Annotated in this window: 57 protein-coding genes and 4 tRNA genes (2 of these 61 running past the window's edge); 53 read left to right on the top strand and 8 right to left on the bottom strand. The window is 43.7% G+C overall.

Annotation, left to right across the window (positions count from 1 at the left end; genetic code table 11):
* Positions 1–659, bottom strand: the 5' portion of a protein-coding gene (locus tag ACOXXR_RS05385; RefSeq protein ID WP_445278212.1) for a DHH family phosphoesterase. 280 nt of this gene lie to the left of the window's left edge; only the first 659 of its 939 coding nucleotides appear in the window; its start codon is at positions 657–659; the stop codon falls past the left edge of the window.
* A gap of 177 nt (positions 660–836) precedes the next feature.
* On the opposite strand from ACOXXR_RS05385, the gene ACOXXR_RS05380 reads away from it, so the two are divergent.
* From ACOXXR_RS05380 to ACOXXR_RS05335, 10 genes are all read left to right on the top strand, one after another.
* Positions 837–1,280, top strand: coding sequence for a flavodoxin (locus ACOXXR_RS05380; protein ID WP_117744184.1), 444 nt, complete (start codon positions 837–839; stop codon positions 1,278–1,280).
* A 130-nt stretch (positions 1,281–1,410) separates the two neighbouring features.
* Entirely contained in the window at positions 1,411–1,692 is a 282-nt protein-coding gene (locus tag ACOXXR_RS05375) for a chorismate mutase (protein WP_117744185.1), read from the top strand.
* Between the two features lies 1 nt (position 1,693).
* Positions 1,694–2,905, top strand: a complete 1,212-nt coding sequence (locus ACOXXR_RS05370) for a chloride channel protein (protein WP_445278211.1) — start codon at positions 1,694–1,696, stop codon at positions 2,903–2,905.
* 117 nt (positions 2,906–3,022) lie between these two features.
* Positions 3,023–3,370 (top strand): 50S ribosomal protein L19, encoded by a 348-nt coding sequence (gene rplS / locus ACOXXR_RS05365; protein ID WP_003003254.1) that lies wholly within the window; start codon positions 3,023–3,025, stop codon positions 3,368–3,370.
* Positions 3,371–3,414: 44 nt separating this feature from the next.
* Positions 3,415–3,486 (top strand) — tRNA-Arg (locus tag ACOXXR_RS05360).
* 345 nt (positions 3,487–3,831) lie between these two features.
* Positions 3,832–4,476, top strand: a complete 645-nt coding sequence (locus tag ACOXXR_RS05355; protein WP_129269030.1) for a DUF6572 domain-containing protein — start codon at positions 3,832–3,834, stop codon at positions 4,474–4,476.
* Positions 4,477–4,726: 250 nt separating this feature from the next.
* Positions 4,727–5,239, top strand: coding sequence for a hypothetical protein (locus tag ACOXXR_RS05350; RefSeq protein ID WP_185946458.1), 513 nt, complete (start codon positions 4,727–4,729; stop codon positions 5,237–5,239).
* Positions 5,240–5,250: 11 nt separating this feature from the next.
* Complete coding sequence (locus ACOXXR_RS05345; RefSeq protein ID WP_126404154.1) at positions 5,251–5,613, top strand: hypothetical protein; 363 nt, start codon at positions 5,251–5,253, stop codon at positions 5,611–5,613.
* 383 nt (positions 5,614–5,996) lie between these two features.
* Positions 5,997–6,425, top strand: a complete 429-nt coding sequence (locus tag ACOXXR_RS05340) for a hypothetical protein (RefSeq protein WP_229102038.1) — start codon at positions 5,997–5,999, stop codon at positions 6,423–6,425.
* 239 nt (positions 6,426–6,664) lie between these two features.
* Positions 6,665–7,477 (top strand): PrsW family glutamic-type intramembrane protease, encoded by an 813-nt coding sequence (locus tag ACOXXR_RS05335; protein WP_445278210.1) that lies wholly within the window; start codon positions 6,665–6,667, stop codon positions 7,475–7,477.
* Between the two features lie 44 nt (positions 7,478–7,521).
* On the opposite strand, the gene mnmE is transcribed toward ACOXXR_RS05335, so the two are convergent.
* On the bottom strand, positions 7,522–8,895 hold the full coding sequence (gene mnmE / locus ACOXXR_RS05330) for a tRNA uridine-5-carboxymethylaminomethyl(34) synthesis GTPase MnmE (RefSeq protein ID WP_120701985.1): 1,374 nt from the start codon (positions 8,893–8,895) through the stop codon (positions 7,522–7,524).
* Between the two features lie 162 nt (positions 8,896–9,057).
* On the opposite strand from mnmE, the gene rpiA reads away from it, so the two are divergent.
* The 8 genes from rpiA to ACOXXR_RS05290 all read left to right on the top strand — a co-directional run bounded on the left by rpiA (position 9,058) and on the right by ACOXXR_RS05290 (position 16,291).
* Entirely contained in the window at positions 9,058–9,756 is a 699-nt protein-coding gene (gene rpiA / locus ACOXXR_RS05325; protein WP_117744189.1) for a ribose-5-phosphate isomerase RpiA, read from the top strand.
* A 65-nt stretch (positions 9,757–9,821) separates the two neighbouring features.
* Positions 9,822–11,033: a phosphopentomutase gene (locus ACOXXR_RS05320; protein WP_023026756.1), complete on the top strand. Its 1,212-nt coding sequence runs from the start codon at positions 9,822–9,824 to the stop codon at positions 11,031–11,033.
* Position 11,034: 1 nt separating this feature from the next.
* Complete coding sequence (locus ACOXXR_RS05315) at positions 11,035–11,577, top strand: DUF1697 domain-containing protein (protein ID WP_023023068.1); 543 nt, start codon at positions 11,035–11,037, stop codon at positions 11,575–11,577.
* A gap of 13 nt (positions 11,578–11,590) precedes the next feature.
* Positions 11,591–12,400 (top strand): purine-nucleoside phosphorylase, encoded by an 810-nt coding sequence (locus ACOXXR_RS05310; RefSeq protein WP_445278209.1) that lies wholly within the window; start codon positions 11,591–11,593, stop codon positions 12,398–12,400.
* A gap of 5 nt (positions 12,401–12,405) precedes the next feature.
* A complete protein-coding gene (locus ACOXXR_RS05305) occupies positions 12,406–13,680 on the top strand; it encodes a chloride channel protein (protein ID WP_445278208.1) in 1,275 nt (424 codons plus the stop codon).
* A gap of 400 nt (positions 13,681–14,080) precedes the next feature.
* Positions 14,081–14,791 (top strand): purine-nucleoside phosphorylase, encoded by a 711-nt coding sequence (deoD, locus tag ACOXXR_RS05300; RefSeq protein ID WP_040803271.1) that lies wholly within the window; start codon positions 14,081–14,083, stop codon positions 14,789–14,791.
* Complete coding sequence (locus ACOXXR_RS05295; RefSeq protein WP_445278207.1) at positions 14,791–15,549, top strand: hypothetical protein; 759 nt, start codon at positions 14,791–14,793, stop codon at positions 15,547–15,549. Before deoD ends, ACOXXR_RS05295 begins: the two co-directional genes overlap by 1 nt.
* 10 nt (positions 15,550–15,559) lie before the next feature.
* Complete coding sequence (locus ACOXXR_RS05290) at positions 15,560–16,291, top strand: NAD-dependent protein deacylase (protein ID WP_445278206.1); 732 nt, start codon at positions 15,560–15,562, stop codon at positions 16,289–16,291.
* 71 nt (positions 16,292–16,362) lie between these two features.
* Here the strand turns inward: ACOXXR_RS05290 and ACOXXR_RS05285 are convergent, their stop codons facing one another.
* Positions 16,363–17,271 carry a LysR family transcriptional regulator gene (locus ACOXXR_RS05285; protein ID WP_048689847.1) on the bottom strand — a complete coding sequence of 303 codons (909 nt, stop codon included), beginning with the start codon at positions 17,269–17,271 and terminating at the stop codon, positions 16,363–16,365.
* Positions 17,272–17,409: 138 nt separating this feature from the next.
* On the opposite strand from ACOXXR_RS05285, the gene ACOXXR_RS05280 reads away from it, so the two are divergent.
* From ACOXXR_RS05280 to ACOXXR_RS05195, 18 genes are all read left to right on the top strand, one after another.
* Positions 17,410–18,777, top strand: coding sequence for a DUF6688 domain-containing protein (locus tag ACOXXR_RS05280; protein ID WP_445278205.1), 1,368 nt, complete (start codon positions 17,410–17,412; stop codon positions 18,775–18,777).
* 191 nt (positions 18,778–18,968) lie between these two features.
* On the top strand, positions 18,969–19,775 hold the full coding sequence (locus tag ACOXXR_RS05275; protein ID WP_195324026.1) for a dihydroorotate dehydrogenase electron transfer subunit: 807 nt from the start codon (positions 18,969–18,971) through the stop codon (positions 19,773–19,775).
* A gap of 10 nt (positions 19,776–19,785) precedes the next feature.
* Positions 19,786–20,724: a dihydroorotate dehydrogenase gene (locus tag ACOXXR_RS05270; RefSeq protein WP_445278204.1), complete on the top strand. Its 939-nt coding sequence runs from the start codon at positions 19,786–19,788 to the stop codon at positions 20,722–20,724.
* Positions 20,725–21,099: 375 nt separating this feature from the next.
* Entirely contained in the window at positions 21,100–21,792 is a 693-nt protein-coding gene (gene pyrF, locus ACOXXR_RS05265; protein ID WP_006596444.1) for an orotidine-5'-phosphate decarboxylase, read from the top strand.
* 142 nt (positions 21,793–21,934) lie between these two features.
* On the top strand, positions 21,935–22,564 hold the full coding sequence (gene pyrE / locus ACOXXR_RS05260) for an orotate phosphoribosyltransferase (RefSeq protein ID WP_414279306.1): 630 nt from the start codon (positions 21,935–21,937) through the stop codon (positions 22,562–22,564).
* A 63-nt stretch (positions 22,565–22,627) separates the two neighbouring features.
* Entirely contained in the window at positions 22,628–23,497 is an 870-nt protein-coding gene (locus ACOXXR_RS05255; RefSeq protein ID WP_445278203.1) for a GNAT family N-acetyltransferase, read from the top strand.
* A gap of 39 nt (positions 23,498–23,536) precedes the next feature.
* A complete protein-coding gene (locus ACOXXR_RS05250) occupies positions 23,537–25,048 on the top strand; it encodes a glycosyltransferase family 39 protein (protein ID WP_445278202.1) in 1,512 nt (503 codons plus the stop codon).
* 25 nt (positions 25,049–25,073) lie between these two features.
* Complete coding sequence (locus tag ACOXXR_RS05245) at positions 25,074–25,730, top strand: uracil-DNA glycosylase (RefSeq protein WP_287514534.1); 657 nt, start codon at positions 25,074–25,076, stop codon at positions 25,728–25,730.
* Positions 25,731–25,750: 20 nt separating this feature from the next.
* Entirely contained in the window at positions 25,751–26,215 is a 465-nt protein-coding gene (locus ACOXXR_RS05240; protein ID WP_287514531.1) for an NUDIX hydrolase, read from the top strand.
* Between the two features lie 11 nt (positions 26,216–26,226).
* On the top strand, positions 26,227–27,495 hold the full coding sequence (locus ACOXXR_RS05235; protein ID WP_445278201.1) for a dihydroorotase: 1,269 nt from the start codon (positions 26,227–26,229) through the stop codon (positions 27,493–27,495).
* Between the two features lie 53 nt (positions 27,496–27,548).
* Positions 27,549–28,388 carry an SGNH/GDSL hydrolase family protein gene (locus tag ACOXXR_RS05230; protein ID WP_445278200.1) on the top strand — a complete coding sequence of 280 codons (840 nt, stop codon included), beginning with the start codon at positions 27,549–27,551 and terminating at the stop codon, positions 28,386–28,388.
* Positions 28,360–29,016, top strand: a complete 657-nt coding sequence (locus tag ACOXXR_RS05225) for a YpmS family protein (protein WP_445278199.1) — start codon at positions 28,360–28,362, stop codon at positions 29,014–29,016. The genes ACOXXR_RS05230 and ACOXXR_RS05225 overlap by 29 nt, the downstream gene beginning before the upstream one ends.
* A 314-nt stretch (positions 29,017–29,330) precedes the next feature.
* Positions 29,331–30,893, top strand: a complete 1,563-nt coding sequence (locus ACOXXR_RS05220) for a 2-isopropylmalate synthase (RefSeq protein WP_023023107.1) — start codon at positions 29,331–29,333, stop codon at positions 30,891–30,893.
* Positions 30,894–30,904: 11 nt separating this feature from the next.
* A complete protein-coding gene (gene leuB, locus ACOXXR_RS05215) occupies positions 30,905–31,942 on the top strand; it encodes a 3-isopropylmalate dehydrogenase (protein ID WP_023026766.1) in 1,038 nt (345 codons plus the stop codon).
* A complete protein-coding gene (locus tag ACOXXR_RS05210) occupies positions 31,939–32,208 on the top strand; it encodes a DUF1294 domain-containing protein (RefSeq protein WP_023026767.1) in 270 nt (89 codons plus the stop codon). Before leuB ends, ACOXXR_RS05210 begins: the two co-directional genes overlap by 4 nt.
* 2 nt (positions 32,209–32,210) lie before the next feature.
* Positions 32,211–33,593 carry a 3-isopropylmalate dehydratase large subunit gene (leuC, locus tag ACOXXR_RS05205; protein ID WP_023023113.1) on the top strand — a complete coding sequence of 461 codons (1,383 nt, stop codon included), beginning with the start codon at positions 32,211–32,213 and terminating at the stop codon, positions 33,591–33,593.
* 10 nt (positions 33,594–33,603) lie between these two features.
* Positions 33,604–34,191, top strand: a complete 588-nt coding sequence (leuD, locus tag ACOXXR_RS05200; protein ID WP_023023115.1) for a 3-isopropylmalate dehydratase small subunit — start codon at positions 33,604–33,606, stop codon at positions 34,189–34,191.
* A 98-nt stretch (positions 34,192–34,289) separates the two neighbouring features.
* Positions 34,290–35,075: an L-threonylcarbamoyladenylate synthase gene (locus ACOXXR_RS05195; protein ID WP_445278198.1), complete on the top strand. Its 786-nt coding sequence runs from the start codon at positions 34,290–34,292 to the stop codon at positions 35,073–35,075.
* Between the two features lie 75 nt (positions 35,076–35,150).
* On the opposite strand, the gene ACOXXR_RS05190 is transcribed toward ACOXXR_RS05195, so the two are convergent.
* Positions 35,151–35,783 (bottom strand): DUF421 domain-containing protein, encoded by a 633-nt coding sequence (locus tag ACOXXR_RS05190; protein WP_414297367.1) that lies wholly within the window; start codon positions 35,781–35,783, stop codon positions 35,151–35,153.
* Positions 35,780–36,232 carry a DUF3290 family protein gene (locus ACOXXR_RS05185; protein WP_129269072.1) on the bottom strand — a complete coding sequence of 151 codons (453 nt, stop codon included), beginning with the start codon at positions 36,230–36,232 and terminating at the stop codon, positions 35,780–35,782. The genes ACOXXR_RS05190 and ACOXXR_RS05185 overlap by 4 nt, the downstream gene beginning before the upstream one ends.
* Before the next feature lie 166 nt (positions 36,233–36,398).
* Here ACOXXR_RS05185 and ACOXXR_RS05180 point away from each other — a divergent pair, with 166 nt between their 5' ends.
* Genes ACOXXR_RS05180 through ACOXXR_RS05165 form a run of 4 tightly spaced genes read left to right on the top strand, consistent with a single transcriptional unit; the run spans position 36,399 to position 40,206 of the window.
* Positions 36,399–37,172: an SDR family NAD(P)-dependent oxidoreductase gene (locus ACOXXR_RS05180; RefSeq protein ID WP_314836842.1), complete on the top strand. Its 774-nt coding sequence runs from the start codon at positions 36,399–36,401 to the stop codon at positions 37,170–37,172.
* Entirely contained in the window at positions 37,172–38,314 is a 1,143-nt protein-coding gene (locus ACOXXR_RS05175; RefSeq protein WP_445278197.1) for a glycosyltransferase family 2 protein, read from the top strand. Before ACOXXR_RS05180 ends, ACOXXR_RS05175 begins: the two co-directional genes overlap by 1 nt.
* Positions 38,307–38,963, top strand: a complete 657-nt coding sequence (locus ACOXXR_RS05170) for a hypothetical protein (protein WP_445278196.1) — start codon at positions 38,307–38,309, stop codon at positions 38,961–38,963. Before ACOXXR_RS05175 ends, ACOXXR_RS05170 begins: the two co-directional genes overlap by 8 nt.
* On the top strand, positions 38,923–40,206 hold the full coding sequence (locus ACOXXR_RS05165; protein WP_445278195.1) for a glycosyltransferase: 1,284 nt from the start codon (positions 38,923–38,925) through the stop codon (positions 40,204–40,206). Before ACOXXR_RS05170 ends, ACOXXR_RS05165 begins: the two co-directional genes overlap by 41 nt.
* Before the next feature lie 81 nt (positions 40,207–40,287).
* On the opposite strand, the gene plsY is transcribed toward ACOXXR_RS05165, so the two are convergent.
* Positions 40,288–40,929 carry a glycerol-3-phosphate 1-O-acyltransferase PlsY gene (gene plsY / locus ACOXXR_RS05160; RefSeq protein WP_195324009.1) on the bottom strand — a complete coding sequence of 214 codons (642 nt, stop codon included), beginning with the start codon at positions 40,927–40,929 and terminating at the stop codon, positions 40,288–40,290.
* Positions 40,930–41,117: 188 nt separating this feature from the next.
* On the opposite strand from plsY, the gene parE reads away from it, so the two are divergent.
* From parE to ACOXXR_RS05115, 9 genes are all read left to right on the top strand, one after another.
* On the top strand, positions 41,118–43,067 hold the full coding sequence (parE, locus tag ACOXXR_RS05155) for a DNA topoisomerase IV subunit B (protein WP_445278194.1): 1,950 nt from the start codon (positions 41,118–41,120) through the stop codon (positions 43,065–43,067).
* A gap of 615 nt (positions 43,068–43,682) precedes the next feature.
* On the top strand, positions 43,683–44,501 hold the full coding sequence (locus tag ACOXXR_RS05150; protein ID WP_445278193.1) for an aminoglycoside 6-adenylyltransferase: 819 nt from the start codon (positions 43,683–43,685) through the stop codon (positions 44,499–44,501).
* Between the two features lie 217 nt (positions 44,502–44,718).
* The gene (parC, locus tag ACOXXR_RS05145; protein ID WP_445278192.1) at positions 44,719–47,172 is read left to right on the top strand and encodes a DNA topoisomerase IV subunit A; all 2,454 of its coding nucleotides are present in this window, start codon (positions 44,719–44,721) and stop codon (positions 47,170–47,172) included.
* A 173-nt stretch (positions 47,173–47,345) separates the two neighbouring features.
* Complete coding sequence (locus ACOXXR_RS05140) at positions 47,346–48,371, top strand: branched-chain amino acid aminotransferase (RefSeq protein WP_287514482.1); 1,026 nt, start codon at positions 47,346–47,348, stop codon at positions 48,369–48,371.
* Between the two features lie 143 nt (positions 48,372–48,514).
* On the top strand, positions 48,515–48,745 hold the full coding sequence (locus tag ACOXXR_RS05135; protein WP_048715920.1) for a DUF2969 domain-containing protein: 231 nt from the start codon (positions 48,515–48,517) through the stop codon (positions 48,743–48,745).
* A gap of 52 nt (positions 48,746–48,797) precedes the next feature.
* Positions 48,798–48,878 (top strand) — tRNA-Tyr (locus ACOXXR_RS05130).
* A gap of 9 nt (positions 48,879–48,887) precedes the next feature.
* Positions 48,888–48,959: transfer RNA gene (locus ACOXXR_RS05125), tRNA-Gln, on the top strand.
* Positions 48,960–49,126: 167 nt separating this feature from the next.
* Entirely contained in the window at positions 49,127–50,326 is a 1,200-nt protein-coding gene (rpsA, locus tag ACOXXR_RS05120; protein ID WP_006596419.1) for a 30S ribosomal protein S1, read from the top strand.
* Between the two features lie 76 nt (positions 50,327–50,402).
* Positions 50,403–50,474, top strand: a tRNA-Arg gene (locus ACOXXR_RS05115).
* A 161-nt stretch (positions 50,475–50,635) separates the two neighbouring features.
* Here the strand turns inward: ACOXXR_RS05115 and ACOXXR_RS05110 are convergent.
* Complete coding sequence (locus ACOXXR_RS05110; protein WP_061563935.1) at positions 50,636–51,622, bottom strand: L-lactate dehydrogenase; 987 nt, start codon at positions 51,620–51,622, stop codon at positions 50,636–50,638.
* A gap of 195 nt (positions 51,623–51,817) precedes the next feature.
* Between ACOXXR_RS05110 and gyrA the strand changes: the two genes are divergently transcribed.
* From gyrA to radC, 4 genes are all read left to right on the top strand, one after another.
* On the top strand, positions 51,818–54,280 hold the full coding sequence (gyrA, locus tag ACOXXR_RS05105) for a DNA gyrase subunit A (protein WP_195610893.1): 2,463 nt from the start codon (positions 51,818–51,820) through the stop codon (positions 54,278–54,280).
* Between the two features lie 8 nt (positions 54,281–54,288).
* Positions 54,289–55,035, top strand: coding sequence for a class A sortase (locus tag ACOXXR_RS05100; RefSeq protein WP_445278191.1), 747 nt, complete (start codon positions 54,289–54,291; stop codon positions 55,033–55,035).
* A 423-nt stretch (positions 55,036–55,458) separates the two neighbouring features.
* Positions 55,459–55,737: a hypothetical protein gene (locus ACOXXR_RS05095; RefSeq protein ID WP_006596413.1), complete on the top strand. Its 279-nt coding sequence runs from the start codon at positions 55,459–55,461 to the stop codon at positions 55,735–55,737.
* A 61-nt stretch (positions 55,738–55,798) separates the two neighbouring features.
* Positions 55,799–56,482 (top strand): RadC family protein, encoded by a 684-nt coding sequence (radC, locus tag ACOXXR_RS05090; protein WP_048715930.1) that lies wholly within the window; start codon positions 55,799–55,801, stop codon positions 56,480–56,482.
* A gap of 188 nt (positions 56,483–56,670) precedes the next feature.
* Here the strand turns inward: radC and ACOXXR_RS05085 are convergent, their stop codons facing one another.
* On the bottom strand, positions 56,671–56,860 hold the final stretch of the coding sequence (locus tag ACOXXR_RS05085) for a redox-sensing transcriptional repressor Rex (protein ID WP_154852809.1). The gene runs 455 nt beyond the window's last position; the window shows 190 of its 645 coding nt (coding positions 456–645); its start codon lies off the right edge, out of view; the stop codon is at positions 56,671–56,673.

The raw sequence follows: 56,860 nt of genomic DNA, 5'->3' as shown, positions 1-56,860 counted from the left end.
GTCAGGGTCACGCGACTAGCTCCATTTTCATCGATTTCGAGATGATCATAGACATAGCCTTGAAGCTTGGCGATCTTGGAGCTCATGCTGTCCATCTGACGAGAAAGACCTGCAAAATCAAAGTTAAAGCTACGAAGGTGGGAAACCATCTCGAAAGTCCGGCTCGTCGTTGAAGGGTAGAGGAAGCGTCCAGTATCTCCGACAATACCGGCATAGAGGAGACGGGCTGCTTCTGGAGTGATTTCAAGCTTTTGTTCAAGAGCCAAGAGGGTAATGAGTTCACTCGTAGAGCTCGAGTCAGTGTCTACCCAGAGGAGATCTCCGTAAGCATCATCGTTTGGATGGTGGTCAATCTTGATTAGAAAATCGCCACTTGTGTAGCGTTTGTCATCGATGCGAGGGGTGTTGGCAGTATCGCAGACAATGACCAGGGCACCCGCATAGTCCTCATCTGTGACAGCATCCATGCTAGCCATCCAAGCAAGAGTCGGCTCATTAAAGCCGGTAGCTAAGACTTTTTTGTCTGGGAAGTTGGTCTGGATGATCTCTTTCAGGCCGACCTGGCTTCCGATCGCATCCGGATCGGGATTCATATGACGGTGAAGGATAATGGTATCGTATTGGTTGATTTTCTCTAAAATGTCCTGTGTAATCTGCATATAGTACCTCATTTAGTTCTCATTCAATTTTAGCATAAGCAGGGCATTTGGAAAAGAAAAAGGTTGTCTGGCTCTCTGGTGGGGAATTTCCGAACAATGCCAGGTCCCCAGTACTTCCCTATGCAAAATTCGAGCGAAAGTGGTATAATGTCATAAGATTATTATTTGGAGGGAATTATGACATTAGCAAAGATTGTTTTTGCAAGTATGACAGGAAATACAGAAGAGATTGCTGATATCGTAGCCGATAAGTTTCGTGATCTTGGTGTCGAAGTAGAAGTCGACGAATGTACAACAGTAGACGCAGAGGACTTTCTTGAAGCTGACATTGCAGTCGTAGCAACCTATACTTACGGTGATGGTGAGCTTCCTGACGAAATCGTAGACTTTTATGAAGACTTAGCTGGTCTTGATTTGAATGGTAAGATTTACGGTGTTGTTGGTTCAGGTGATACCTTCTACGATGAGTTTTGTAAAGCAGTCGATGACTTTGATCGTGTCTTTGCAGCAACTGGTGCGGTTAAAGGTTCTGAGTGCGTCAAGGTAGACTTGTCAGCTGAAGACGAAGATATTGAAAAATTAGAAGCTTTTGCAGAAGAACTTGTAGCAAAAGTAGGATAAACCATAGCTAAGAAAGGTGTTTGCATGTGGCAGGCACTTTTTTTGTGGTTGAAAATGTTCAATAGCTGGATAGGGCTTGTAAGATAGCACGATTTTTGATAAAATGGGAGCAAAAAGTGAGGAGACCAGTATGGAGTTAGAGAAAATTCGCCAAGAGATTGATAGCATCGATAAAGAATTGGTCCATTTATTGGAACGCCGGATGCACTGTGTAGAAGATATCATTCGGTACAAAGAAACTCATCAAAATCCTATCTTGGATCGGGGCAGAGAAGATGAGGTCTTAGCCAATGTCGCTGGCTTGGTGCAGGAAAAGCGCTATGAAGAGACCATCCTTGCGACTTATCGAGACTTAATGAAGCGCTCCAGAGGCTACCAGGCCGATCAATTAGATGGGGACGAAGGTGCTTGAGATGACGATAAGTAAAAGAACCTTAGTATATACCCTAGATGCCATTATGATCGGGGGGATCGTCGGGGTGATTGATACTCTCTTCGGGCGTGTCTTGATTGGGATTGGAGAAGTTCGTACGGATTACCTTCTCTATCTCTTACCCTTTCTGCCTCTAGCCGGTATCTTGATCACCTATCTCAATCGCACCTATGGAGGTAAGAGTCAAAAAGGGATGGAGCTCCTCTTTGAAGTAGGAGAGGGAAGGGAGAAAGCCATTCCCAAGCGCTTGATTCCCTTGACCATCCTTTCTACCTGGTTGACCCATCTCTTTGGTGGATCTGCTGGTCGAGAAGGAGTAGCGGTCCAGCTTGGGGGAACAGTGGCCCATGCTCTTCGAAGAGACTGGCTTGGCCCTCACGCTTCACGGATTTATTTGGTCACTGGGATGGCTGCCGGCTTCGGGGGACTCTTTCAGACGCCTCTAGCTGCCATCTTCTTTGCTATGGAGGTCCTAGTGGTTGGGAGACTAGAGTGGCGGGCTCTTTATCCTGCGGCCATTGCAGCCTTTGTCGCTAGCTGGACATCTCACACCTTGGGGCTAGAGAAGTTCACTCAGGTCATTTCAGACAAGCTCTCCCTATCGCCTCACGTATTCTTGCAGTTGCTGGTCTTAGGAGTCATCTTTGGTCTGACAGGTAAGCTCTTTGCCTATCTTTTGGGGCAGTTAAAAACTAGCTTTGCCAAGACCTTTGCCAATCCTTATGTGCGGATCGGAGTGGTCGGTCTCGGTCTGAGTATTCTCTTGTATCTGATTGGAACAGGTCGCTATACAGGACTGGGGACCAACCTGATCTCTCAAAGCTTTGCGGGAGCTGATAGCAAGAGCTTGATCACTGGGGCAGACTGGATCCTCAAGCTCCTCTTTACGGTAACGACCATTGCTGCAGGCTATAAGGGAGGAGAAGTGACCCCGCTCTTTTCTATCGGGGCAAGTCTAGGTGTCTGGCTAGCTCCTTTCTTTGGACTGCCGGTTTATCTGGTAGCGTCCTTGGGCTATGCAGCAGTCTTCGCCGGGGCAACCTCGACGACCATTGGTCCCATTTTGATCGGGTGTGAGGTCTTTGGTTTCCAGCATTGGCCAGCCTTTCTCCTAGTCTGTTTGGTCGCTACGCGTCTTTTTCCAGCCTTGTCTATCTATGGTGGACAAAAAGTTGCGAAAAAGTTGCAATAATCCTTTACAAACGACCATTCTTTTGGTATTATAAACTTTGTGCGTAATGGAAGCACAAAAATACAGTTTATCCGCTGGGGGAGTAGCCCTCAAGATTGACGAAGATAGGAGAATAAAATGAATCCATTAATCCAAAGCTTGACTGAAGGTCAACTTCGTACTGATATCCCTGCATTCCGTCCTGGTGACACTGTTCGTGTACACGCGAAAGTTGTCGAAGGATCTCGTGAACGTATCCAGATCTTTGAAGGCGTTGTTATCGCTCGTAAAGGTCAAGGACACACTGAAATGTACACTGTTCGTAAAATCTCTAACGGTGTCGGTGTTGAACGTACATTCCCAGTACACACTCCACGTGTAGAAAAGATTGAAGTTGTACGTTACGGTAAAGTACGTCGTGCGAAATTGTACTACCTTCGTGCATTGCAAGGTAAAGCAGCTCGTATTAAAGAAATCCGTCGTTAAGACGAATAAGGAGGCGGGAGTGATCTCGCTTCTTTTTTTTATAGGTCCCCTTAGTTCAATGGATATAACAACTCCCTCCTAAGGAGTAGTTGCTGGTTCGATTCCGGCAGGGGACAATAATTCAATCACAAAGAGGCTGGGACAAAAGTCCTAGCCTCTCAATTGTCTTTGGATTGTCGAGCAAGACGCAGTGGTTGAGTGGGCTCTACTACGCTGATTTCATCAGCTTTTACAGCCCTACTCAACTGTGCGGAGGTGGGACGACGAAATCGAATTCTAACGAATTACCGATTTCTGTCCCACTCTCTTTTTTTTGACCAAATTTTGAACAAGTTCATAAGATATCCATGGTGTGGTATAATAGGAGAAAGTATAGGTACTAATTTGATTGGGATTTCTCTCCTTATAATGAGATTGGATTAAGTGTTAGGAACTAGATTCCTGTGAAGGAATAAGACGATATGAGAATTATAAAAGAAAATGGGTTTATTATAACTGAAGAAAATGGCAAATATACAATGTCCTGGATGACAGGAGGTTTTCAAGATATAGAAGTTACTTATCCAGTTAGTAAAGAATTAGTGGACAAGGCTTTAAGGTCAGAACAGGATGCTTATGAGGTTGAGCTATTCTTACAAACTGGAGAATGGGTGACAAAGGAGAGTAAAGAAGTAGCTAGGCAAAATTACTTTAGATCCTCACCGGTTCGTATTTTGGTAAATCCATCATCCATTAAACAGTTGTTTTCTATTCAAGAATTTGAAAAACTGATACGAAAAGCTATTAGTTCAGAACTAAAACCAACTGAACTTGACGCTATTGGTAAAGTTGATAATCATTTAGAGCTTCTTCTGGTGGATTCAATCGGCTGGGAGGAAGAAATAGAAGCAGTCCATCTTGAAATTCTGCAAGAAAAAATTAACAATTATATTCATTTCCTTGAAAGCAAGCAATATGTAGAGAGATATGGCGATAGCTTTGATAAAAAAGTCATCCATATCACATTCCAGTATTCTCCATCGGATAATGGACTAGCCTTTCTCACAGCTGTTCAGAAGGTATTGCAACCAACGGATATGAGCTTGAAGGTAGAATTGCCGGAGTGAGTTCAGGGAAGTGAATATAAGAAGAGACGTTTGTCTTTTCTTTTTCATTATTAATGAGACTTTCCCATCCTTTCTGTACTTGATTTTAATCTGGTATAATGGGAAAAGGAAACTCTTTCCGACTAGTACCTTGCGCTTCAGAATTTGGTGTTGAGTCAAGTGATGGGCTTTGGTTTCGGCAAGGCGAGCGATTATATGAATACGAAGTTTGGTCGTGGTGGTACACCAGACCTAGCAGTTGATTTGCCAGGTGGCAGCAGAAAGTGTAGCTGGAGTTGTCGGCGGAGTCGAGCCAAGTGATGTTGATGTACCGAAGGTGAAGGATATACATAGCTCTGGGGATGCCAGTTTTCCAAAACCAACTTTTCAACCAAGTTCTGGAAATTCTTCAGTGGTGTCAAGGGTAGAATTCGAGAACAATTCAGTACCATCTGTAGGAAAAGCACAGAATGCAAATTTACAGTTTAATAGTAAGCAAAAATTAGTGAATCATTTTGATAAACACAGTGCAGAGGTTGCTCACGCATTGAAAAGAACGGATTACTCAATAGAACAATATTTAAAAGACGCAAATTTTGTAATTGAAACGGGTACTTATGTACCAGAATTAAATGCATATGTAAAATTTATAGAATATGAAGGCAAAAATACTTTGTACGCCTTTGTCGGATTAGATCTAAATACTGGAAATATAACGACATATCATGCAAAAACTGTTGATTATCTTATCAAAAAGGGACCTAGTCTAGGATTTCAACGTTAAGGAGAAATTTAATGATTTTTGTAAAAAAAATAGAATGGATAGATATTGATACCAAAGAAGCGGAGGTCACTTTATCGGATAATCAATATGAATTAGTTTGCTTTTCAGATGAATTTTTTGGAAAGATTGGGGGAAAGTTTGATGACATGCTATATGCTATTGTTGATGGAGACGTATATAAAAGCGAAGATAAATTATTTCTAGTAAAGCACCTGAATAGTTTTGAATATTTTATAATTGCTAAAATAATTGATAAAACAAGAAATATCGCTCAGGTAGGAGAATTTTTGATTAATATAGGTGGAGGAATTCCAAATGATCTTGAGAATGGTGAATTTGTTGAATTTCGTGTTAGAAGGATTGATATTTATTAATGCTCAGTGAAAGTCATACGAAAAATTGATTAACTCTATTGGAAAAGATTTTTGAAGACTACCAAGAAACGAAGTAAACTATAAAAATTTAGGTATCTGAGGTTATAGTAATTAATGAATAACACAGAATTCAAAAAAATTGTTGGCGAAACTTTGAAATCACAAGGTTTTGCTTATGAAAATAAATATTATACATTTGAAAATACTGATTTAAAGGTATTTATTGGCTTTTAAAAATCTAACTTTGAGAAGTCTTTCTATATCAATTACGGCTTTTTGATCAAAGGCATTTATGATGGGAAATTACCTCTATATAAACAAGGTTTGGAAGACTTTGGTGGTAGAGTCAATAAAAATGGTAAAATGTATTACGTGGAGGGATGATGGATAAATTATACATAGTTGTTGATGGAATTGAACATCAATACTTTGATTGTGATAGTACAGGATATTATTTGATTTCCTATGATCCTTTATCAGAGAATAATGGTTATAAATTATTTGATTCAGAATTGAAACAATATAGAGAATACTTGACAGAAAAACAGATTGAAAAAAAGTATAAAATTATAGATCATATTTGGTTCAATGAACAGAAATGGGATATTTTTCAACGAAGTGACGATAATTTAGATAAGCCTAATTCATGGGTAACTATTGTTTCTGACGATATACAATTTTTAAAAAGAAACGGACTATGGAAGAAGGAGAATTTAGTTGAAAGTAGGTATGGACATTTGTATTATTGCTCTCTACCAATCGAGGCTGAAAAGTTTTCTCTAATTCGAACTAGAAAAAATCTCCCTATATAGTTAAGATAGTAAGAAAGTAGTCTATGATGAAATCAGTTAGTTTTACAATAAAAAGCAACCAATCACTAAGAGCTCTGTTATTTCGAATGGTCCAAAATGTCATAAATAATTAGCAGCAATCAGTAGTCGCCATTTCCGTAGCCTTTTATTGTTTTTTTAAGCTTTTCCTGTTACAATAGCCTTATAGATAAAAAGACTGGTTTTCCAGCCTTTTTAATTGTTTTGAAGAAAGGTTTTTTATGAAACGCAAATCGATTTTGTTTCTATTTTTATTCTTGCTCTCGATTGGTCTGGCCTATGAGACGCAGTCTATCACAGCTGGTTGGATGACTGGATCCCAGTATGGGATCATTGGTATCTCTGTCCTCTTGCTCTTAGTTTATGCGATTCCTGCTGTTTGGGCTCTCTTTCATTTCGCCAAGAAGTGGAAGTTGTCCTGGATTCCGGTCCTCTTTTCTCTTTTAGGTGGGGGCTTTATCGCAGGTTGGCTGTCTAGTTTTGCCAATACCTATTTCCATGAGATGATTCAGGCAGTAGCGCCTAATAGTGATTTTTGGAACCAGTATGAGAGTGCCATCGCAGGGCCCCTCTTTGAGGAACCCTTCAAGTTGATTCCGATCTTCTTTGTCCTCTATTTGTTCAATGTGCGTCGGATCAAATCCATCTTCCTTTTAGCGATTGCATCTGGTCTTGGTTTCCAGATTGTGGAGGACTTTGCTTATATCCGTCAAGATATGCCAGAAGGTTTCTCTTATGCAGTATCTGGTATCCTAGGTCGGATCATGAATGGGGTCGTCTCTCACTGGGCCTACACAGCTCTTTTCATGGTGGGTCTCTACCTGATCCTTCAAGCGACAAAAGGTCGCAAGGAGTTGATGCTGACGGGTTGGTTCTATTTTGTAGCTGGCTTTGGCCTTCACTTTGTCGGCAATTCACCATTTGGCCAGATCGAGACAGAACTCCCTCTTGCCATTCCATTCTTGACAGCAGTAGGACTCTTCTTGATTTACCAAGCCTACCTCACTGTTCAAAGTCTGGACCAAGGAAATTAATAATAGAAAAATCGTATGTTTGCAACATACGATTTTTTTTTAGGTTATTTTCCAAGACAGAATTGACTGAAGAGTTGGGTGATGAGCTCGTCCGGAGCAGCATCTCCTGTGATTTCTCCGAGAATTTCCCAAGTGCGGGTCAGATCGACTTGAAGCAGGTCCACTGGCATGCCCATAGCCAGGCCTTCGTTAACTGCTTGAAGGCTTTCAACAGCTTTCTCGATGAGAGAGATGTGGCGGGCATTGGAGAGGTAAGTAGCATCTTGCTCCACTAGGCCAGCATTTTCAAAGAAGAGGGCGTTAATGCGGTCTTCAATTTGGTTGATATTTTGGTTTTTGAGGACAGAAATCTTGATATGATCAGCTGGGATCTCGTCCAACTCGATTTGTTGCGGGAGATCGACCTTATTGAGAAGGATGATGCGATTGCTGTCTTGGGAGATCTCAAGGAGCTGCCGATCTTGATCAGTCAGAGGCTCGCTAGCGTTGAGGACCAGGAGGACCAGATCAGCTTCTTTGAGGGCTTTCCGAGAGCGCTCCACCCCGATGCGTTCGACGATATCCTCTGTCTCCCGGATACCGGCTGTATCGACAAGCTTGAGGGGAACCCCGTTGATGTTGACATATTCTTCGATGACGTCACGGGTCGTCCCTTCGATATCGGTCACGATGGCTTTTTCTTCGCGCAGGAGGTTGTTCAGAAGGCTGGATTTACCGACGTTTGGCCGTCCGATGATAGCAGTAGAAATCCCCTCGCGAAGAATTTTACCACGGCGAGCTGTCTTGAGGAGGTTAGTCAAGAGGGCTTCAAACTCAGTGGTCTTTTCGCGGATGATCTCAGTGGTTGCTTCCTCGACATCGTCGTACTCAGGATAGTCGATGTTGACTTCGACCTGAGCCAGAGTATTGAGGATCTCTTGGCGCGTGTTGTTGATGAGATCAGATAGGGATCCGTCCAACTGTTTGACTGCGATGTTCATAGCCTTGTCGGTCTTGGCCCGGATAATATCCATGACCGCCTCCGCTTGGGTCAAATCGACCCGACCATTCAGGAAGGCCCGCTTGGTAAATTCACCTGGCTCGGCCAGACGAGCTCCTTCACGGATGACCAACTGCAGGATTTCGTTGGTCACCGCAATCCCTCCGTGGGTGTTGATCTCGATGATGTCTTCACGGGTGAAAGTCTTAGGTGAGCGCATAGCGCCAACCATGACTTCATCCAGAATCTCATCTTTAGCTGGATCCACAATGTGACCGTAGTTGAGCGTATGGCTAGCCACGCTGGTTAAGTCTTTTCCCTTAAAGATCTTTTGTGCAATTTTAAAGCTGTCTGTCCCGCTTAGGCGGACAATCCCGATTGCTCCCTCACCGAGTGGCGTCGAGATAGCAGCGATGGTATCAAATTCTCTAGTAATCATCTATCTTCTCTTTTCCTGTGTATTCTCTTCTATTCTATCGTAAACTGGCAAGAGGGGCAAGACATTGCTTTTAGAAGGAGGAGTTGAAAAGGTTTTCAGTTAAGTAGTGAAATCTGTCCGCCAATATGCTATACTAAACATGAATAGAAATGGAGGTCTAAGATGGTAAACCTAAAAGAACAGGTAGGTATTAAGGCGGCTGAGTTTGTCACTGACGGCATGATTGTCGGTCTCGGTACAGGGTCAACTGCTTATTATTTTGTGGCTGAATTGGGGCGTCGTATCAAAGAGGAAGGTTTGAAGATTACAGCTGTTACGACCTCAAGCGTGACCTATGAGCAGGCAGAAGGCTTGGGAATTCCGCTAAAAGCGATTGACGATGTAGAAGTGGTTGACTTAACTGTAGATGGTGCGGATGAAGTAGACCTAGCTTTGAATGGGATCAAAGGTGGAGGCGGTGCCCTCTTGATGGAGAAAATTGTTGCAACCAACTCAAAAGACTGCATCTGGATTGTCGATGAGTCAAAACAAGTGGAAACGCTTGGTGCCTTTAAACTGCCAGTAGAAGTCGTTCAATACGGAGCAGAGAATCTTTTCCGTCATTTTGAGAAGAAGGGCTATTCTCCAGCTTATCGTGAAAAGGATGGTCAACGCTTTGTCACCGACCAAGGCAACTATATCATTGACTTGGATCTCAAGGTGATTCAGGATGCGGAAGCTCTGGCCAATGAACTGGATCACACCGTAGGGGTTGTAGAGCACGGTTTGTTCTTGAACATGATTTCAAAAGTGATCGTAGGGACACCAGAAGGCCCTGTCATCATCGAAAAATGGGTTTCTCTAGAGAGGGGCCGGGTTTAAAACGGCTCTCTTCTTATAGGGAAGTGGTATAATATAGCTAGTTTAATAAAGGAAAGAGGCAGTTTATGTCAAAATTTAATCGTATTCACTTGGTGGTACTAGATTCTGTAGGGATCGGAGCAGCTCCAGATGCTAATAACTTTGTCAATGCCGGTGTACCTGACGGCGCATCTGACACACTTGGACACATCTCAAAAGCAGTTGGTTTGAATGTGCCAAACATGGCAAAACTTGGTCTTGGAAATATTCCGCGTGAACAAGCCTTGAAGACTGTTCCAGCTGAGAGCAATCCAACTGGTTACGCTACGAAGTTAGAAGAAGTCTCTCTTGGAAAAGATACCATGACAGGTCACTGGGAAATCATGGGTCTTAATATTACAGAACCCTTTGATACTTTCTGGAATGGATTCCCAGAAGAAATCTTGACAAAAATCGAAGAATTCTCAGGTCGCAAGGTCATCCGCGAAGCCAACAAACCTTATTCTGGTACAGCTGTTATCGATGACTTCGGACCACGCCAAATGGAAACTGGCGAGTTGATCATCTATACATCAGCTGACCCTGTTCTTCAAATCGCAGCGCACGAAGACATCATTCCTTTGGATGAACTTTACCGTATCTGCGAATATGCTCGTTCCATCACTTTGGAACGTCCAGCTCTTCTCGGTCGGATCATTGCTCGTCCTTACGTTGGTGAGCCTGGAAACTTCACTCGTACGGCTAACCGTCGTGACTTGGCTGTTTCACCATTTGCTCCAACTGTTTTGGACAAATTGAACGAAGCTGGTATCGATACCTATGCAGTTGGTAAGATCAACGATATCTTCAACGGTGCTGGTATCAACCACGATATGGGCCACAACAAATCAAACAGCCACGGTATTGACAACTTGATCAAAGCTATGAAATCAGAAGACTTTAAACATGGTTTCTCATTCACTAACTTGGTGGACTTTGATGCTCTTTACGGTCACCGTCGTGATCCACATGGTTACCGTGATTGCTTGCATGAGTTCGATGAGCGCTTGCCAGAAATCATCGCTGCAATGAAAGAAGACGATCTCTTGATGATTACGGCTGACCATGGTAACGACCCAACATACGCTGGTACTGATCATACTCGTGAATACATCCCATTCTTGGCTTACAGCCCATCTTTCAAAGGTAGCGGCTTGATTCCAGTTGGTCACTTTGCGGATATCTCAGCTACTGTGGCGGACAACTTTGGTGTTGAGAAAGCCATGATCGGAGAAAGCTTCTTAGATAAATTGGTTTAAGATGATGCGCTTTGCTCTCCTCGTAAGAGGAATCAATGTTGGCGGCAAAAACAAGGTGGTCATGGCTCAACTTCGTCAAGAATTGACGGAGCTGGGATTGGAACAAGTGGAAACCTACATCAACAGTGGCAATATCTTCTTTACGACAGGTCTTTCTCGATCTCAGTTATTAGAGTGCCTGTCGACCTTCTTTGAAACACATTATCCCTTTATTGAACGCTTTTCTCTGCTGAGTCGAAAAGACTATGAAGCAGAATGTGCAAACTTACCGCAATGGTGGACAGAAGAGATGGCTCGCAAGGATGTGCTCTTTTACACCGAGGGCTTGGATAGGGAATCCCTAGAAGAGAAGTTGCTTGCTTTGAAGCTAGGGGATGAAGTGCTCCACTTTGGCAAGCTAGCTGTTTTCTGGGGGAAATTCTCAGAAGCAAGCTACGCTAAAACCGCCTACCACAAACATCTGATGAAGATGCCTTTCTATCGTGAGATCACTATTCGCAACGCTAACACCTTTGACAAAATTGGTAGATTACTTAAGAAATAAAAGGAGAAACACAATGACATTATTAGCAAAAATCAATGAAACAGCAGCATTTTTGAAGGGCAAAGGAATCGAAGCTCCTGAGTTCGGATTGATCCTTGGTTCAGGTCTTGGAGAATTGGCTGAAGAAATCGAAAATGCTGTCGTAGTAGACTACTCTGACATTCCAAACTGGGGTCAATCAACAGTGGTCGGACACGCTGGTAAATTGGTTTATGGTGATCTTGCTGGACGTAAGGTATTGGCGCTTCAAGGTCGTTTCCACTTCTACGAAGGAAACCCATTGGAAGTGGTGACTTTCCCAGTTCGTGTCATGAAAGTGTTAGGATGTGAAGGGGTTCTTGTAACCAACGCTGCAGGTGGTATCGGCTTCGGTCCTGGTACCTTGATGGCTATCACTGACCACATCAACATGACAGGTCAAAACCCATTAATCGGTGAAAACTTGGATGACTTTGGTCCTCGTTTCCCTGATATGTCGAAAGCTTACACTCCAGCCTACCGCGAAATCGCCCACAAAGTAGCTGACAAACTTGGCATCAAATTGGATGATGGAATTTATATTGGTGTGACAGGTCCTACCTACGAAACTCCAGCTGAAATCCGTGCGTACAAGACACTTGGCGCTGATGCTGTAGGTATGTCAACCGTTCCTGAAGTCATCATTGCGGCTCACTCTGGCTTGAAGGTTCTTGGGATTTCATGTATTACCAACTTTGCGGCTGGTTTCCAAGAAGAGCTCAACCATGAAGAAGTGGTAGAAGTCACTGAGCGCGTTAAAGGAGACTTCAAAGGCTTGCTTAAAGCGATTCTTGCTGAATTGTAAAAAACATGGAAAGAATTGTGATATCTATTCAAGCAATTCCCTATAAAATGAAAATGGTCCTAGCAACTTGTCTGCTAGGGCTTGTTTCGGGTTTAGCGGGTATTTTTCTTCATTTTCTTTTAGAATTAGTGGAGGGATTGGCCTTTGGTCAATCAGAGCATCAGTCTAACTTTTTGACGGATGGAGTTCCTCCTTATCGGATAGGTATCAGTTTACTAATTGTAGGTCTTGCCTCGGCCTTAGTCTGGTATTTCTTGCAACGAAAGGGGAAGCTCCTCTCCATCAAGGGTCAGATGAAGGAGGAGGATGCTCGTCCCACCCTTCATTTCTGGAAACAGTTGCTCCATTCTAGCTGGCAAATCGTTGCCGTAGGAGCTGGGGCCCCTATTGGAAAAGAAGGAGCGCCCCGGGAGATTGGCGCCTTGTTGGCAGGGCCTCTTGCGGAAGGTTTTGACCTATCTCTGACAGATCGTATTTTCCTAATCGCTTGTGGGGCGGGAGCAGGATTGGCTGCGGTTTACCAAGTCCCATTAACGAGTGTGTTTTTTATATTTGAAACCTTGGCGCTGGCTTTTTCGATGAAACGCTTTGTCTTGGCCGGGATTACCACTTATGTGGCTGCTTATACGGCAGGTTGGGTCATTTCAGACAGAGCCCTCTATCAAGTGCCTGAAATAACTTGGTCACCTACTGTCTTATGGCAGATGCTTATTGGAATAGTCATCCTTACTCCAGTCGCCTGGCTCTTTGCCCGTTTCACAAAGAAGGCATCCATTTATCGAATTAAGGACAAACGAATTCTCATCACTTTGCCATTAGCATTTGTTTTCCTAGCTAGTCTAGCAAGCTTTCAGCCCCACCTGCTTGGAAATGGACGGATGATGGCTCAGGAGATTCTCAATGGGGCCACATGGCAGACGATTCTACTCCTGTTTACCCTAAAAGCTCTAGTCGTTCTGCTTACCTTTTGGGCAGGTGCCTATGGAGGGACTCTGACGCCTTCCTTTGCACTGGGAATGGCAGGAGCAGCCCTCATCTCTTTGGTACTTGGTGTTGGAAATACTCCAGCTTTCTTTCTCCTAGGTTCGGTTTGCTTTTTGACAGTGACCTTAAAAGCTCCCTTATCTGCAACTGGCTTGGTCCTTGGGTTTACGGGACAAGGGTTAACAGCTCTACCCTATCTCTTGCTGACAGCTTTTCTAACTGTTGGTTTCTCCAAAGGATTGGATCATCTCATGGGGAAAATAATCAAGGAGTCTCCAGTAGATAAGATTCAGTAGTTTTTATATAGGGGATTTACCCTATAAGCTAGATGAAACCTATCTTTTTATGGTATAATTTAACTAAGCATATAAGGAACCAGGCTTGTTGGTGCTGGAATAAACCTCACTTTTGATGCCTGGCCTCTATGATGAATCCAGAAAGCTAGAGTTTGTGTTGCGATTTGAACATGAGCAGAAAGCTTTCTAAAAAATACACACAGAAAGGTAGAGCATGTGTTCTGATTTGAACACGAGCGGAAAGCTTTTCAAAACAAAAAATGAAAGGAAGGGTAGTTCGGGTTTGAATTGAACCTGGGCTAGAGGCTGTGTAAAAAAGATAAATCCTTCTAGATGCGTAGCATCTTTGTCGGATTTCCTATTTTTACTTTGCCTCTTTAACGCCCTTGGTATCTTAATTATGTCTATCCATATTGCTGCTAAGCAAGGTGAAATTGCTGATAAAATTCTCCTTCCTGGAGATCCTCTTCGTGCGAAATTTATTGCTGAGAATTTCCTTGAGGATGCTGTATGCTTCAACGAAGTTCGGAACATGTTTGGTTACACGGGTACTTACAAGGGTCATCGTGTGTCTGTCATGGGTACTGGAATGGGGATGCCATCCATCTCAATCTATGCGCGTGAATTGATTGTGGACTACGGCGTGAAAAAATTAATCCGTGTGGGGACAGCTGGTTCTTTGAATGGCGATGTTCACGTCCGTGAATTGGTCTTGGCGCAAGCTGCTGCAACCAACTCAAACATCATCCGTAACGACTGGCCTCAATACGATTTCCCACAAATCGCTAGCTTTGATCTTCTTGATAAAGCCTACCACATTGCCAAGGACCTTGGCATGACCACTCACGTTGGGAATGTCTTGTCTTCTGATGTCTTCTATTCAAACTATGGTGAAAAGAACATCGAGCTTGGTAAATGGGGTGTGAAAGCTGTAGAAATGGAAGCAGCGGCTCTTTACTATCTTGCTGCCCAACACCATGTGGATGCCCTTGCCATCATGACCATTTCTGATAGCCTGGTTAATCCAGATGAAGATACGACTGCAGAAGAACGTCAAAATACTTTCACTGATATGATGAAAGTTGGTCTAGAAACCTTGATCGCAGACTAATGGCAGAATACCTTCATGATGAGTGGCTCTACGATCTTCAGACCTACCAGTATAGTCGGGCCCTTCGCTCTGCTAAGAAGCAGAAGAGCGTGCCAGAGCTGGTCTTGACCTTATTGCAGTTAATGGCCGAGCGTCGAGAGCTCAATATCCAACCAATCATGAACCAAAAGTTGAGAACCGAGTTGCTAGATGCAACTGGTTTTCAGCTTTTTTGGCATGAGGACCCAGAAGAGGAACAGTTGGCGAACTATCTGTATGACTTAGAAGCCAAGCTTCGCAACGAGCAGATTATTGACTTCATTCGGGCGGTGAGTCCTGCTATCTATCGGATCTTTATGCGCTTGATTGAGATGCAAATCCCAGATATTGCAGACTACATCCACAACTCCAAGGAGTCCAGCTATGACCATTGGAAGTTTGACAAGATTCGGGCCTCTGACAATCCAGCCTTGCAACAATTCCATAGTGAGAGTGCGGTCAATTCGTCCAGTTTGACGGAGTTGATCTTACACTTGGACTTGCCGGATTCTACTAAGGATGCGGCCAAGCAACTGCGGGAGTTGGAGAAATCTGTCCGCAATCCTCTAGCTCACTTGATCAAACCCTTTGATGAAGAGGAACTCCACCGGACGACTGGATTCTCTTCCCAGCATTTTATGGAGCTCTTGGTGAGTTTGGCTCAGGAGACGGGGATTGTTTACCAGCGAGAACCTTTTTATTTCGATCAGGCCAATGCTGTTATCGAAGCACTCTTGTAAAGAGGAATACATGGATAAAATAAAAGACTTGCAAGAAATCATTGATCAGAGTCAACGGATCGTCTTTTTCGGTGGGGCAGGCGTCTCTACAGAATCCAATATTCCAGATTTTAGGAGTTCGGACGGCGTCTATAGCGTCACATTGGGGCGCCATTTTACTGCAGAACAACTGGTCTCTCATACCATGTTTGAGCGCTATCCAGAGGACTTTTTCGACTTCTATAAGAAATACTTGCTCTATCCAGATGCCAAGCCCAATGCAGCCCATCGCTATCTGGCTTGGCTGGAAGAGACCGGTAAGCTCAAGGCAGTGGTGACGCAAAATATTGATAGTCTCCATGAAATGGCAGGGTCTAAAAAAGTCTTGAAACTCCATGGTAGTGCCGACCGTAATTACTGTACGAGTTGTCAGCGATTTTATGATTTAGAGTCCTTTCTAGCTTTGGAAGGGCCTGTTCCACACTGTCTCGATTGTGGTAAGGTGGTCAAGCCAGATGTAACCCTCTACGAGGAACCTCTAGATATGGACGTCTTTAGCCAAGCAGCCAAAGCCATCCAAGAAGCTGATCTACTGATTATCGGTGGTACCTCCCTCATCGTCTACCCAGCAGCCAGCCTGATCCAGTATTTCCAAGGGGAGAAGCTGGTCGTCATCAATAAGACCAGTATCCCACAGGACAAGCAGGCAGACCTGGTCATCGAAGGGAAGATTGGCCAAGTGTTTTCGAAATTAAGACAATAAAAGAACACCTGAGAGAAGTGGAAATCCACTTGTTTCAGGTGTTTTATTGTGCTTGTGTAGCTGGTTAGTTCTTATTTATCAAATTGGACTTCCTCAAGTAAGTATTCGATAAATTTCTCACCCATCTTAGAGAGGCTAGCTTTTTCGTGTTGGATGTAGACCAGCTCGATTGGGTCATCGATATCTAGCGGGATGGAAACGATATTGTCTCCGTTGAGGTTGCTATTAAGGATACCGGTCGCAATGGTGTAGCCGTCTAGACCAATCAAGAGATTGAAGAGGGTGGCACGGTCACTGACAACGATGGACTTCTTGTGATGCTCTTGGGAGAGGATCTCTTCTGAGAAGTAGAAGGAGTTGTGGGTCCCTTGGTCGTAGCTGAGATAAGGGAAGTCTTCTAGATCTTCTAATTTCACCACCTCTTTGTTAGCTAGAGGGTTGGTCTTGCTGACGAAGATATGAGGTTGGGCAGTAAAGAGATGGGTTGCCTTGAGGTGGCTGTCATCCAGCATTTTGGAGAGGACATCCCGGTTGTACCCATTGAGGAAGAGGACACCGATCTCACTACGGAAGTTCTTGACGTCATCGATGATTTCCCAGGTTCTGGTCTCCCGTAGGAAGAGCTCGTATTTCTCCATGTCGCTTTTCTTGAGGAGAGAGACGAAGGCTTCGACTACGAAGGCATAGTGCTGGGAGGACACGCTAAAGAGCTCCCTATTGGCTACTGGATTTTTATAGCGTTCTTCTAGGAGTTGGGTCTGCTCGACGACTTGACGGGCGTAAGAAAGGAACTCCATCCCATCCTTGGTCAAAGTGATTCCTTTGGGATTACGGATGAAGATATCAATTCCCATTTCTTTTTCCAAGTCCCGCACAGCATTGGACAAACTTGGCTGGGTGATGAAGAGTTGTTTGGACGCCTCATTCATAGAGCCTGTTTCGACGATTTTGATAATGTAATGTAATTGTTGGATTCTCATGCTTATATTTTAACATATTTTTGACAGAAAATCCCAGCTAGTATCAGTCTCTAGAAGGATTTTTCCCTATAAAACAGGTTTAGAATTGAAGGATTGATTGTAGCTTGATAAAATGAGGGAAATGATGGAGGAGATGTGATGAAGAAAATCGTTTTCTGGTACAAAAAATGGAATCAGGAACTGGAGACCAAATTTTTAGCCAGTTTAGTAAAGATAAACTTTATGACCAATTTACTGATTTTTCTTGGTTTGTCTGTTTTTCTAATCCTTGGTAGCTTGCCAGGAAATATCCAATCTTTGGGTTTCTGGAATGCTATTTTTGGAGTCGCAATATACAGTGTTACAATTCTTGTTCATGCCCTAGGGGTTAGTTATTTTGTTCCCAATATTTTTGTGATTTTGTATGTTATTTCTCGCTGGTCTACGATACAGGCCCAGACCTTGGAAAAGGAACTGGTCGGTGTCTATGATGAGAGAGAAGAGGAAAAAATTAAACGAAGGGTTAACAATCGCAAGTACTTTGTAATCCTTTGGATAGGAGTCTTTGGCTGTATCCTGGAATCCTTCGTCATCTATCTAGTAAAGGATTTGACAGATTATGATTGGACCAAACAGCTCATCAATGAGCAGAAGCATACCATGATTTGGTCGGAGGCTCTCCCGACGATTTTTACTTTGGCACTGATTTCCTTCCTAGCTCTGGTCATTTATTCTTACCGAGATGCTAATTCCTTGTCTCCACTTTTAAATATCTTTTGTATCAGTGGGATATTGATGGGATTGGTATTGTTAGCGGTGTTTGACATCCAGTTGCAAGTCATCGGTTGTCACACGGTCTTCTTGTTTGTTTATTCCATTAGCCTCCTGAGAACCAGGATGAAGGAGTGGGAGGGTGCTGATCCCATTAGGACCTATGACAATCCAATTCTCCAGCGCTTTCACCTGATCCTCCACCAATCCAGACACTGGCCTTGGTTGGCAGTCGTCTTTGCCCTCCCCTTGTTAGCGCTATTGGTCATGGTCCTCATGCTCTTTGGTCAACGTCCTGATAGCTTGGTCAAGGCCTGGACCAATACGGCAGATTGGACCTTCTCGGCAAAGATCCCTCCTCAGAATCTCATCATGGATGAGCACTATCTCTGTACGGTTGCGGCTGGTGGCCATGAAAAAGTTGTCAAGCCCCAACGGATGGGAGTCCGGCATGGTCATCCTGTTGTAGTGAATCGCCAGCTCTGTGTTGCCAATGCCTTTGAGCAGGTTCTAGAAGAAAAGACGCCACGATTCCATCGCTTCTTGCGTCGTAATTATGACCGCTATGGCTATCCCTTTGCCAAACATATCAAGAAGAAATGGGCCATGGATATCATTTACTATCTGATGAAGCCCCTGGAATGGCTCTTCTTGTTGGTTCTCTACTTGGTCGATCGCAAGCCTGAAAATCGTATCGCTTTACAGTATATCCCACCGGTACCAGAAGGGTTTTCTCCTGAGACAGATGGGAAATGAGCGGAGCCATCGGGCTTCTACTTGACAAGCGACAAGGAGAGCGATATAATGAGACAAATTTAACCTTTAAGGGGTCCAGAGAGGCCTGCAAGGAAAGACAGAAAAAAGATCAGCGGACTGAGTCTAGCTGATCATTTGTAGGACCTTGCTTTTGCGAGGTCTTTTTTGCTGGAAGAAAGAAGAGGAAACCAATGGTCAGTGACAGCTGTAAAAAACGGTTTGGAAAAATCATGATGGAAGACATGGAGTTAATCGCTCAAGAAGAGATTGCGCCACGGATTTTTTCAATGGTCTTGAAGGGGGAAATGGTGGAGCAGATGTTGCCGGGGCAGTTTCTCCATATTCGTGTACCGGATGACTCTAAGCTCCTCCGTCGTCCTATTTCAATCTCTGAGATAGATCCAGACAGCCAGACCTGTCGCCTCATCTATCGGGTAGAAGGGGGAGGGACAGCCATCTTTTCTCACTTGCCTGTCGGTAGCTTCCTCAGCGTCATGGGTCCTCAGGGAAATGGCTTCGACCTAAAAGGTCTTGGTCAAGGGGCGCGTGCTTTGATTATCGGCGGCGGAATTGGAGTACCTCCTTTGGTTCAAGTGGCTAAACAGCTACATGAGCAGGGAGTAGAAGTCCACTCCGTCCTTGGATTTGCCAATAAAGAAGCGGTGATCCTAGAAGAAGAATTGAAGCAGTACGGCCAAGTCACCATTACAACAGACGATGGTTCTTATGGCACTGAGGGCTATGTTTCTACGGTCATTGATCAGATGGACCAGGAGTTTGATGCTATCTATTCTTGTGGGGCACCTGGCATGCTCAAATATGTTAATACCAAATTCCATGACCATCCCCGCGCCTACATTTCTATGGAATCGCGTATGGCTTGTGGGATGGGTGCTTGCTATGCCTGTGTGGTGCATTTAGAAAATGAAAGCCAAGCAGCTAATAAGCGAGTGTGTGAAGACGGTCCAGTCTTTGAAACTGGTACGATTGTGATGTAGGGAGGAAAGTATGACAAGTAATCGATTAGCTGTATCCTTACCAGGATTAGACTTGAAAAACCCCATCATTCCGGCTTCCGGCTGTTTTGGCTTTGGTCAGGAATATGCCAAATACTATGATTTAGACTTATTAGGATCCATCATGATCAAGGCGACAACTGCTGAGGCTCGCTTCGGAAATCCGACACCACGCGTTGCTGAGACGCCTGCAGGCATGCTCAATGCCATTGGACTCCAAAATCCTGGCGTCGACGTGGTCCTAGCAGAGAAACTCCCTTGGTTGGCTCAGCATTATCCAGATCTACCGATTATCGCCAATGTAGCTGGCTTCTCCAATGAAGAGTATGCAACGGTATCTGGCAAGATCTCGCAAGCGCAAAATGTCAAGGCCATCGAGCTCAATATCTCTTGTCCAAACGTAGACCATGGCAACAATGGCCTCTTAATTGGACAGGTTCCAGAGTTGGCCTATGCAGCCGTAAAAGCTGCGGTAGAAGCTTCCTCCGTTCCTGTCTATGTTAAGTTGACCCCTAGTGTGGCCGATATTACTCAAGTCGCCAAGGCTGCAGAAGATGCAGGGGCTAGTGGCTTGACCATGATCAACACGCTAGTCGGGATGCGCTTTGACCTCAAGACTGGTAAGCCCATCATTGCCAATGGCACAGGTGGTATGTCAGGTCCAGCTATCTTCCCAGTAGCCTTGAAACTCATCCGCCAAGTAGCCCAATCGACCAAACTGCCAATTATTGGCATGGGTGGTGTGGATTCAGCAGAAGCAGCCCTCGAGATGTTTATTGCTGGTGCCTCTGCAATCGGAGTCGGAACTGCTAACTTTACAGATCCATATGCTTGTCCGACCATTATCCAATACTTACCGAAGGTCATGGATCAGTATGGAATAACTAGCTTGGAAGATTTGCGTCGGCATGTCCGAGAAAATCTATTATAAGGATTATCAAGAAAATAAAAAATGCCTGCTGGCTACAACTCCAACAGGCTACTGAGTAAGCTACAACTAAAACAACCCTTACTCAGCATACAAAAATTTTACAGGAAAATCGGATCTTCGTCAAGAATTTGAAATGTTTGTGAATTTTCGCTAATCGAAAGATGAAAAAAACAGATTGAATCCGAACGTTTTATGATTATTTCTTGACTTTTCTTTCATATCGTACTACAATGTAGAAAAACCTTTAAAGCGGTCCAGAGAGGCTCCTAAGGTCTAGACGGTGAATCAGGGTAGATACTACCTAATTTTCGTGTAACCTTGCCTCGGGCAAGGTTTTTTTGTGGAAAAAATGTCAGCCATAAAAAGGAGAAACCCATGCGTGAAGAACGTCCCATCATCGCCCTTGACTTTCCAGCTTTTGAAGATGTCAAAAACTTTTTAGAACATTTTCCAGAAGATGAAAAACTTTTTGTAAAAATCGGAATGGAATTTTTCTATGCAGTCGGACCAGAAATTGTTCACTATCTGAAAGGTCGTGGCCACAGCATTTTCTTGGACCTAAAATTGCACGACATCCCAAATACGGTTAAGTCAGCCATGTCTGTCCTAGGCACCTTTGGTGTGGATATGGTGACAGTTCATGCAGCCGGTGGTGTAGAGATGATGCGCGAAGCCAAAAAAGCACTTGGACCAGGAGCTAAGTTGGTGGCGGTGACTCAGTTGACTTCAACCAGTGAAGAAGACATGCGTGATTGCCAAAACATCCAAACCACTGTCCAAGAATCAGTTGTTAATTATGCTCGTAAGGCGCAAGAAGCTGGCTTGGACGGCGTTGTCTGCTCAGCCCATGAAGTAGATTTGATCAAGAAAGCTACCTCAGAAGAGTTTGTCTGCGTCACCCCAGGGATCCGTCCTGCGGGAGCAGAAATTGGTGACCAAAAACGGGTCATGACCCCACAAGAAGCCCATGCCATCGGTTCAGACTACATCGTGGTTGGACGTCCGATCATTCAAGCAGAAAACCCATGGGATGCTTATCATGAAATTAAGAGACAATGGAATGCGTAAGAGCTACTAAAAGTGAAACTTTTGTAGCTCTACGGGAAGCCCGATAGGGCCTTCGCTAAACTATTCACTAACCTGTACAGTCATTTAAAAATCAATTATTGATTTAATTCGTATTCGATTAAAATCGTAAAAAGGAGTTATCATGTCATTAGCTAAAGATATTGCCAGCCATCTTCTAAAAATTGAAGCCGTTTATTTGAAGCCAGAAGAGCCTTTTACTTGGGCTTCTGGGATCAAGTCCCCTATTTATACGGATAATCGTGTGACCCTCGCTTATCCAGAAACTCGTACCTTGATTGAAAATGGCTTCGTGGACAAAATCAATGAAGCTTTCCCAGAAGTAGAGGTGATTGCTGGAACGGCAACTGCGGGGATTCCTCATGGTGCCATTATTGCGGACAAGATGAATTTGCCATTTGCCTACATCCGTAGCAAACCAAAAGACCATGGAGCTGGAAACCAAATCGAAGGCCGTGTACCACAAGGTCAAAAGATGGTGGTAGTGGAAGACTTGATTTCTACTGGTGGGTCTGTTCTGGAGGCTGTCGCAGCTGCGAAGCGCGAAGGAGCAGATGTCCTTGGTGTGGTGGCTATCTTCACCTACCAATTGGAGAAAGCCGATAAGAAATTTGCGGAAGCTGGCGTTCAACTTGAAACCTTGTCAAACTACACTGAATTGATTCATTTGGCTGAAGAACAAGGTTACATCACCTCTGAAGGTTTGGAACTGTTACGCCGTTTCAAAGAAAACCAAGAAACCTGGCAAGACTAAAGAAATAATGGAGGAGGGCCAAAGCTTGGCTCTTCTTTTGTTTTTGTGATGAAAGGAAATTTCATGAAGCTTGAAAGACGGATTCGTCTAAGTTTAGAAGAAAAAAAGCAGTGTGAACAGCTTGTGAGAGCCTGTCACCAAGTCGATAAAACCTATCGCTTGCCCTATTTGGACAATCTCTACAATGCTGATCAAACAATGCCAGCCTTTATCCTTGCATCGGTGGAGGGGCAGCTGGTAGGATTTTTGTCCATCTATGCGGATGAACCCATGGAGGCTGAGGTTCAGCTCTTTGTGACACCTTCTTTTCGTAGACAAGGGATTGCTCGTTCCTTATGGGAAGACTTTATGGACTTGGGCAAGGACTATCAGCTAGACGATAGACTGTATGTATCAGAACTTCGCTTTTTGGACCAGAACCCAGACTTACTTAGCCATTTTCATTTAGTGGAGGCAGAGGAGGAAGACCACGAACTGTGGTTAGAAGCACCTTGTCAAGTCACTGACCATGAGAAGAGAGAAGGACTGATGGTGTTGGAAGCTGTGGAGTCCATTCTCCAAGAGATCGCGCATTTTCAATCCAAGGCGTTTGAGACGGATCTTGACTATGCCCTCAAGTATGCGACCGAGTCTCTCGAGGGGCAGGATACCCGTCTCTTTGTCTTGCGTGACCAAGAGCAAGTTCTTGCTTCTGTTACGGTGGATCTATCTCAGGGAACGACCTATTTCTTTGGATTAGCCGTTGACCCGGATCATCTCCGCAAAGGGTACGCACGCTATCTCTTACGAAGTGTGATGAATCAGATGGCTGCAGAAGTGGAGCAGCAATTTCAGATTGTCGTTGAAAAAGAGAATCAAGCAGCCCTGAGTCTATATCTAAGCCTTGGCTTCACCATCCAAACAGAGGTCCTCTATTTGATGGAGAGCCGATAGAATCCAGCGAAATCCCTATTTTTTTGCTATAATGGAGCTATGTTAGTAAAAAGTAAAAATGTCTTATTTGGATTGCTCCATCTGGTCATGTTGCTCCTGATGGTGCACTGGTTTGTCATTAGCATCGTATACCTAAAAGATATTTCGGGATGGGGCCTTGTAGTTGGGGGACTTATCTTTCTCCTAGCTTATGTTGGTCGCTCCTATCTCAAAAGGGCCTTTGCCTGGTTGATGAAACACAAGACTGGATTGATGCTGGGAGCGATTCTGGTTCAGATTGTTTTTATGCTGTCTGCGGAACTCTTTATCCGTCGGGATGCTGCGGTGGTCTATACGGGAGCCTTTGGCCTTCTAAAAGAGTCCTCTATCTCTAGCTACCTGAGCCGGAATCCCAATAACCTTCCCTTGTTCTTGTACGAACGCTTTTTCTACCAACTCTTTGGTGGGGCAGGCCTCTGGGTCATGCAAGTCCTCAACATGGTCTTTGTGAATGCAGGAGCCATCCTCTTGTATCGTTTAGGGCTGAAACATTATGACCAAAAAGTGGCAGACTGGGTGTATACCCTCTATGTGCTCTTAATCTGTTACTCGCCTTATTTTTACTCCATGTACACGGATATTCCGCCTCTTCCTCTCATCGCCTTGCAATTAGGGCTATCCTTGGATCTCTTAAAAGGGGGCGACAGTGGTGCACAATGGAAGACATCCTTGTGGCTTGGCCTCTTATCAGGGCTTACTATGCTGATCCGTCCGACGACTATTATTGTCGTGATGGCCTTTTGGATGGTCCTCTTTTTTAAAGGGCAGTGGAAGGTCTTTGGAAAAGTCTTTGCTATAACCCTTTTATCAACTGGTCTGGTCTTTGGAGCTCTGAATACAGCTGTCAAACACCAAACGGCTGTCCCTATTTTAAAAGGGGAAGGGCTGGCTAAAGGACCGCTCTTGTTTATTAACTTGGGCTTGACGGATATTGGTCACAACCAAGCAGATATGAAAGAAGGGCTCTTGAAATATGTCGACGAAGATAAGCGAGACGAGTACAATAATGGGATGTTCAAGAACGAATATATCATTAAAGAAATCAAACGGCGCTTGAAGGAATATGGACCGATTGGACTCCTGGGACATCTTTATACCAAGCAATCCTTGACAGTGGCAGAAGGGACACTTGGTTGGCTCTATCGGGATGTTGAATACGAAAAGACTCCAGTCATTAACCCTCTTTACGAGCCTTATACCAAGGATTTACCGATTGCCAAATGGATTCGTACTTACTTCTTAAGTACAGATCGACCTCAGTACCGTTATTATGAGTTCGTCAAACAGTTGGTTTGGATTGTGATGGCAGCTGGCCTGGTCCTTGTCTATCTCAAGAAGAAGAACGATGACGAACTCCACTTCCTATCGCTTGCTGTTTTTGGTGGTCTTCTCTTTTTGACCATCTTTGAAGGCGGCAAGACTCGTTATCTGATCCAATTTCTACCACAAATTCTCTTGTTAGCCTCTATTGGTTTGGCTGCCGGTCCAAGAAAATCTCAAGAGAACGGTTAATTATTTTATGCTGTAAGGAGAAGCGATGGAACATTCAAGTTGGCACCAATTGCTTAAGGAGATGCTGCCTGAGGGCTACTTTAAGCAAATCAATCAATTTTTAGACCAGGCCTACGCTTCGGGAATCATTTATCCTCCTAGAGAAAAGGTATTTCAGGCCTTAAAAACAACGAATCTGGAAGAGGTTAAGGTTGTGATTCTGGGTCAGGATCCCTATCACGGTCCTGGTCAAGCACAGGGGCTCAGCTTTTCTGTACCGGATGACATCCCAGCACCTCCATCCTTGCAAAACATTTTAAAGGAGTTAGCGGAAGATGTGGGGCTTAAGCCTTCCCATGATTTGACGCCTTGGGCAGAGCAAGGGGTTCTCTTACTCAATGCCTGTCTGACAGTGCCCGCTGGCCAAGCCAATGGGCACGCTGGCCTGATTTGGGAAGAGTTTACAGATGCAGTTATTCGCCTAGTCAGCCAAGAGGAGGAGCATGTTGTCTTTATTCTGTGGGGTGCCTATGCTCGGAAGAAGAAGTCTTTGATTGATGCAAGCAAACACTTGATTATTGAAAGTGCCCATCCCAGTCCCTTATCGGCCTATCGCGGTTTCTTTGGCTCCCGTCCTTTTTCAAGGGCTAACGCTTATTTAACGGAGATGGGTCGCGAGCCTATTGATTGGTTGCGAAGTTAGGAAAATAGAAAGAAGAAATAATGCCACAGTTAGCTACAATTTGCTATATCGATAATGGAGAAGCGTTTTTGATGCTTCATCGCAATAAAAAGCCCAATGATGTCCATGAAGGAAAATGGATTGGAGTTGGTGGAAAAATAGAACGCGGGGAAACTCCTCAAGAATGTGCTGCTAGAGAAATTCTTGAAGAAACGGGTCTAGTTGCTAAGCCAGTTCTAAAAGGAATTATCACCTTCCCAGAATTTACACCTGACCTGGACTGGTACACCTATGTCTTCAAGGTGACCGAATTTGAAGGGGAGCTCATCGAGTGTAACGAAGGGACACTGGAGTGGGTGCCTTATGATCAAGTCTTAAGTAAGCCAACTTGGGAGGGGGACCACACCTTTGTCGAGTGGCTCTTGGAGGATAAACCCTTCTTTTCAGCTATGTTCCGCTATGATGGGGATCGCTTGCTAGAGACCCATGTTGATTTCTATGAATAAAGGAGTAGAAGATGTTAGTCATTAAAAATGGTCGGGTAATGGATCCAAAAACTGGTTTGGACCAAGTATGTGATCTCTTGGTAGATCAGGGGAAAATTGTAGAAATGGGTCCATCTCTTTCTTATGAGGGAGCCCAAGTCATCGATGCGAGTGGCAAGGTGGTAGCGCCAGGTTTGGTGGACATTCACGTTCACTTCCGTGAACCAGGTCAGACCCACAAGGAAGATATTCACACTGGGGCTCTCGCAGCTGCTGCAGGTGGTTTTACCACAGTCGTCATGATGGCCAATACCACTCCAACAATCTCAGATGTCGAGACCTTAAAAGAAGTCTTGGATTCTGCTGCTAAGGAAGCCATTCATGTTAAAACCGTAGCGACGGTTACCAAGAACTTTGATGGCCAACATCTCACCGACTTTGAAGGCTTGCTACAGGCTGGAGCTGTCGGTTTCTCAGATGATGGGATCCCGTTGCAAAGTACCAAGGTAGTCCGTCAGGCCTTGGAAGAAGCCAAACGTCTGGGGACCTTTATTAGTCTCCACGAAGAAGATCCAGAGTTGAACGGCATTCTGGGACTCAATGAGCACATTGCTCGGGAGCACTTCAAGGTTTGCGGAGCGACTGGTGTGGCAGAATACTCGATGGCAGCGCGTGATGCTATGATTGCTCACGCAACAGGTGGCCACCTCCACATCCAGCATCTCTCGAAAGCTGAGAGTGTCAAGGTAGTCGAGTTTGCCCAAGCGATAGGTGCTCCTGTTACAGCAGAAGTAGCTCCTCAGCATTTTTCTAAGACTGAAGATCTCTTGCTGTCTAAGGGAAGCAATGCCAAGATGAATCCGCCTCTTCGTCGGGAAGAAGACCGTCGTGCAGTCATCGAAGGCTTGAAGTCAGGAGTCATTACCGTAATCGCAACGGACCACGCGCCTCATCATGCGGATGAAAAGAACGTAGCCGATATCACCAAGGCTCCTTCCGGCATGACAGGATTAGAGACCTCTCTATCGCTTGGTTTGACCTATTTGGTCCACGCAGGAGAGCTCAGCTTGATGGAACTCTTAGAAAAAATGACCTATAATCCCGCTAAATTATATAACTTTGAAGCGGGCTATTTGGAAGTCGGTGGACCAGCAGATATTGTGATCTTTGATCCGGATGCTGACCGTTTAGTGTCTGATCATTTTGCTTCTAAGGCAGCCAATTCCCCGTTTGTCGGTGAATCCCTCAAGGGACAAGTAGCCTATACCATCTGCCAGGGCAAGATTGTCTACCAAGCCTAAACCTGACTCAAAAATAAGAAAGTCAAATTGAAAGCTGGACGAATGAGGAGTGTATGAATAGTAGAAAAATACTAGAGATGATCTTGTATTGTTTGGTCACTTTTCTGGTCTGCTTTTTCTTGGTCAATTGGCTCCTTCCTTCGGCAGAACCAGTGATGACCAAACAGTCAACAAGTGCCAAAAAAAAGACAGTTACCTATGTAGCGATTGGGGATTCCTTGACCAAAGGGGTAGGAGATAGCACCAATCAAGGAGGTTTTGTTCCACTACTTGCTCAGAGTTTGACCAATGAAACAGATCTTGAATTCAAAGCAATCAACTATGGTGTCTCTGGCAACACGAGCGGTCAAATTTTATCACGCATGCAGGAGAAAAAGGAGATTCGAAAGGACCTGAAACGGGCACAGTTACTGACCATTACTGTCGGGGGCAATGACCTGCGAAAGGCCATTCTTGAGGATACCAGTAACTTAGATCTGGACCGCTTTGAGAAAGCATCGAAAACCTATGAGAAAAATCTCAAGCAGATCATCGAATTGGCCCGCAAGGATAATCCAGATCTGCTTGTTTACGTGGTGGGAATCTATAATCCCTTGTATCTCAATTTCCCCGATCTAACGGAATTGCAGACCCTTGTCGATCAGTGGAACCAAAGAACGGAGGAGATCCTTTCTGCCTATCAGGGCGTCTATTTTGTTCCGATCAACGACCTTCTCTATAAGGGCATTGATGGTAAGAGTGGGGTGACAGAGAACGAATTAGGAAAAGAAACTGTGACCAACGATGCCTTGTATGACGAGGATAGTTTTCATCCCAATAATACAGGATATGAAATTATGAAAGAAGCCGTACTGGAGAAAATACATGCAACTAAGAAAAAATGGTTTGAGTGAAAAGAAGGTCAAGCCACCAACCACAGGGCCTCATTTTAAGGAGAGACGAGAGAAAACCCCGATAAATATCTGGAAATGGCTCTTTCTTAGCTTGGTCAGTTTCTTATTAGCAACCAGTCTAGTCGTATGGACTCGCTTCTCAACGGTTCGAGAGGATGTCCGTCAACTACAGACTCCTAACCAAAAAGGAGATGTTAAGATTGGCAGTATGACAACGACAAGAGCTCAACTTAATGAAACCATCAAGGTCATGCTGAAAAGTTATCATTTGAGTGATTATCAACTTTATGCAGACAATCAACAGATGTTACTGGAGGGGAAACTGAACTTTTTAGGAAAGGAGTACCCCCTCTATATCTATTTCCAGCCGAGTAAGCTAGAGGATGGGAGCATCCTCTTGACTCTCAAGGATTTTTCAGTTGGGACCTTGAAACTTCCTAAGAAGACCGTGATGCAGATACTATCTACAAACAAGGATTTACCTGACTTTGTAAGCATTGATAGCAAAGAGGCGACGATAAAGATCGAGCTTGCCAAGATCAAAAATGAGATGAATTTTTATGTCAAAGCAAATACCATTGATCTATACAATGATCAAATCATCTTTGATCTCTACAGAAAAAAATAAGAATAAGAGGCGAAAGCAAAAAGAGGCTTTCGCCTTTATTTTGCTTCTATTCAAAAAATTCAGAATATTATAGAAAATTCTTGACATTCAATTTTCCCTGTGCTAAAATACTAAACAAGACATCAGACAAAGGAGAAAAGTCAAACATGAAAACAGCTAAGTTTATTCAATTTGCTTTGTTGTTGAGGTACTCGGGCTAGTGCAAAAGCATTAGTCCTGTTTGGCTTACCAAGCGGGAGTAACAAAACATCTCGCTTAGGTAACTGGCGAGATGTTTTTATTTTATTCACTATGTTTAGAAAAGAGGAGACCCTATGCGTAAAGTTGAATTTTTAGATACCAGTCTTCGGGATGGAGAACAGACTCCTGGAGTCAATTTCTCCATTAAAGAAAAGATTGCCATTGCCAAGCAATTAGAAAAATGGGGAATTTCTGCTATTGAAGCTGGTTTTCCAGCAGCCAGTCCGGACTCTTTCACCGCTGTGCAGGAAATTGCAAAGGTCTTGACCAAGACAGCTGTTACAGGTTTGGCTCGCTCGGTCAAATCGGATATTGATGCCTGCTATGAAGCCTTGAAAGATGCTAAGTATCCGCAAGTTCACGTCTTTATCGCAACCAGTCCGATTCACCGGGAGTTTAAACTCAACAAGACCAAGGAAGAAATTCTTGAGGCTATCAAAGAGCACGTCTCTTACGCACGTTCTAAGTTTGAGATTGTGGAGTTCTCACCGGAAGATGCGACTCGGACGGAATTGGATTTCCTCTTGCAAGTCGTTCAAACTGCAGTCGATGCAGGGGCTAGCTATATCAATATTCCTGATACGGTCGGCTTCACGACACCAGCAGAATATGGCGCGATTTTCAAATACTTGATTGACCATGTCAAAACAGACCGCGAGATCATCTATTCTCCTCATTGCCATGATGATCTAGGGATGGCAGTTGCTAATAGCCTCGCCGCTGTCAAGAATGGAGCTGGTCGTGTCGAAGGAACCATCAATGGAATCGGTGAACGGGCTGGAAATGCTGCGCTTGAAGAAGTGGCGGTTGCCCTCAATATCCGGGAAGACTATTACCAGGTTGACAGTCCGATTGTGCTCAATGAAACCATCAACACTTCTGAGTTGGTCTCTCGTTACTCTGGTATTCCAATTCCTAAAAACAAGGCAGTTGTTGGTGGCAATGCCTTCTCACACGAGTCTGGGATTCACCAAGACGGCGTTCTTAAAAATCCTCTTACCTATGAAATCATCACGCCTGAGTTGGTGGGTGTCAAGAGCAATAGCCTTCCTCTTGGGAAATTGTCAGGGCGCCACGCCTTTGTCGAAAAACTGCATGAGTTGGGATTGGAATTCACAGAAGAAGACATCAAGCCATTGTTTGCGAAATTCAAATCTCTGGCAGACAAGAAACACGAGATCACAGACGCTGATATCCGAGCCCTTGTTGCCGGTACAGCAGTGGAAAATCCAGAAGGCTTCCATTTTGATGATCTTCGCCTCACAACGAACGAAGATGAAAGCATCACTGCAACAGTCAGCCTGAAAAATGAAGATGGTGAAATTCTTGAATATCTTGCCAAAGGTCAAGGTTCAGTGGAAGCAATCTTTAACGCTATTGATCAATTCTTCCACCAAGAAGTTCGTCTGACCTCTTACAGCATTGATGCGGTGACAGATGGGATTGATGCCCAAGCGCGTGTACTGGTTACTGTTGAGAATGAAGCGACAGATACTATCTTTAACGCTTCTGGTTTAGACTTTGACGTATTGAAGGCCTCAGCAATTGCCTATATCAATGCTAATACCTTGGTGCAAAAAGAGAATGCTGGAGAGATTGGCCACATTGTATCCTATCGTGATCTGCCCGATGCCTAAAGGAGAACACTATGACGAAGAAAATTGTCGCCCTTGCAGGAGACGGAATAGGACCAGAGATTATGGAGGCTGGCCTGTCCGTACTGAAAGCAGTGGCAAAAAAAACAAATTTTGACTATTCAGTCCAAGCGCATCCATTTGGTGGAGCTGGGATTGATGCGGCTGGTCATCCTCTACCAGCTTCTACTCTAGAAGCTAGCAAGGAAGCTGATGCTATTCTCTTAGCAGCTATCGGAAGTCCCCAGTATGACCAAGCACCGATTCGTCCGGAACAAGGTTTGTTGGCCCTTCGTAAGGAGCTCAACCTCTATGCTAACATACGTCCGGTTAAAATTTATGATGCCCTCAAGCACTTGTCACCTTTGAAGGAGGATCGCATTCAAGGTGTGGATTTCGTAGTGGTTCGTGAGCTTACAGGCGGGATTTACTTTGGAGATCATATCTTAGAAGAAGATCAAGCACGGGATATCAATGACTACTCTCTTGAAGAAGTGGAGCGTATCGTACGTAAGGCTTTTGAGATTGCGCGTGGACGCCGTAAGAAAGTCACTAGCATTGATAAGCAAAATGTCCTCGCAACCTCTAAACTATGGAGAAGAGTTGCAGATCGAGTGGCTCAAGACTTCCCGGATGTGACCTTGGAGCACCAGTTGGTAGACTCAGCAGCCATGCTCATGATTACTAATCCGTCACGCTTTGATGTCATCGTGACGGAAAACCTTTTCGGAGATATTCTTTCTGATGAGTCCAGTGTCTTATCTGGAACTCTTGGCGTCATGCCATCGGCTAGTCATTCGGAGTCAGGGCCAAGTATGTATGAGCCTATTCATGGATCAGCTCCAGATATTGCGGGTCAGGGCGTGGCGAATCCAGTCTCGATGATCCTCTCTGTTGCCATGATGATGCGAGAAAGTTTTGATCGAGAAGAAGACGCTAGACGAATTGAAGAAGCCGTAGAGGCGACTCTTGCTGCAGGGATCTTTACTAGAGACCTAGGAGGCAGAGCTTCGACAAAAGAAATGACAGAAGAAATTATAAAACGATTATGAGTGTAAAAGGAATGATTACGGGCTTGATCCTTCTATGGAATCTCTTCGTAGGGATCCTCTACGGAGTTGATAAGGAAAAGGCTAAACGAAATGACTGGCGGATACCAGAAAAGACCTTGCTCTTTTATGCTTTTGCAGTTGGGGGGCTAGGGGCTTGGACTGGAGGGCTCCTCTTTCATCACAAAACACAGAAATGGTATTTTAAAGTTACCTGGCTCTTAGGAACGCTTCTCACCCTATACACACTCTACGCTTTATGGAGGTAAGGATGGCAGGAAAATCAATTTTTGATAAAATCTGGGAACGGCATGTAGTGACCGGTGAGCAAGGCCAGCCCCAACTCATGTATGTGGACCAACACTATATCCACGAGGTCACCAGTCCCCAAGCCTTTCAGGGATTACGGGATGCAGGACGCAAGGTTCGACGGCCAGATTTAACCTTTGGAACCTTTGACCACAATGTCCCAACGGTTAACATTTATGATATCCGGGATGTGATTTCCAAGGCTCAGATTGATAAATTAGCTGAAAACGTTAAAGATTTTGGAATTGATCATGCGGCTCACGGTTCAGAAAAACAAGGAATCGTTCATATGGTGGGCCCTGAAACTGGACGAACTCAGCCTGGAAAGTTCATTGTCTGTGGAGACAGCCATACCGCAACCCATGGCGCTTTCGGTGCAATTGCCTTTGGAATTGGAACCAGTGAGGTAGAGCATGTCTTTGCCACCCAGACCATCTGGCAGGTCAAACCCAAGAAGATGTTGGTCGAATTCACCGGAACCCCGCAAAAAGGGATCTATTCAAAGGATTACATCCTAGCTTTGATAGCGCGTTACGGTGTTGCCTGCGGCGTTGGCTATGTCGTAGAGTATCGGGGCGAAGCGATTGATCGCTTGACCATGGAAGAGCGGATGACCATCTGCAACATGTCTATCGAGTTCGGATCCAAAATGGGGATCATGAACCCAGATGAGAAGACCTTTGACTACCTTCGGGGACGCGAATGTGTGCCAAATGATTTTGAGGCCGCAGTAGCGGATTGGAAGACTCTGGTCAGTGATGACGAAGCCGTATATGACAAGGTCATCCGTATGGATGTATCTGACTTAGCTCCGATGGTGACCTGGGGGACCAATCCTTCCATGGGAGTGGACTTTGAAACTTCCTTTCCAGAGATTCGTGACATGAATGATGAGCGGGCCTATCATTATATGGATCTAGAACCTGGCCAAAAACCAGCAGACATTGAATTAGGCTATATCTTTATCGGATCTTGTACCAACGCGCGCCTCAGTGATTTGGAGTTGGCAGCCAAGTTTGTGAAAGGCAAAAAGATCGCGCCCAACTTAACAGCCATAGTCGTACCTGGTTCTCGTCCGGTTAAGCAAGCTGCTGAAAAGTTAGGTTTGGACAAGATCTTTATGGATGCAGGCTTTGAATGGCGTGATCCAGGTTGCTCTATGTGTCTAGGAATGAATCCAGATAAGGTTCCAGATGGCGTCCATTGTGCCTCTACCAGCAATCGAAATTTTGAAGACCGCCAAGGGTTTGGGGCTAAGACCCATCTCTGTAGCCCAGCTATGGCAGCTGCAGCAGCAATAGCCGGTCACTTTGTCGATGTGCGCCAAATGCCTGAAGTTCAATAAAGGAGGAATCATGGAGAAATTTACCATTTATACGGGGACAACCGTTCCCTTAATGAACGATAATATCGATACCGACCAAATCCTCCCCAAGCAATTCTTAAAGCTGATTGATAAAAAAGGCTTTGGCAAATACCTCATGTATGCTTGGCGCTATTTGGACGATCAGTATACCGAGGATCCAACATTTATCTTTAATAAGCCGGAATACCGCAAGGCAACCATTTTGATCACTGGTGACAATTTTGGGGCAGGTTCCTCTCGGGAACATGCAGCCTGGGCCTTGGCTGATTATGGCTTTAAAGTCGTCATCGCCGGATCCTTCGGAGATATCCATTACAATAATGAACTCAATAATGGAATGCTCCCGATTGTACAGCCCTTAGAGGTTCGACAAAAACTGGCCAGCTTGAAGCCGATAGATCCAGTGACGGTGGATTTGGAAGTGCAAAAGATTATCTCGCCAGTTGGAGAATTTAGCTTCGAGATCGATCAAGATTGGAAGCACAAATTGCTCAATGGTTTAGATGATATTGGGATTACACTTCAATATGAGGACTTGATTGCCGCTTATGAAAAGCAACGGCCAGCATATTGGTAATAAAATTGTATAGTTAATTAAGAATTTTCAGAAAATATATTGAAGCTTTTTGGTAATTTTGATAGAATAGAAAAAAAGAATAGAAGAGGACGAAATTTATGACAAAACATATTCAATGGGACGGAACACTTTCACAAGAAGGATTTGACATTCTTAAAGGAGAGGGAGGTTGTATCGTTTGCCCTACAAAAGTCGGCTACATCATCATGACCAGCGACAAGGCCGGCTTGGAACGGAAGTTCGAAGCTAAAGAACGCAACCGCAACAAACCAGGTGTGGTTCTTTGTGGGAGCATGGATGAACTCCGGGCCCTTGCTCAATTGAATCCTGAAATCGATGCCTTCTACCAAAAACATTGGGATGAAGATATCTTGCTTGGTTGTATCCTTCCTTGGCGTGAAGATGCCTATGCCAAATTACAAGCCTTAGGCGATGGACGTGAAGAACTCATGACAGATGTTCGTGGAACCAGCTGTTTTGTCATCAAATTCGGTAAAGCTGGTGAGCAAATCGCCAAAGAAATGTGGGAAAAAGAAGGCAAAATGGTTTATGCCTCTTCAGCTAACCCATCTGGTAAAGGAAATCGTGGGAAAGTCGAGGGAATCGGAGAGCGAATCGAAGGTGCCGTGGATTTGGTCATCGAAGCCGATGATTATGTAGCCTCTATCCAACCAGACAAGACTATTGAAACTCGCTATGAACAAGGAGTGATGGTTTCTATGGTTGATGCAGAAGGAAAACTCATCCCAGAACAAGGAGCAGGTAGCCGTTCTGTCAATACTTGCCCAGTCGTGATCCGTAAGGGATTGGATATCGACAAGATCATGATGCACTTATCTGATCATTTCAACTCTTGGAACTACCGCCAAGGGGAGTACTATTAAAAGATAGAAAAAAGGTCGTTACAGTTCGTAACGACCTTTTACTTGTCTATTTTATCGAATAGCTGATTTCCAACTTTAATAAGTCACGACATTAATCTCACCCTTGTCGTACTCAGCGATAAAGATGTCATCGACATTTTCAAATCCTTTTTTATTCAGTTCGGCCATAAGCCATTCTTCAGTTTTACCGATGGTCTCTAAGATTTCTACTTGGACTACACCATCTGTAATGATTGGGTATTTGGGATTTTCATCTCCCATTCGAACGATTATGAGTTGGCCATTTTGTTCGATGACGGCTCTTTTGACTTCTTTCAATTGGAAGACCCCTTGAGAGCGCAACTTAAGAGCGACGTCAGAAGCAGAAAGGCCTTTTGAGCGACAAGCTTCTGGATCTAATTTTCCGTTTTTTATGATAATAGTTGGTTTTCCATCAATCAGATGTTTGATGAAGTAAACATTGGTATTAAGCCATTTGAGTGACAGAATCAAAATCGTCCAGATGATGAGGATGACGACATATTGAAGGATGGTAATCGAGCTATTGTAGATGACCCCGCCGATAATACCCCCGAGAACAAAGTTCTGTATTTGGTCTACTGCAGAACTTGGAGCTAAATTTCCTTTTCCTGTTACGTTAATAACAAAAACAAGAGAAAGAAGCCCGAAGGCCAATTTAATTGCAATTGTAGCAAAAAAGCTTATCATTTTTCAACCTCCACCAGTTCTACATCTGTTTTATATAAGTCCATTTTTTCAAGTAAATAGCTATCTGGGTCTGTTCCGCTAATCGCACGATAGAATTGCTTGTCTACCTTGATAATAGCTCCGTCGGTCGTATCCGAAGTATTGACATAGACATCTTCTTTATCTACACCTAATTCTTTTGAAACAACTTCGATAAAGTGTAGGGAAGAGCGGAATTGATTGTCATTAGACTGATTGTTTTGAAAATTTGAAATGCCAATCAAAACAACGGCTACTAAGATTAAGACAGAAATAATAGACAATTCACGGAACTTACTTCCACGTTTATCCTTATATGCCTTAAATGCGAAAAAAGCCGTTACCAACACTAAGAGAATGGACATGATCACCATGACCCAATTTTGCTGGCTAATCTGACTCAGTACATAGTCGTAGGAATATAATTTCATAAAAACCCCTCAATTATTTTGTATTCAAGCTATTATAAACTATTTCAATCCTTACTTCAATGATTTAAAGTGACATTCTCATTGTTTAAAGGTATGGATTGTACCTTAAGGTGGAAGAATAGAAGTAGGAGTTTTCTATCTAATCGAAATTTGGTACACTAGAGCTATGAAGATAGAAGATACTATAAAAAAAGCAATCATTTTAGGAGCTACAGGAGGGATTGGCCGGCAGCTAGCGAAAGAACTGGCAAGAAGTCTGGATTATCTGGTCTTAGTAGGACGTGATCCAGACAAACTCTCCCAAGTCCAAGAGGAACTAACTGGGAGCAAGGCGCAACTGTCAATCCTAACGTTAGATATGCTAGATCAAGTAGCCCTAGAAGCTTTTGTAGAGAACCTAGATGCAGATCTTCTTGTCAATTGTGCGGGACTAGCCTATTTTTCCATAGGATGTGACCTTGATTCAGCTAGTGAGCAAGACCTCTGGCAAGTCAATTACCATGCTCCGGTCCAACTAATTAAGCAATTAGTGAAGAAGAATCAGAAGATCCACTTGGTCCAGCTGTCATCTCTGGTTGCTCTTTTTCCACATCCCTATCTAGCAGCCTACAGTGCCAGTAAGGCTGCCTTGCAGACCTACACTCTTGCTCTCCAGGAGGAATTGAGGCAATCAGATTCCCCGATTCAGCTAAGTCTGTATATTCTTGGACCAGTCCAAACAGCTATTTTTCCTCCTAAACTAGTAGAAGCATTGGGTGGCGGTCGCTTGCAGATGAAGCCTGAGAAAGTCGCTCAGCAGTTGATCCGATTTATAGAAAGGGATACTTCCTATGCGATTATCGGGCTTCGCTATCGCTTGCTAGTTTGGCTAGGTAGCATGCTTCCCCAAAGGTGGATCATTCGTGTCCTCGCCAGGTATTTACGAAAGGGACTTAATTGATGAAATTTATATTTATATTTTTAGCTGTTGCTTATCTTCTCTTATTTATCATCCGTTGGTTGCTGTCCTTTACTTATTATAAAAGAGGTCAGGCTCATATTGCGGACTTCCCAGAAGAGCTTTTTACAGTGGTCCAACCCATCCTCTCAGGAGATCCTCGTTTAGAGAGTGATTTGCGGGCCAATCTCCAGCAAACAGAAGCAGTGGAATTCTACTGGTTGATTGACCAGTCTGATACAGAAGCCCAGCGAGTAGCAGATCAGATTTGCCAAGAGGCTTCCTTTGCCCAACGCATTCGAGTCTTTCTCATTGAAGACGTCCCTCAAGGGATTAATCCCAAGAGTTACAAGATTGAGCAGGTTGTAGAGGAGCTGACCCGGCCTTATCTGATTGTTTTGGACGATGATAGTGTGATCGATTTTTCTAAGATGGGGGAGCTGACTGCCTATTTGGGTCAAGAGGTCATTCTGACAGGTATTCCCTATAACCAAGAGAGAAGCAATTTCTGGTCCAAGCTGGTTGCAGCATTCGTAAATGGCAATTCTTTTATTACTTATTTTACCATGGCAGAAGTTGAGGCGAATCACTCCATCAACGGGATGTTCTATATCCTACCGGTAGAACTTGCAAAAGACCAGGGGCTTTTCACAGCAATTAAGGATTATCTATGTGATGATTTAGCCGTAGCCGATTTTTTAAGGAGTAAAGGAGTATCCATTATCCAAACACGGGTCACCTGTAATGTTCGAACCACTATCAAGGACGCCAATCAATATCTGCTCCAGATGAAGCGTTGGCTTCTCTTTAGCTCTATCTATCTCAAAGAACACCTGGACTGGAAGGTCTTTTGCCTCATAGGTTTACCGAGTTTTCTGCCTCTTCCAGGTTTGATCCTAAGTCTTTTTTTAGGGTGGCCGTATTTTCTTCTAGCCTTAAGCTTACTGGTATTCAAGGCAGTTTGGATGCTCCTCTATCGACAAAGCATTCTATCCAATCGCCTATACTTGGATGAAGTCATCTATGAAGTGCTGAATGATCTGGTGCTTCCTTGGTTGTTTGTCTATGTTCTATTGACTCCACCTGTGATAAACTGGCGGGGGCGGAAGATTCGTGTGACGGACGGAAAGATTCGTTATGAGTAAGATGAAGTCCTATCTAGACCGTTTGTCTGCTTTATCTCTTGATCATACCATGCTAAACTCTAATCGCTTGGTTCTCTTTCGCAGTGGGAGCAGTGATGTCACTTGTGCCGGGCTGACAGCAGGACAACTGGAACTCCTCCATGCGATTTGTCCATCAGGTTATAGAGTAGTAGAGAGTAATTTCCCCTTCAATCAAGATTTTGAACATATACAGTTTCCTCAAGTATCCCTAATGTCGGCTTCTGCATCCAATATCATCTACTATTGGCATACCATTTTGAACCCTGGTTTCCAAAAGCTGTTAAAGAAGCACTTGTCTCCCTTGTTGGAAGCGCAGGAAGTGGTTCTTGTTTGTAAGAGTTCAGGGGTCAATATGCTGACCCAGTGGCTCAGAAGTTTAGGGAATCAAGTCTCCCTTCCAAGATTGCGTGTGATAGCGCTTGGCCCGGTTTCCCAGCTTCTCATAAGTCAAAAGGAGCTAGAACTACTGGTCATCAAAGGAAAGAAAGATCCTTATTCACGTATCCTGGATCACCATTCAGCGGATATTCAAGTGGATACGGATCATTATAGCTATGAATACAGAGAAGATGTGAAAGGAATCATCTATGACTGGATTAGAAAAAGTGATAAAAATCGATGTAATTAGCGTCCCCTTTAGTGGCCATTTATTTCCAACCTTGACTCTGGTAAAGCCCTTACTGGAGGATCCGCGTTTTCAGATCCGTGTTATTACAGGTTTTCAGAAAAAGGCATTGGTTGAGCAGATTGGTTTTGACTGCCTTACCTTATTTCCTGATCGTCCGACAGTGATGGAAGATATAGCCAATACATCAAAGCAAGCAAACCTATTTATCATGTACCAACAATTAGGGGCCAATAGCAGACTGATCCCTGAAGTTTTTGACGAAATAACTCGAATTTGGAACTCTGAGGGGAGACCAGACTTGATCATTGCAGATTTTGTAGCCGCTCCTGCTGGAGTTTTAGCAGATCGTTTGGGCATTCCCTGGATTACGACCATTCCAAGTCCAGTAGCGATTGAAAGTCGCACGACAACGCCTGCTTATCTAGGTGGCTGGAAACCTCACCAGGGGACCTTCTACAAGTGGAGAGATTCTCTGGGTAGGCAAGTCATCCGTCTGGCAAAGAAAGTTGGATTTTCGCTAGTTAAGAAGAATCTCGATACCCTAGAGGATTTCAAATTGTACCGTGAAGATGGGACAGAAGCGATCTATTCTCCCTATTCAATCTTGGCTCTAGGCATGAAAGAGTTGGAGTTTCGAGACGATTTTCCATCCCAGCTTAAATGGGTTGGTTATCGCTGTCTATCTTTTGACCGACTTCCTCAAGAACAGAGGCAGTATTTCACTAGCTCTAAAAAGCGGGTCCTCGTCACTTGCGGCACTCATTTAAAATGGGAAAAAGAGCGGATGGTGGAGTTGGCAAAGCTTTTGAGCCAAGAATATCCTGACTATGTCTTTTACGTAACCCTAGGCGACCCTAGTGGTTTGGAGCATCCACCAAGGATGTTGTCGGAAAATCTTCTGGTCTTTGATTACCTCCCTTATTCAGATGTTCTGGATCAAATGGACTTTGCCATTCATCATGCAGGTGCAGGGATCCTGATGGGCTGTATCGAGCAGGGCATTCCAAGTCTAATTTTGCCCCAGGACTATGACCAGTTTGATAATGCAGTTCGGGCTGAGTTATTCCAAATAGGATTGGTCTCTCGTAAAAAGACAGATTCCGAAGTTTTGCGCTTATTTAATGAATTGGTTTCTCGGGAAGATTGGTCGCACCTAAAGGTCCTTGCTCAACAAAGCAAAGCCTACCAGCCAACAAAGATTCTTTATCAAGAAATAGAGAGACTCTTGAAAGTGAGGTTATAGAAGAAGTGGAGGGGGAGACTCCTGTTTGCTTTCTTCCAAAGACCTTCTATTATTGAATATAAAAAAACTAGAGATTTGACTCTAGTCTTTTTGTTTTTGATGGGTGATATTTTTACCCCAGGTGACGATATTTTCATTTTTGTTGAGGATTCGTTTGATATTGTCCTTGTGGCGGATGATAATCAAGGACGAAAGTGCGAGAACGATAATGGTAAAGATGATATCGTAGCTTGGGAGGATCCAACCAGTCAGTGGGAGGATGAGGACTCCGATACTAGCCAGAATAGCGACCGTCACACTTGAAAAGGAAATCATACTGGTTAAATAGAGACTAGCAAAGAAATAAATAGCTAAGATAAATAGAAAGAGAGGTGAGAAGCCGATGAGGACTCCTGCACTGGTCGCGACTGCCTTGCCTCCTTTAAAGCCTGCAAAAATGGGGAAGGTATGACCAAGAACTGCGAGAAGACCAAAGACCATTGGCGAAATCCCTGTAACCCCAAAAATAGTCGGCAATAAAACAGCCAAGGTCCCTTTGAGGAAATCAACCGCAAAGACGACCAGACCAGCCTTCGTCCCTAGGATACGGAAGGTATTGGTGGTCCCTGTATTTCCAGAACCGTGTTCACGTAGATTGATGTTAAAGAAGGCTTTTCCAATCCACAAACCAGAAGGGATAGAACCTAATAAGTATGCTAATACGAGTAAAAGAATTGTTTTCATCATAGTTTCATTATATCAAAAATGCTTTGAATGAAAAAGAAAATATCTAGCAGATTTGTCACATCGGATAGTTGGTTTGAACCAATCGCACTTAAATAGCCTAGTTAAAGGGAGAGAAGAAAGAAAAATTTTGCAAAATTTCCTAAAAAGCTGTAATATAGAAAAGATGAACAAACAGGAGGTTCCTTGTGTCTAAAAAGGAAATCAACATTAATAATTACAATGACGATGCCATTCAGGTACTAGAAGGGTTGGATGCGGTCCGTAAACGTCCAGGGATGTATATTGGATCGACAGATGGAAATGGGCTTCACCATTTGGTCTGGGAAATTGTCGACAATGCGGTCGATGAAGCCCTATCTGGTTTTGGTTCTCAAATTGACGTTACCATCAACAAAGACGGTTCCCTATCTGTAGCAGACCAAGGTCGGGGAATGCCGACCGGGATGCATGCTATGGGCAAACCAACCGTTGAAGTCATCTTTACCGTCCTCCATGCTGGAGGAAAGTTTGGTCAAGGTGGTTATAAGACTTCTGGTGGTCTCCACGGGGTGGGATCTTCCGTCGTGAACGCCCTCTCTAGCTGGCTTGAGGTTGAGATTACTCGTGATGGTGCTGTCTACAAGCAACGCTTTGAAAATGGTGGGAAGCCTGTTACCACTCTTGAGAAGATTGGGTCGGCTCCCAAGTCCAAGACAGGAACCAAGGTCACCTTCATGCCAGATGCCACGATCTTCTCAACAACCGATTTCAAGTTTAATACCATCGCCGAGAGGATCAAAGAATCAGCTTTCTTGCTCAAGGATGTAACACTGACGTTGACAGACCTTCGTAAGGAAGAAGACAACCATGTCGCCTTCCATTACGAGAATGGTGTTCAGGATTTCGTTGAGTACTTGAACGAAGATAAAGAAACCTTGACGCCCGTTCTCTACTTTAATGGGGAATCAGAAGGCTTCCAAGTAGAAGTTGCTCTCCAATACAATGATGGCTACTCTGATAATATCTTGTCCTTCGTCAACAATGTCCGGACCAAGGATGGGGGAACCCACGAAACCGGACTGAAGACAGCCATTACCAAGGCTATGAACGACTATGCAAGAAAGACGGGTCTTCTCAAAGAAAAAGACAAGAACCTAGAGGGATCCGACTATCGCGAAGGTCTTTCCGCCGTTCTTTCGATCTTGGTTCCAGAAGCTCATTTGCAGTTTGAAGGGCAGACCAAGGACAAACTAGGAAGTCCACTTGCTCGACCAGTTGTTGACGGGATTGTTGCTGACAAGTTGACCTTCTTCCTCATGGAAAATGGGGAATTAGCTTCCAATCTGATTCGCAAGGCCATCAAGGCCCGGGATGCGCGTGAAGCAGCTCGGAAGGCGCGGGATGAGAGTCGAAATGGCAAGAAGAACAAGAAGGACAAGGGGCTCTTGTCTGGTAAATTGACCCCAGCCCAGTCCAAGAATCCTGCCAAGAACGAACTATATCTAGTCGAAGGGGATTCAGCCGGTGGTTCTGCTAAGCAAGGTCGGGACCGCAAGTTCCAGGCTATCCTTCCACTTCGAGGGAAGGTTCTCAATACTGAGAAGGCCAATATGAGTGATATCCTCAAAAACGAGGAAATCAACACCATGATCTACACTATTGGTGCTGGAGTTGGGGCTGACTTTACGATCGAAGATGCTAACTATGACAAGATTATCATCATGACCGATGCGGATACGGATGGGGCCCACATTCAGACCCTTCTCCTAACTTTCTTCTATCGATATATGCGACCTTTGGTCGAAGCAGGACGTGTCTATATCGCGATGCCTCCTCTGTACAAGATGTCTAAGGGCAAAGGGAAGAAAGAAGAAGTGGCTTATGCCTGGACAGACAATGAATTGGAAGACCTACGGCGAACTTTTGGCCGTGGGGCAACTCTTCAACGGTACAAAGGGTTGGGGGAGATGAATGCGGATCAACTATGGGAAACTACCATGAACCCAGAAACCCGTACCTTGATTCGTGTCACGATTGATGATTTAGCGCGTGCAGAACGCCGTGTCTCAGTCCTCATGGGTGACAAGGCAGCCCCTCGCCGCCAATGGATCGAAGACAATGTTAAGTTTACCCTGGAAGAAACGACCGCGTTTTAAGGAGTGCGAGTGATGGATAGTTCAGGACATTCGATTATATGGACTTACTTAGGTTTTATTCTCTTAGTCTCATCGCCCTCAGCTATTTTTGCATTCTTTATGAATCATCGGAAAAAAAGTTTACTAGGACTTTATGCACCGATCGTGTTTACTTTGTTCATGATCTTGATGCTTATTTTTAATATAGAGGGCTCAGAATCCGCTGCTTTAGGGGCGACCTTTATCATGTTTTTATTTGGCTTTCCTTTGATAATAGGAGCCTTAGTCTACACACTGATTCGTTTGTGTTTCGTTTATAGGAAGAATCTGCGGAAGGGACTTTTGATTTTCCTATCCTATATCTTAGGCCCCCTATTAATTGGTCTTCTTGGCTTGTGTGTGGTAATGATATTTCAGATTCATCAGTTCGTATTCATAGTCCTTATTTTGATGATTCTGGTTTCCTATCTGCCTCCTCTTTATCTCTATCATTTTGAGCGAGATCAGTAGGCTACGGGACACTTCCTTAATAATATCTTGTCGTTGATTGTATAGAAAATTCAGAAGTGATCAATAGTTTACTGCTCTATCCTGTTAAAATATAACCAATACCTTTAAGTGATGAAGGAGGGAAAGATGAGAACTGATACAGAAATGATGAATCTGATTTTGCAAATAGCTGATACTCTAGAAGTAGAAGCAATTGCTTTATCCGGATCACGAACGAATCCTCAGGCATCCAAAGACGAGTTTCAAGATTACGATGTGGTTTATATAGTTGATGATCTGAAAGACTTGTTATCTGATTTATCTTGGCTAGACCAGTTTGGAATGCGTCTGATTGAACAGCACAATGTCCTTGGACACCGTCGTCTGTATCTCATGCTTTTTGAAGATGGGAATCGTATTGATTTAACCCTCTGCCCCAAGGAGTATATCCAAGAGTGGGTGGACAGCGAAGCAAATTTTGAAGTTATAAAAGACGACAAAGGTTTGTTTGAAGCCTATCAGCCTAATTCCAAGCGCTATTGGACCGCTCCGCCTACTGAAGAGGAATTTGCAGCATCCTGCAATGAATTTTGGTGGGTATCGGCTTATGTCGTAAAGGCCATTCGAAGAAATCAGCTCATCTATGCGACGGATCACCTCTATGGCATTTGCCAGCAAGAACTCCTCAAGGTCTTTGCTTGGCAGGTGACAAGTGATAGGGGAGCAGTTGATATCGGAAAGAACTACAAATACCTCTTTCACTATCTCCCAGCTGAGAAAGAGAAGGAGTTCTCAGCTCTGCTAAATCTATCTAGTATAGAGAAGGTCGGCCAGTCCTTGTTTGCTACCATGAATATTTTTGATCGAGAAGTTCAAAGCCTGGCCAAAAAGATGGGATTTGCCTATGATCAGGAAGAGGCTGAGAAGATGATAGCTTATGCTGAAGAGAAACTGTCAAATCATTGATTCAATAATCTATTTTAAACACTTTAAACTACAGAAAGGATAGTTTAGTTACTTGTAGTAACTGAACACCTTCTTTTATAAAAATCTACTCAACATTCTTTGAAAGGAGTTGAACACGCCCTAAATACTGTGTGAAAAAGATAAATTCTCTTGTGAGCATGGCTCACTGCAAGAATTTCCTATTTTCACTTTGTATTTTACGGGCTTTGTATCCTATATGAGTAATATCCAAAATATGTCTTTAGAGGACATCATGGGAGAGCGCTTTGGTCGCTACTCCAAATACATTATTCAAGAACGGGCTCTTCCTGATATTCGGGATGGCTTGAAACCCGTCCAACGGCGGATTCTTTATTCGATGAATAAGGACGGCAATACCCATGACAAGGGCTACCGCAAGTCTGCCAAGTCTGTCGGGAATATCATGGGGAATTACCACCCTCACGGGGATTCTTCTATCTATGATGCCATGGTCCGCATGTCTCAAGACTGGAAGAACCGCGAGATCCTTGTGGAAATGCACGGAAACAATGGTTCCATGGATGGGGATCCGCCAGCGGCCATGCGTTATACGGAAGCGCGTTTGTCTGAAATCGCTGGTTATCTTTTGCAAGATATCGAAAAGAACACAGTGCCGTTTGCCTGGAACTTTGACGATACAGAAAAAGAGCCAACTGTTTTGCCGGCAGCTTTTCCAAATCTTTTGGTCAATGGGGCTACGGGGATTTCAGCTGGTTACGCGACAGATATTCCGCCACACAACCTTGCTGAAGTCATCGATGCCGTGGTCTACATGATCGACCATCCATCTGCCAAGGTAGACAAGCTCATGGAGTTTTTACCTGGACCTGATTTTCCAACTGGTGCCATTATCCAAGGACGGGATGAGATCAAGAAAGCCTATGAAACAGGTAAGGGCCGGGTGGTTGTTCGCTCTAAGACAGAAATCGAGCAACTCAAAGGAGGCAAGCAGCAAATCGTCGTTACCGAAATCCCTTATGAGATCAATAAAGCGGTCTTGGTCAAGAAGATCGACGATGTCCGTGTTAACAACAAGGTGGCCGGTATTGCGGAAGTCCGGGATGAGTCTGACCGAGATGGTCTTCGTATTGCCATTGAGTTGAAGAAAGATGCCAATGCTGATCTAATCTTGAACTACTTGTTCAAGTACACAGACTTGCAGGTCAACTACAACTTCAATATGGTGGCGATTGATAACTACACACCACGTCAAGTGGGGATCGTACCGATTCTCTCTAGCTACATTGCTCACCGTCGGGACATCATTGTCGCTCGCTCGCGCTTTGATAAGGAAAAGGCAGAACGACGCCTCCACATCGTAGAGGGCTTGATCCGCGTCATTTCTATCCTTGATGAAGTGATTGCCTTGATCCGGGCTTCTGATAACAAGGCAGATGCTAAGGAAAACCTCAAGGTCAGCTACGATTTCACCGAAGAACAAGCAGAAGCTATTGTCACCTTGCAATTGTACCGCTTGACCAATACGGATATCGTGACTTTGGAAGAAGAGCATGCCAGTCTCAAGGAACAAATCGCGACCTTGGCAGCCATCATTGGGGATGAACGGACCATGTTTAATCTCATGAAGAAGGAATTGCGTGAAGTCAAGAAGCTCTTTGGGAATCCCCGTCGCAGTGAGTTGCAAGACACTGCTAAAACGATTGAGATTGATACAGCCAGTCTGATCGTTGAAGAGGAAACCTTCGTCAGTGTGACCCGTGCTGGTTATATTAAGCGAACCTCGCCTCGTTCCTTCAATGCGTCGACAGTGGAGGAAGTCGGTAAGCGGGACGACGATGAGTTGATTTTCGTAGAGCCTGCTAAGACCACCCAGCATCTTTTGCTCTTTACCAACTTGGGAAATGCCATCTATCGACCTGTTCATGAATTGGCAGATACCAAGTGGAAGGATATCGGGGAGCACCTTAGTCAGACCTTGACCAATTTCGAGCAAGAAGAAGAGATTCTTTTTGCGGAGATTGTGGATCAGTTTGAAGGAGTGACCTACTTTGCAGCTACCCAACAAGGCCAAATCAAGCGTTTTGAACGCAAGGAATTGAGTCCATGGCGGACCTATCGTTCTAAATCAACTAAGTACGCTAAACTGAAGGACCAAGAGGACCGTATCGTAGCGGTTGCACCAGTGGTCCTCGAGGACATCATGATCATTACTAAGAATGGTTATGGCCTCCGATTCAATATTGAAGAGGTGCCAGTAGTTGGTGCCAAAGCAGCAGGTGTTAAAGCTATTAACCTCAAAGACGGGGATCAAGTTGTGGCCGTCTTTAAGTCAACGACACCAAGCATGTATATCCTGACCCAACGAGGCAGTCTCAAACGGATGTCACAAGATGATATTCCTGTGACCAGCCGTGCCAAACGTGGACTGCAAGTCTTACGTGAACTGAAGTCTAAACCACACCGCGTCTTTAAGGCAGGTCCAGTCTTCACTGACCAGGGTGATTTTGATCTCTTCACGAGCCAGGAAGAAGTGGGAGAGCAAGATCAAATCCTTCAGATCACCTCGACAACAGGTCAGGTAACAGAAGTAGATGTTACTCAACTCAGCTTGTCAGAACGAACTAGCAATGGTTCTTTTGTCAATGATCAAATTTCTGATCAAGAAGTCTTTACTGCTAGAATTAAATAAAAACAAAATTAGCCAGTTTATGGCTAATTTTGTTGCTCGATAAATTTTCTGAAAATTGAAAATTTCACTTGAAATTCTCATGAAATGGTGTAAAATAGAGTACATGAATAAAGTCATCCTTTGTGGTGGCTCTTGCTATTTAGCAAGTCTTGAATGGAAGAAGGAAAACTGACATGACAGTATCACTTGATTGGGAAAATCTTGGATTTTCTTATATGAAACTACCTTACCGCTATATCGCCTATTATCGTAATGGTGCCTGGGAAAAAGGAGAACTATCCGAAGATGCCACTCTTCATATTTCTGAATCTTCTCCGAGTTTGCACTACGGACAGCAAGCTTTTGAGGGTCTGAAAGCCTACCGGACAAAAGATGGCAACATTCAATTGTTCCGTCCAGACGAAAATGCCAAACGTCTGCAACGGACTGCAGATCGTCTTTTGATGCCTCAAGTTCCAACGGATATGTTTGTGGAAGCTTGTAAGGCAGTAGTTCGTGCCAATGAAGAATATGTCCCACCATATGGAACAGGTGGAACCCTCTATCTTCGCCCATTATTGATTGGGGTTGGAGATATCATTGGGGTGAAGCCAGCAGAGGAATACATCTTTATGATCTTTGCTATGCCCGTCGGAAACTACTTCAAGGGTGGCTTGGTTCCAACCAACTTCTTGATCCAAAACGACTATGACCGAGCAGCTCCTCATGGGACAGGCGCAGCGAAAGTCGGTGGGAACTATGCCGCTAGCCTCTTACCTGGTAAATTAGCTAAGTCTCGAAACTTCTCAGACGTAATTTACTTGGATCCTGCAACCCACACCAAGATTGAAGAAGTGGGATCTGCTAACTTTTTTGGGATCACAGCTGATAATGAGTTTGTAACACCACTTAGCCCATCTATTCTGCCATCCATTACCAAGTATTCCTTGCTCTATCTTGCAGAGCACCGTCTTGGTTTGACACCAATCGAAGGGGATGTCCCAATCGATAACCTAGACCGCTTTGTTGAAGCAGGTGCTTGTGGAACTGCCGCAGTTATTTCCCCAATCGGGGGAGTTCAGCACGGAGATGACTTCCATGTCTTCTATTCAGAAACGGAAGTAGGGCCGGTTACCCGCAAGCTGTATGATGAATTAACGGGCATCCAGTTTGGTGATATTGAAGCACCAGAAGGATGGATTTTCAAAGTAACTGAATAAAACAATCATAAGGGGGAGGAGAACTCCCTCTTTTTCTTAGGAAGCGATACTAGCAAATTGAAATAATTTAATCATGAAACATTTTCGGCTTGCAAGCATGTGAAAAATTTTGTAAAATAAAGGGGTTGAAATGAGGTAGAAGAATGAGTAAAAAAGATAAAAAAATTGAAATCCAAATTTCTGATAGCAAGGTAGTTGTTGGAAAAGATACCTTTGATGGCTACCAATTAGCGATTGGAAAGAAGGCTATTGCTGAGATTGCTGATATGGGAGCTCAGTTCGCTCTTGTGAAAAATGGAGCCGTAGAAAGTCTTTATAAATCACTGGAAAAAGCAGTGGAAAGTGCCATCGAAAATTATAATTTGAACAAATAAGGGGTTGCATTTTCATGAAATCAATGGTATAATTGTGTCTGTTGATTTGCTTGGAGAGATAGCGAAGAGGCTAAACGCGGCGGACTGTAAATCCGCTCCTTCGGGTTCGGGGGTTCGAATCCCTCTCTCTCCATTTCACTTTTGGGGTATAGCCAAGCGGTAAGGCAAGGGACTTTGACTCCCTCATGCGTTGGTTCGAATCCAGCTACCCCAGTTCTAGGTAATATCAGATAAGGTGGTAAAATATCTACTCAGGTATTTTATTTCTTTATATGAAGATGTCGTTGTAGATCATTTTGATTTCGTTGCGAGTGCTTGCTTAGGAAAAATAATTATAAGTATGTCAAGTTTAGAAAACTTGATTGTTGGAGGATTTTTTAGATGAATGAATTTGAAGATTTGCTAAACAGTGTTAGCCAAGTTGAGCCAGGTGATGTTGTTACTGCTGAAGTTTTGACAGTTGACGCTACACAAGCTAACGTTGCAATCTCTGGAACTGGTGTCGAAGGTGTCTTGACTCTTCGCGAATTGACAAACGATCGTGATGCTGACATCAATGACTTGGTTAAACCAGGTGAAACACTTGAATTGCTTGTTCTTCGTCAAGTAGTTGGTAAAGATACTGATACAGTAACTTACCTTGTATCTAAAAAACGTTTGGAAGCTCGCAAAGCATGGGACAAATTGGTCGGACGTGAAGAAGAAGTTGTTACTGTTAAAGGAACTCGCGCTGTTAAAGGCGGACTTTCAGTAGAATTTGAAGGACTTCGTGGATTTATTCCAGCTTCAATGCTTGATACTCGTTTTGTACGTAACACTGAACGTTTCGTAGGTCAAGAATTTGATGCTAAAATCAAAGAAGTTGACGCAAAAGAAAACCGCTTCATCCTTTCTCGTCGTGAAGTTGTTGAAGCTGCATCAGCTGCAGCTCGCGCTGAAGTATTCGGTAAATTGAATGTTGGTGACGTTGTAACTGGTAAAGTTGCTCGTATCACTAGCTTCGGTGCTTTCATCGACCTTGGTGGTGTTGATGGATTGGTTCACTTGACTGAATTGTCACACGAACGCAACGTTTCACCTAAATCAGTTGTAACTGTTGGTGAAGAAATCGAAGTGAAAGTCCTTGACTTGAACGAAGAAGAAGGTCGCGTATCACTTTCATTGAAAGCTACAACACCTGGACCATGGGATGGCGTAGAACAAAAATTGGCTGCTGGTGATGTCATCGAAGGTACTGTTAAACGTTTGACTGACTTCGGTGCATTCGTTGAAGTGTTGCCAGGTATCGATGGACTTGTACACATCTCACAAATTTCACACAAACGTGTTGAAAATCCAAAAGATGTGCTTAAAGTTGGACAAGAAGTAACTGTTAAAGTTCTTGAAGTAAATGCTGCTGATGAACGTGTATCACTTTCTATCAAAGCTCTTGAAGAACGTCCAGCTCAAGAAGAAGGCGAAAAACAAGAAAAACGTCAACAACGTCCACGTCGTCCAAAACAAGAAAAACGTGACTTTGAACTTCCAGAAACTCAAACTGGATTCTCAATGGCTGACTTGTTTGGTGATATTGAATTGTAATCAACTTAAAAAGCTTGCTTAGGCAAGCTTTTTTTACTTGTAAAATGATCGATTTTTTGATATACTATAACAGTTGCCACCCTTAGTGTAATGGATATCACGTAAGATTCCGGTTCTTGAGATGGGGGTTCGATTCCCTCAGGGTGGATGTCGATAGGAGAGCCTTGAGGCTCTCTTTTTTTATTTTTGGATGAGAAAGATGGCAGAAGGTTTTTAAGAGCAGGATTGGGCTCTTAGGGCACTGTACGATTTATAAATGATGAGATCAAGAAAACACCATGTCCTAAGACATGGTGTTTAACGTTTTGTTTAGTTTTTAGAAGCTGCTTGGAATTCTGGGTTCTTCCATGCTTCATCGATAATCGCTTGCAATTCTTTTGCAGATGCTTGCATTTTTTGTGTTTCAGCGTCGTTTAATGGGATGTTTACTGGACGAACGATACCGTGTGCACCAACGATCGCTGGTTGACCGATAAAGACGTTCTCAACTCCGTATTGTCCTTCTTGGAAGACTGAAAGTGGAAGTACAGCATTTTCATCATCAAGGATAGCACGAGTAATACGAGCAAGGGCAACGGCGATACCGTAGTAAGTAGCACCTTTCTTGTTGATGATTGAGTAAGCAGCATCACGTACAGAGATGAAGAGATCTACAAGGTCAGCTTCATCCAAGTCACGGTTAGCTTGCAACCATTGTTCCAATTTTACACCGGCAACGTTAGCGTGTGACCAAACAGCAAACTCAGAGTCACCGTGTTCACCCATGATGTAGGCGTGAACTGAACGAGCATCAACGCCGATTTTTTCAGCAAGTGCTTGACGGAAACGAGCTGAGTCAAGTGAAGTACCTGAACCGATAACACGTTCTTTAGGGAAACCTGAGAATTTCCAAGTTGAGTAAGTCAAAACGTCAACTGGGTTAGCAGCAACAAGGAAGATACCGTCGAAACCAGAAGCAACAACTTGTTCAACGATTGATTTGTTGATGGCAAGGTTTTTACCAACAAGGTCAAGACGAGTTTCACCTGGTTTTTGAGGAGCACCCGCAGTAATAACAACGAGGTCAGCATCCGCACAGTCTTCGTACTTAGCAGCATAAATCTTCTTAGGAGAAGTGAAGGCAAGTGCGTGGCTAAGGTCTTCAGCATCACCAACCGCTTTTTCAAACAATTGAGGGATTTCGATGATACCTAATTCTTGTGCGATACCTTGAGTAACAAGTGCGAAAGCATAAGATGAACCTACAGCGCCGTCACCAACAAGGATAACTTTTTTATGTTGTTTAGTTAATGTCATTATTCTAAACGTCTCCTTCTATTTTTTGGGGTTTCCCCATTCGCATTTATTCTACCACTTTTACTTTTCTTTGTCACGGTTTTACGCCTATTTTGGACGATGTAAACATTTTTACTCTTGTGTTCCGAAGGAGAAAAAAAGTCCTAAATGTGTTATAATAGTATGGTGAATTAATTAAAGAGAGGCATTGTTTTAATGCAGGATAATAACTTAGTTGATGTTAACTTAACATCTGAAATGAAGACCAGTTTCATCGATTACGCTATGAGTGTTATCGTGTCTCGGGCTCTTCCTGACGTGCGAGATGGTTTAAAGCCAGTTCATCGTCGGATCCTTTATGGAATGAATGAACTTGGGGTTACACCAGATAAACCACATAAGAAATCTGCCCGTATTACTGGGGATGTTATGGGTAAATACCATCCACACGGGGACTCTTCTATTTATGAGGCTATGGTTCGGATGGCTCAATGGTGGAGCTATCGTTACATGCTTGTAGATGGGCATGGGAACTTTGGTTCTATGGACGGTGATGGAGCTGCGGCCCAACGGTATACAGAAGCTCGTATGAGCAAGATTGCTCTTGAAATGCTTCGGGATATCAACAAGAATACAGTTGATTTCACGGATAACTACGATGCCAGTGAACGCGAACCAAACGTCCTTCCAGCTCGCTTCCCTAACTTGTTAGTCAATGGAGCGACAGGGATTGCGGTAGGGATGGCGACAAATATCCCTCCACACAACCTCGGTGAGTCTATTGATGCTGTCAAGCTAATGATGGACAATCCTGATGTGACCACACGTGAGCTGATGGAAGTCCTTCCTGGACCAGATTTCCCAACAGGAGCCTTGGTCATGGGCAAATCAGGTATTCATAAGGCCTATGAAACAGGAAAAGGCTCAATTGTCTTACGGTCTCGGACGGAAATTGAAGAGACTAAGACAGGGCGTGAACGCATTGTCGTTACAGAATTTCCTTATATGGTCAACAAGACCAAAGTGCATGAGCATATCGTTCGTTTGGTTCAAGAAAAACGAATCGATGGGATTACAGCAGTTCGGGATGAGTCTAACCGGGAAGGGGTTCGTTTCGTCATCGAAGTGCGCCGTGATGCCTCAGCTAATGTTATCTTAAACAACCTCTTCAAGATGACCCAAATGCAAACCAACTTTGGTTTCAACATGTTGGCTATCCAAAATGGTGTCCCTAAGATTCTCTCTCTTCGTGAGATTTTAGGATCTTATATTGAGCACCAAAAAGAAGTGGTGACTCGTCGGACCATCTTTGATAAAGAGAAGGCGGAAGCTCGTGCCCATATCTTGGAAGGTCTCTTAATCGCTCTTGATCACATCGATGAAGTGATTAAAATCATCCGTAATAGCCAGACAGATGCAGAAGCACAAGCAGAATTGATGAGTAAGTTCAAGCTTTCTGAGCGTCAAAGCCAAGCTATCTTGGATATGCGTCTTCGTCGTTTGACTGGTTTGGAACGTGACAAGATTCAAAGCGAATACGATGATCTCGTTGCCTTGATTGCTGACCTTGCTGATATTTTAGCCAAGCCAGAGCGTGTAGTTGCGATTATCAAGGAAGAATTGGACGAGGTCAAACGGAAGTTTGGAGATCCACGTCGGACAGAATTGATGGTAGGAGAAGTTCTATCACTAGAAGACGAAGATTTGATCGAAGAAAGCAATGTTTTGATCACTCTCTCTAACAAAGGTTACATCAAACGATTGGATCAAGATGAATTTACTGCTCAAAAACGTGGGGGACGTGGTGTTCAAGGTACAGGGGTCAAGGATGATGACTTTGTCCGTGAATTGGTTTCTACCAGCACCCATGATCGTTTGCTCTTCTTTACCAATAAGGGACGGGTTTACCGTCTGAAAGGCTATGAAATTCCTGAATACGGCCGTACAGCTAAGGGACTTCCAATTGTCAACTTGCTCAAGTTAGATGACGGAGAATCCATTCAGACCATTATTAACGTCGCTCAGGATCGTAGTGAAGACGCTTATCTCTTCTTTACAACCCGCTCAGGTTTGGTAAAACGGACCAGTGTAGCTGAGTTTGCTAATATTCGTCAAAATGGCTTGAAAGCTCTTAACCTTAAAGATGAGGATGAGCTGATCAACGTCTTCCTCACAGACGGAAATACGGACGTGATCATCGGGACAAAATTTGGTTATTCTGTCCGCTTCAATGAGTCTGTCGTACGGAATATGGGCCGTTCGGCAACTGGGGTACGAGGTGTCAACCTTCGTCCAGGTGACCAAGTGGTCGGTGCAAGCGTCATTACAGATCAAGATGAAGTATTGATCATCACTGAAAAGGGATACGGTAAACGCACGCGTGCTGATGAGTATCCAACAAAAGGACGTGGTGGTAAAGGGATTAAAACTGCTAATGTGGTTGATAAGAATGGTCCTCTGGCCGGTCTCATGACTGTCAAAGGAGATGAAGATTTGATGATTATCACCAATACAGGTGTCATGATTCGTACCAGCGTCGCCAATATTTCTCAAACTGGACGTTCGACCATGGGTGTGAAAGTGATGCGTCTGGATCAAGATGCCCAAATCGTAACCTTTACAACTGTTCAAGCTGACGAAAAAGATGAGTCAGAGACTGAAACTGAAAGTGAAGGGTAGGATAAATAATGGCTTCAAGAAGAAAAAAGAAGAAAACAAGCTTACGAAATCGCTTGATTAATATCTTTGCTACCTTACTAATCCTTTTGTCTATTGCCTTGATCTTTAATGCTCCGATTCGGAACATGATCATGGTTTGGCATACAAATAAGTACCAGGTGAGCAAAGTTTCGAAAAAGACTATTGAGAAGAATAAGGAAGCTAAGACTAGCTTTGATTTTAAAGAAGTAAAATCGCTTTCTACAGAATCTGTTATCAATGCCCAGTGGCAGGCGCAGAAATTGCCTGTTATTGGGGGAATAGCGATTCCTGAGTTGAAGATGAACCTTCCGATTTTTAAAGGCTTAGATAATGTGGGACTCTATTATGGGGCAGGTACCATGAAAGAGGACCAGGTTATGGGGGAAAGGAATTACTCCTTGGCTAGTCACCATGTCTTTGGTTTGACAGGGGCAAATGAAATGCTCTTTTCCCCGTTAGAACATGCCAAAGCTGGAATGAAAATCTATGTCACAGATAAAGAAAAGATCTATACCTATGTGATTACCTCTTTGGAAACAGTATCTCCGGATCGTATTGATGTTATTGCTGACCACGAAGGTGTTAATGAGATTACTTTGGTTACCTGTGATGATTTAGCTGCAACCAATCGGATTATTGTTAAAGGTACGTTAGAAACGTCTGTAGACTATGATCAAGCTCCAAAAGAGATTTTAGAAGCTTTCAGCAAGTCTTATAATCAAATGCAATTATAATCAACTTAAAAAGAGGTCCTTGACCTCTTTTTTGAATGTAGACAAATTGTTATGTTACATAAAACAGCTGGATGATTTTCAAAAAACGACTTTTATTTTTACTCATTTAAGAAGAAGCAAAACTTTCCGCTGTGAGAAAAGTGCCTGAAACACTGTTCATTCAGGCACTCGGAATTATTGAGACATTAGACTCAATAATTAGTCATGGAACTTCTACGAAGTTCGCTGACGTCCGTACTCACCTAAGGAAAGTTTTTTAAATTACTTTGTTTTCATTCTGAAAAGAGGTCCTTGACCTCTTTTTTTGTTAATTTTCTGCCAACTTGTAAGAGGATAGTCATAAAATGTTACCTGACTGACATATTTTTGCATGCTTTCTATTTTATAATAGAAGAGTGATAGATAGAAGCTTGGAGGAACCGAATGCACACAGAAGATATCTATACTTTGTTAAGAAACTTCTATGGCTTACTGGTCAATGATTTTCCAAAAACGGGGCTCATTACCAAGGGGATCTACGAAGTTGAACAGGTCTTTGAAACCATTAAAAACCTTCCTGATAATCAAGAGCACTTAATTCGATACGAAATTCGTCAATTCCTAGCGACTTTGGAACAAGTGCAAGAAGGCTATAGAATTAACTTTTCAAACGAAGAAAATCGAATCCTTGAAAACCTAAGAGAAGTAGTTTGTCCTATATAAATTTTATACAGAATCATCCATTTTCCTCCTCAATTGCGAATTATTAATTGAGGAGGTTTTTATGTATCATATTGTATTTCAAGAATCTGGTCTTTTACCTAGAGAACGTTTGCTAACAGAAGGCCCTGATAAGCTCAGTCATCAAGAATTGCTATCCATCTTATTACGGACGGGGAACAAAAATAAACCAGTCTACGAGATCGCTCAGGACCTGCTGGGCTCACTAAAGAGTTTAAAAGAACTGGCTAGTATGAGTTTTCAGGAGTTACAGGAAGTTCCAGGAATTGGGAAAGTTAAAGCCATTGAGCTGTTAGCTGCTATTGAACTAGGGAAACGAATACAGACTTCGGAAGTGATTGAAACGGAACAAATCATGAGTAGTCAGAAGCTGGCAAAAATGATGCAACAAAAAATAGGCCATGAGAAACAGGAACATTTATTGGCCCTGTATCTGAATACCCAAAATCAAATTATCCATCAGCAAGTGATCTTTATCGGAACAGTCAATCGTAGCATTGCAGAACCGAGGGAAATCTTGCACTATGCCATCAAGCATATGGCGACATCCATAATCTTGGTTCACAACCACCCGTCCGGTATCATTCATCCTAGCAAGAATGATGATGGTGTCACCCAACAAATGATTGAAGCCTGCAATTGTCTAGGAATTGTTTTTCTGGACCATCTGATTGTCTCAACTGATGATTATTATAGCTATCGGGAAGAAACAGATTTATTGGTATAGAAAAAGAGAGTGGGACAGAAATCGGTCATTCGTTAGAATTCGATTTCGTCGTCCCACCTCCGCACAGTTGAGTAGGGCTGTAAAAGCTGATAAAATCAGCGTAGTAGAGCCCACTCAACCACTGCGTCTTGCTCAATAATCCAAAGACAATTGAGAGGCTAGGACTTTTGTCCCAGCCTCTTTGCTTATCATGAATTCTTGCGCATAAAGTAGAGAAGGGTTTGCAGTTCACTGGTTAGGTCGACATATTGGACTACCACATCTTTTGGAACTGTTAAGTGGACTGGAGAAAAGCTAAGGATTCCCTTGATACCAGCTTCAACTAGTAAATCTGCAACTTCTTGAGATTTTACACTTGGAACGGTTAAAATAGCTGTT

Source organism: Streptococcus sp. KHUD_013, assembly GCF_052588545.1.
Note: the sequence above shows the minus strand (reverse complement) of the source record. Positions and strands in the feature narration are given on the sequence as shown.

Excerpts from the sequence above, each read along its gene's own strand:
- ACOXXR_RS05230 (WP_445278200.1), top strand. The coding sequence starts at position 27,549 with ATGAATAGTAGAAAAATACTAGAGATGATCTTGTATTGTTTGGTCACT.
- ACOXXR_RS05185 (WP_129269072.1), bottom strand. The coding sequence starts at position 36,232 with ATGAAATTATATTCCTACGACTATGTACTGAGTCAGATTAGCCAGCAA.
- ACOXXR_RS05150 (WP_445278193.1), top strand. The coding sequence starts at position 43,683 with ATGAGAACTGATACAGAAATGATGAATCTGATTTTGCAAATAGCTGAT.
- mnmE (WP_120701985.1), bottom strand. The coding sequence starts at position 8,895 with ATGATTACTAGAGAATTTGATACCATCGCTGCTATCTCGACGCCACTC.
- leuD (WP_023023115.1), top strand. The coding sequence starts at position 33,604 with ATGGAGAAATTTACCATTTATACGGGGACAACCGTTCCCTTAATGAAC.
- ACOXXR_RS05310 (WP_445278209.1), top strand. The coding sequence starts at position 11,591 with ATGACATTATTAGCAAAAATCAATGAAACAGCAGCATTTTTGAAGGGC.
- ACOXXR_RS05095 (WP_006596413.1), top strand. The coding sequence starts at position 55,459 with ATGCACACAGAAGATATCTATACTTTGTTAAGAAACTTCTATGGCTTA.
- ACOXXR_RS05240 (WP_287514531.1), top strand. The coding sequence starts at position 25,751 with ATGCCACAGTTAGCTACAATTTGCTATATCGATAATGGAGAAGCGTTT.
- ACOXXR_RS05275 (WP_195324026.1), top strand. The coding sequence starts at position 18,969 with ATGGTCAGTGACAGCTGTAAAAAACGGTTTGGAAAAATCATGATGGAA.
- ACOXXR_RS05290 (WP_445278206.1), top strand. The coding sequence starts at position 15,560 with ATGGATAAAATAAAAGACTTGCAAGAAATCATTGATCAGAGTCAACGG.
- rplS (WP_003003254.1), top strand. The coding sequence starts at position 3,023 with ATGAATCCATTAATCCAAAGCTTGACTGAAGGTCAACTTCGTACTGAT.
- ACOXXR_RS05270 (WP_445278204.1), top strand. The coding sequence starts at position 19,786 with ATGACAAGTAATCGATTAGCTGTATCCTTACCAGGATTAGACTTGAAA.
- ACOXXR_RS05380 (WP_117744184.1), top strand. The coding sequence starts at position 837 with ATGACATTAGCAAAGATTGTTTTTGCAAGTATGACAGGAAATACAGAA.
- ACOXXR_RS05375 (WP_117744185.1), top strand. The coding sequence starts at position 1,411 with ATGGAGTTAGAGAAAATTCGCCAAGAGATTGATAGCATCGATAAAGAA.
- ACOXXR_RS05225 (WP_445278199.1), top strand. The coding sequence starts at position 28,360 with ATGCAACTAAGAAAAAATGGTTTGAGTGAAAAGAAGGTCAAGCCACCA.
- parC (WP_445278192.1), top strand. The coding sequence starts at position 44,719 with ATGAGTAATATCCAAAATATGTCTTTAGAGGACATCATGGGAGAGCGC.
- ACOXXR_RS05180 (WP_314836842.1), top strand. The coding sequence starts at position 36,399 with ATGAAGATAGAAGATACTATAAAAAAAGCAATCATTTTAGGAGCTACA.
- leuB (WP_023026766.1), top strand. The coding sequence starts at position 30,905 with ATGACGAAGAAAATTGTCGCCCTTGCAGGAGACGGAATAGGACCAGAG.
- ACOXXR_RS05210 (WP_023026767.1), top strand. The coding sequence starts at position 31,939 with ATGAGTGTAAAAGGAATGATTACGGGCTTGATCCTTCTATGGAATCTC.
- ACOXXR_RS05110 (WP_061563935.1), bottom strand. The coding sequence starts at position 51,622 with ATGACATTAACTAAACAACATAAAAAAGTTATCCTTGTTGGTGACGGC.
- ACOXXR_RS05370 (WP_445278211.1), top strand. The coding sequence starts at position 1,694 with ATGACGATAAGTAAAAGAACCTTAGTATATACCCTAGATGCCATTATG.
- ACOXXR_RS05220 (WP_023023107.1), top strand. The coding sequence starts at position 29,331 with ATGCGTAAAGTTGAATTTTTAGATACCAGTCTTCGGGATGGAGAACAG.
- plsY (WP_195324009.1), bottom strand. The coding sequence starts at position 40,929 with ATGAAAACAATTCTTTTACTCGTATTAGCATACTTATTAGGTTCTATC.
- ACOXXR_RS05320 (WP_023026756.1), top strand. The coding sequence starts at position 9,822 with ATGTCAAAATTTAATCGTATTCACTTGGTGGTACTAGATTCTGTAGGG.
- pyrF (WP_006596444.1), top strand. The coding sequence starts at position 21,100 with ATGCGTGAAGAACGTCCCATCATCGCCCTTGACTTTCCAGCTTTTGAA.
- ACOXXR_RS05165 (WP_445278195.1), top strand. The coding sequence starts at position 38,923 with ATGACTGGATTAGAAAAAGTGATAAAAATCGATGTAATTAGCGTCCCC.
- ACOXXR_RS05175 (WP_445278197.1), top strand. The coding sequence starts at position 37,172 with ATGAAATTTATATTTATATTTTTAGCTGTTGCTTATCTTCTCTTATTT.
- rpiA (WP_117744189.1), top strand. The coding sequence starts at position 9,058 with ATGGTAAACCTAAAAGAACAGGTAGGTATTAAGGCGGCTGAGTTTGTC.
- ACOXXR_RS05295 (WP_445278207.1), top strand. The coding sequence starts at position 14,791 with ATGGCAGAATACCTTCATGATGAGTGGCTCTACGATCTTCAGACCTAC.
- ACOXXR_RS05355 (WP_129269030.1), top strand. The coding sequence starts at position 3,832 with ATGAGAATTATAAAAGAAAATGGGTTTATTATAACTGAAGAAAATGGC.
- ACOXXR_RS05250 (WP_445278202.1), top strand. The coding sequence starts at position 23,537 with ATGTTAGTAAAAAGTAAAAATGTCTTATTTGGATTGCTCCATCTGGTC.
- ACOXXR_RS05195 (WP_445278198.1), top strand. The coding sequence starts at position 34,290 with ATGACAAAACATATTCAATGGGACGGAACACTTTCACAAGAAGGATTT.
- rpsA (WP_006596419.1), top strand. The coding sequence starts at position 49,127 with ATGAATGAATTTGAAGATTTGCTAAACAGTGTTAGCCAAGTTGAGCCA.
- ACOXXR_RS05255 (WP_445278203.1), top strand. The coding sequence starts at position 22,628 with ATGAAGCTTGAAAGACGGATTCGTCTAAGTTTAGAAGAAAAAAAGCAG.
- deoD (WP_040803271.1), top strand. The coding sequence starts at position 14,081 with ATGTCTATCCATATTGCTGCTAAGCAAGGTGAAATTGCTGATAAAATT.
- pyrE (WP_414279306.1), top strand. The coding sequence starts at position 21,935 with ATGTCATTAGCTAAAGATATTGCCAGCCATCTTCTAAAAATTGAAGCC.
- gyrA (WP_195610893.1), top strand. The coding sequence starts at position 51,818 with ATGCAGGATAATAACTTAGTTGATGTTAACTTAACATCTGAAATGAAG.
- ACOXXR_RS05285 (WP_048689847.1), bottom strand. The coding sequence starts at position 17,271 with ATGAGAATCCAACAATTACATTACATTATCAAAATCGTCGAAACAGGC.
- ACOXXR_RS05100 (WP_445278191.1), top strand. The coding sequence starts at position 54,289 with ATGGCTTCAAGAAGAAAAAAGAAGAAAACAAGCTTACGAAATCGCTTG.
- ACOXXR_RS05280 (WP_445278205.1), top strand. The coding sequence starts at position 17,410 with ATGAAGAAAATCGTTTTCTGGTACAAAAAATGGAATCAGGAACTGGAG.
- ACOXXR_RS05235 (WP_445278201.1), top strand. The coding sequence starts at position 26,227 with ATGTTAGTCATTAAAAATGGTCGGGTAATGGATCCAAAAACTGGTTTG.
- ACOXXR_RS05140 (WP_287514482.1), top strand. The coding sequence starts at position 47,346 with ATGACAGTATCACTTGATTGGGAAAATCTTGGATTTTCTTATATGAAA.
- ACOXXR_RS05340 (WP_229102038.1), top strand. The coding sequence starts at position 5,997 with ATGGATAAATTATACATAGTTGTTGATGGAATTGAACATCAATACTTT.
- ACOXXR_RS05345 (WP_126404154.1), top strand. The coding sequence starts at position 5,251 with ATGATTTTTGTAAAAAAAATAGAATGGATAGATATTGATACCAAAGAA.
- ACOXXR_RS05170 (WP_445278196.1), top strand. The coding sequence starts at position 38,307 with ATGAGTAAGATGAAGTCCTATCTAGACCGTTTGTCTGCTTTATCTCTT.
- ACOXXR_RS05190 (WP_414297367.1), bottom strand. The coding sequence starts at position 35,783 with ATGATAAGCTTTTTTGCTACAATTGCAATTAAATTGGCCTTCGGGCTT.
- ACOXXR_RS05335 (WP_445278210.1), top strand. The coding sequence starts at position 6,665 with ATGAAACGCAAATCGATTTTGTTTCTATTTTTATTCTTGCTCTCGATT.
- ACOXXR_RS05315 (WP_023023068.1), top strand. The coding sequence starts at position 11,035 with ATGATGCGCTTTGCTCTCCTCGTAAGAGGAATCAATGTTGGCGGCAAA.
- leuC (WP_023023113.1), top strand. The coding sequence starts at position 32,211 with ATGGCAGGAAAATCAATTTTTGATAAAATCTGGGAACGGCATGTAGTG.
- ACOXXR_RS05245 (WP_287514534.1), top strand. The coding sequence starts at position 25,074 with ATGGAACATTCAAGTTGGCACCAATTGCTTAAGGAGATGCTGCCTGAG.
- radC (WP_048715930.1), top strand. The coding sequence starts at position 55,799 with ATGTATCATATTGTATTTCAAGAATCTGGTCTTTTACCTAGAGAACGT.
- ACOXXR_RS05135 (WP_048715920.1), top strand. The coding sequence starts at position 48,515 with ATGAGTAAAAAAGATAAAAAAATTGAAATCCAAATTTCTGATAGCAAG.
- ACOXXR_RS05305 (WP_445278208.1), top strand. The coding sequence starts at position 12,406 with ATGGAAAGAATTGTGATATCTATTCAAGCAATTCCCTATAAAATGAAA.